The organism is Acinetobacter baretiae (assembly GCF_015627105.1).
GTDB lineage: Bacteria > Pseudomonadota > Gammaproteobacteria > Pseudomonadales > Moraxellaceae > Acinetobacter > Acinetobacter baretiae.
Genome location: NZ_VTDM01000010.1, coordinates 1 through 57671 on the forward strand (window position 1 = coordinate 1; position 57671 = coordinate 57671).

Consider the following 57671-nt stretch of genomic DNA (forward strand, 5'->3'; position numbering starts at 1 on the left):
TCGTATTCGTTTGAAGTATTGATTCTGTTTTAGAAATTTCAAATAAGTGGATTCAAATTTTATAAAAAAATCATCAATGGTACAGAATAAAGCAGTAATATCAGTCATGAGGATTAGAGTGGTAAGTCGTGTCTAGTAACTCAACTTATGGCTCTAATCCTTGGCTTTTTCAAATAAATCCTTAAACAGGATTCGGGTTGTTTAATCATTCATATCTTTTAGCCATAAAAATATTTATATTGCATTGACTTGCTGTTACGAGTACTTATTTTTTAGTGAAATCACTTTGTTTGTAATGCAAGATCGTTAGGAAAAATTGCTCATTTAGATAAGTAGATCTCAAATATAAACCTATTTGTATGTATTGCCTAAGATTCGGGCTATTTGGTATTTTATAGCGCAAAGCAGAGAGTATTCACCAAAAAATCGTGAATAACGTAAAGTAGATGCCCCATAGACATATTTTATATGGCAGAAATAATTGAGGTTAAAATAAAAACTTAAACAAAATCTAGGTTATTTGCAATTTTTACTACGTTTAAGTCGGCATTGGTGGAATTACAGGTTTTTTGACGTGGTGGTTGGGTTTTGTTATCGAATAATTTTGTGATCAAATGCAGTGTAACGGGTATTTTTTTGTTACACTCAAAACACAATGGTTTTTAGCATTTCTTGATGATGAAAAAAGATATATTTTTTAATGGCATGCGCTCTGTTGCTCGTGTAAGTGAAACGGCCATCATCGCAGCACGTGCAGGCGTAAAATATGGTTTAAAAAAGCCGACACCTGCAAAGCTTATGCGAGAAACATTTGAAGACCTTGGTGCAACTTATATTAAGCTTGGTCAGTTTATTGCAAGTACACCATCATTGTTTCCAAGAGAGTTTGTTGAGGAATTTCAAGGATGTTTAGATCAAACTCCTAAGCTTCCATTTAGTTATATTGAAGGTGTGCTCAAGCAAGAGTTTCCTCAGCGTCCTATTGAAGATATTTTTGCTTATATCGAAGAAGTACCATTAGCATCTGCTTCGATTGCACAAGTACATGCCGCACGTTTGGTTACGGGTGAAGATGTTGTTATTAAAGTACAAAAGCCACATGTTGAAAACACACTATATACAGATTTAAGTGTGTTACATTGGTCTGCAAAATTATTAGAAAAATTTGTACCTAAAGTTAAATTTGCCTCGATTGCAGATATTGTCGAAGAAATAAAAACCCGAATGGTCAGGGAGGTCGATTTTATTGAAGAAGCAAATAATCTCAATGATTTTATCCACTATTTACAAGAAAGCCGTATTCAAGATGTTGTTGCACCAAAAGTATATTTACAGCACTCTACACGCCGTGTGTTGACGATGCAGAGATTGTATGGTGTATCACTCACGGACTTTAATTTAGTTAAAAAATATAGTAAAGATCCCTCACAAGTTTTAATTACCACCATGAACACATGGTTTGGAAGTTTAACTGCATGTAAAAGCTTTCATGCAGATTTGCATGCAGGCAATGTGATGTTGTTAGAAGATGGTCGAATAGGTTTTATTGATTTTGGAATTGTAGGACAGCTTGCGCCACAAGTTTGGTCAGCATCTCTTGCATTTATGGATGCGTTGCAACACACCAACTACATTTCTATGGCTGAAAGTATGTTGCATATGGGCATGACCAAACAAAAGGTAGATACCACGTTGCTTGCTCAAGACATTGAGCGATTATTTACAGATGTGATGCTTGCCGATCCACAAGAAATTCTATCGAGTAATCCTGCAGATTTGAACCATATGATTTTAGATATAGTTGCTGTTGGCGAACGTCATGGCATTCGTTTTCCACGAGATTTTGCTTTGCTCTTTAAACAAATTCTTTATTTTGATCGTTTTATGAAAACGCTTGCACCATATACAGACATCTATGCCGATCAGCGACTAAATATGCTACAGCATTCATGAGTTTATCTAAAAACTAGACCTAGAGAACATTTGTGGACACAATTTTAATAGAAGGCTTACATGTTAAAACCGTTGTTGGCTGTTTTGCATGGGAACGAGAGATTGAACAACCATTATTGTTAGACTTGATTGTCAGTTATAACTTATCTGTTGCAAGTCAGTCAGATGATTTAAATGATACGATTAGTTATGCAGAGATTTGTGATCTGAGCCGTGAAGTTATTCAAAAAGCACAACCGAAGCTAATCGAGCATGCTGCTTATTTGGTAATGAAGAGCTTGTTTGCAACGTTTGAAGGCATAACATGTATTCACATTACGATTCGTAAACCTGCAATTATTCCTGAGGCACAAGCTGTGGGAATTTGTTTAGAGCGAAAACGCCATGATTTTTGCCCTCGCACTCGCCAGTAATTTAAATGCAGATCGGCATTTAAATTGGGCTTTACAACAATTAAAACAGCACGGTCAACTCCTTGCGATCTCTTCTGCATATGAAATGCAATGTAGAGATGGTGTTGGAGCAGACTACTTGAATTCGGCCTGCGTATTTGAATCCTGTCATTTAGATCAAAAAACAGTATCAATATTGATCAAAAGCCTTGAAGAAAAAACAGGGAGAGTTCGACCGTCACATCAAATTTCTTTAGATATTGATTTAATTGCGTGGAAAGACACTCATGCACAACCGTGGCAATTTAACCTGCAGAAAATGCCTTTTGCATTAGATGTTAAAGTGCCACTGTCTGAAATTTTACCCATCAAGGAATTTTATGTGAATCATCAGTACGATTATAAAAAACGAAGGTATGAAGAAACTTATGAGTAAAATGATACATCTTTTAAATATAGTAACTGATTTTAGTAACGAGCTTTGAAACCACACTCATACTGACTTGAACAGATTTAGGTAAATCCACACCACCTGCTTCAAGTGCAGTATCGCGATGTTGTAGTTCGTCTTCGTTCATTTGTACTAAAATTTGACGAGAGCGTTGATCATTTTTTGGTAATTGCTCAAGGTGCTCTTCTAAATGTAAGCTCACTTGACGTTCAGTTTCTGCAACAAACCCTAAACTATATTTGTCACCTGCAGCCCCTGCAATCGCACCCATAGCAAAAGACACACCATACCAAAGCGGATTAAGTAAGCTAGGGATACTTTCTAGCTCTTTTAAACGTTCCTCGCACCATGCCAAATGGTCTTGTTCTTCTATCGCTGCATGTTCCATTTCCCGACGTACATTCGGAAGCTTTGCTGTAAGTGCTTGTCCATGATACAGCGCTTGAGCACACACTTCACCACTGTGGTTAACGCGCATTAACCCTGCAACATGACGTGCTTCATGTATCGATAATTTAGACTCAGCATCTTGTGCTGGGTTAGTTCGATGTGCGGTGGTCGCACCGGGAACTAAACTACGTACCGCTTGATCTAGTGATTGAATACAACGGTCAATGGTTGAATAATGACGCATAAATTAATCCTCTACAGTCATAGATTTTTGTATAAGTAAAGGCTGTATTCTACGAATGAGCCAAAAGCAAAAGAATGCACTAAAAATAGCAGTAATACAAAACAAAATCGTCATGTCTATCTTGAGTAGACTTAAAATAATCATTGAAAACAAAGCAGAAGCCACCATAAAAATGGCATTGAAAATGTTATTTGCAGCAACAACACGAGCACGATGCGAGCGAGGAGAGTATGCTTGCATTAGGGCATAGAGTGGAACAATATAAAATCCTCCACTAACTCCTAACAAAATAATGGCAAGCATGACATGGTAGTACATTTGACCTTGCGTAAATATATCTGTGAGCCCTATAACAGTGGCCGATTTTGGCGTGAAATGTAAAGCAATTGATAAATAAAATGCAAATACTGTCAATCCAATTGCACCAATAGGTACCATTTTAAAATTAACTTCAGTGCCTGCAATTTTTTTACACAATAAAGATCCGACACCAATCCCCACTGAAAAGAGGGTTAACAATAAGCTCACTACATTTTCTGAGGCATTTAAATATTGATGCGTTAATTCAGGAATTTGAGTTAAATATGATGCTCCATAAAACCAATACCACGAATTTCCTAATAAAATCAGATAAATAATTGGAATGTTTTTAGCATATTGAATGGTTTGTACACTAGTGCGTAAAAAGTTCCAATCTATTTTAAGCGATGAATCGTTAATGGGTTGAGTCTCAATAAAACGACTAGCTAAATAGCCTAAGCAAGCAATAAGAACAACTTCAATGCATACCCAAACAAGGTTACCACCAGAAAAAGAAATAATTGCTCCACCTAAAATCATACCAAATAAAATAGCCAAAGAGGTTCCTGTTTGAAAAAGAGCATTACCTGACATTAATTCATGTGGTTTTAAAATTTCAGGTAAGATGGCATATTTGATGGGACCAAAAAAAGTAGAATGTACGCCCATAAGAAAAAGCGCAAACAACAATAGACTAATGTGTCCAAACAAGAAACCACAAGAGCCAATAAGCATAATAATAATTTCAAGAATTTTAATTGAGCGAACTAGTTTAGCTCGTTCAAATTTATCAGCCATTTGACCGGCTGTGGCAGAAAAAATGAAATAAGGCAATATGAATAAAAGTGCAGCTAAGTTATTTAAAAAACTAATATTGTTACCACTATGTTGGATCAAACCATAAGTGATGACCAAAAGTAATGACTGTTTATAGACATTATCATTCAATGCACCAAAAAATTGGGTTAAAAACATGGGTAAAAATCGTTTTGATGTAATTAAAGATGATTTTTCTTCCATAATGAGGGGTGCTCAAAAAAGTCACATAATAATTGATAACAGATTATCTCACGAACAAAATCATGTATGATATAAAAAACATTGATCTGTATACAGCTTTGTTGTGCAATCACAAAGACAGATATCATTTTGACAATAAAAACGGGTTGTTGTGCGCTATGCGTTTAAAAACACATTTTAAAAAATTGCGACTTGTTCAGCATGTCCACTCCATATTAAGAATAGATGATAAACCCCATTTAATATGTATTGCTTTGTTGACCAGTTGTACGGTCAGTTCAGCATCTGCCCAAGACACTTCGCCTGCATTAGAACAGTCTAAGTTACAAACACCGATAACGACAGCTCAGCAAAACAATATTGCACCAATGAGTGGCAACACAGACAGTATGCAACTGTTACAACAGCAACAACAAAACCCAACATTGACAGATTTTAAACCTATAAGTTTAAGTGAATTGGATCAATTGCCTGCGGTTACTGTTGACCCCACGATGGCACAGCAGATTTTAAGTGAAGCTGCGCAAGCCAAACAGCAGGCTGAAAACAACAGACAGCAAGGTGTTGCAGTCAATAGCCAAATGTCTTCACAAACCATGCAAACACTTACGGAAACAACGTCACAACCCGTACAAGTTAATCAAATTATTAATAACATTCAAAGTGCGCATGATCAAGATTTAGCACAAGCACGTGCCAATGATGCAGACTCACAAGCAAAAAGAGGGGCTATTTTTAATGACACAACTTTTGAAATTGAGCCACAGCAACCACCCGAAAAAAATGTATTTAAGCGTTGGTTTAATCGTTTAAAACCAGGGCAAAATGATGGATTTGTCATTCCTAAGATTACTGCAGAGGTAGAAGGCGCACCGCCACTTTTAGCAACCAATATTAAAAATAAGCTGTCTACATTTACACAAGAGGCTTTCGAGGACGAAAGTACAGCGCTACCACAGCTTCGAGCACAGGTACAACAAGCCGCTCAAGCAGTTGGTTATTATGATGCTAAATTTAAATTTCAACGAGTGAGCAATAAAGTTGTAAAAGTGATTGTTGAACCGAATCAACCGGTTCTAGTAGACACTCAAAACATTGATTTTTTTGGTGCAGGTAAAAATCTTGCTCAATTTCAAGTAATACGATTATTGCCTGATTTAGAAGTTGGAGATATCCTGAACCAAGGTAAGTACGAGAAAACCAAATTACGTATTACTGATGTGGCATCAGACAATGGTTTTTTTGATGCATACTGGAAATTACATGACCTGAAAATAAAACTCCCCGAAAATAAAGCAGATATTAATTTGCGGTACGATACAGGAGAGCGTTATAAATTAGGCGATGTTGAGTTTCGTATGAGTGACTCAAAAAAATCGATTCCTTTAAGAATGAGTGTATTAAAAAGCATGGTGCCATGGAAAAGTGGAGATGATTATGCATTTTGGCGTGTGAATACCTTAGCCAATAATTTGACCAATAGTCGTTATTTTAATTGGAGTTTGGTTGAAACAGTGAAGCCTGATCCGATTTCTAAACCGCAAGAATTACCACCAGATATACAAGCTTTGGTTGATGAACAGAAAATCACGCAAACGCAAGCTCAAAATAGCTTACAAGATACAACCACAGAAGAAATTGATAATAAAAAAACCAACACAGACGAAGTTGTCAAAAAACAAACTGTTGCAGATGAAAAAGGCTTTGCAGGTGCTCAAGAGCGTTCAGATCAAACGGTTCAAGCAGATACGCAACAACAAGTCGACGATACTAATGAACAAAAAGCACGTGTCAGACAAACCAAAACAGTACCTGTTATTGTCACTATTAATGCCGACAAGCTAAATAGTGCAGAGGTTGGTATAGGGTATGGTACAGATACAGGGGTTCGTTTGCGTACACAATATCGTCGTGCCATTGTGAACAGTTATGGGCATTCTTTTGATGCCAATATGGAAGTGTCACAAATTCGACAAGCCATAGATACTCACTATACGATTCCGTATAAACACCCGATTAATGATTATTTTAATCTCGTTAGTGGTTACGAGCGTGAAGAATTTTCGGGGGTTGGCCCCGGTATGAGTCTTACCACGGAAACTGCGATTGCAGGTGCAGAACGAGTTATACGTAATCCATTTGGTGGATGGCAACACACCTTTGGTTTTCGATATCGTTTAGATAAAATACATCAAATTGGTGATGTGAATGAATTAAATGTGCCGAGTGCATTTTTACGTCCGGGTTCAAGTCCAACTCAACAAGCTTTGCTTTTGGGTTATCAAATTTCACGAACAGATAGCAATGACCCACTTAACCCTGTTAAAGGCTTTAAGCAAAGTTACAAATTACAACTGGGCTCTAAATCGGTGATCTCTGATGCCAATATGGCCATATTAAGCACAGATTGGGCAGGTATTTATTCTTTAGGTGAAAATTACAACCATCAATTTATTGGTAGCGCACATTTAGCTTACATTTTTACCGATGACTTTGACCATGTTCCATATAATCTGAGATTTTTTGCAGGGGGGGATCAAAGTTTAAGAGGTTTCGATTATAAGAGTCTTTCTCCTGAAGTGGGTGGGTACAAAATTGGTGGTCAAGCATTGGCCGTAGGCTCACTAGAATATAATTACCAATTTAAAGAGGGTTGGAGAGCCGCCACATTTACTGATTTTGGTAATGCGTATAATAAAGATTTCAGTAATCCAATTGCTTATAGTGTAGGCGTGGGTATACGTTGGAAATCACCGATTGGTCCAATTCGTTTAGATATCGCATCGGGTATATCTGATCCAGGCCATCCAATTCGACTACATTTCTTTATTGGTTCACAACTTTGATTTTGGGATAACTTGTGCAATGACAATGCCTGAAGATACTAAAAAACAACAACATATTTCACCACAGCGCAGTTGGTTAAAACGCATACTTTGGTCGGTTTTAGGCACATTTATTGTTTTATTTTTTGCCTTGGCTGTCATGTTTTCCACAGATAAAGGAAGTCAGTTTTTACTCGACCGAGTCTTGAAAAATCAAAGTATGATGACCTATGAGTACGATAGCGGTAGTTTTTTATCAGGACTCATTCTTAAAAGTCTTAATATTCATTTGACTGATTTAGATGTCAACATGAAGCATGTTAACGTGGTGATTGGTTGGCGAGCCATTTTAAATAAAGAAGTTCATTTTTATAAAGCCAATATACAACAACTCCAAATTGTTAATCATAAACCGCCAACCAATACACCATTTGATTTTGCTGTGATTAATATGCCAGTCACCTTGCGTTTAGATCATGCCAGTGTTGATCGACTAGAATTAAAAACGACAACATCTAGTACTGAAATCAAAAATATTATTTTAAATAATACGTTATGGCAAAATACACAGCTCAGTTTTAGAAATACATCACTTAGTATTGCTGATCAAGTTTTTGTGAAAAAAGCCAAAGGTCAAATGGATTTTCAGCAAAAATATCCTCTACATGTAACAGCACAAGTTGATTTGCCGTCATTGCATGCGATAAACATCAAAGATATTTTTGTTGATGCCAGAGGCACTTTAGATGCATTGGCTACAGGGTTTGCCGTCAGTACACCTGACTTACTTACAGGTCGGATGTTATTGCATCCTGTACGAGATAATGTGCCTATGCAAGGGCAACTGAATTTCAATCAATACCATTGGCCGATTGCACCTGAACAAAAACTTTTTACGTCATCAGGTATTGCACGTTTACACGGTTCAGCATCAGAAATGAACGTGGATTTGAGCACGGATCTACAGGGTACAGATGTCCCAAAAGGACAATATAGAAGTCAACTCAATGTAGATTATTTACATCAGCTCAATATTAAACAATTTACAGGTCAATTAATGGGTGGCTCACTCGATTTAAATGGTACTTTAAATTGGGATAAAGCCCTTGCATGGAATGTTAAAGGACAAATTAAAGATTTAAAAGCGACTGAAAAATCGATTCCACAGCAGATACAGCCATATCTACCACCTATTATGAATGGCAAACTTGGTGCAACAGGCTCACTAGAACAAGGATTGCATTTAAATGCATTTGTTGATTTAGACAAATATGAAAAGATAAAAGTTCAACTCGATCAGGGGGTATCAAAAGATCCAAAATTATCAGCGCCATTAAATGTGATGCTTCATTGGAACAATATGAATCGCCAATTTCCGTCTATAGGCTGGTTAAATAGTCCGCAAGGTGAAGCCAATGTTCGCCTTTTAAATCAAGATGTTGAACTCTCTGCTTCTGCACAGGTATTGCAACATGCACAGTCTATGTTACCTGAAGGACAATACCAAACCAAAGCAACCTTAAAAAATAACCATGTTGATGTCAGTGAACTCAAATTTGTGACGCCACAAGGTGGGTTAACAGGTCACGCTCAATTAGATGTACCAACAGAAAAACAGCAATTAAAATGGGCTGCACAATTGGTGGCGAAAAACTTTAATCCGCAAACCGTATCTGTCAGTGCGCCTATTGATGTGTTAAATGGTGAAATACATGCAAACGGTTATGCAAAAAATAATGATCAATTTATTCAACTTGACCGTATAGATTTAACAGGAAAACTCGCACAGCAAAAAGAAACCGTACATTTAACGGGGCAAAGTACGACAGCTGTATTAATGCATGATGAAAAACAAGGCGGTGGTTTAAAAGGTTACGGTGTTGTATACGATGGTAAGTTACAATCGAGTCAATACCAAAGTGCAGATGGCTTGTTGAGTTTTAAAATCTCAGGTACACCGAATAGCGTTGAAATTAATCGTTTTCAACATGATGGTGTTGCAGGAAAAATACTTGCAAACGGTAAAGTGAACTTTGCTCAAGGCATTGCTTGGGATATGAATGCGTCTTTAATTCGCTTTAAACCACAATATTTTTCATCGGCTATTCGTGGTGAAGTATCAGGTGTCGTGAATACAACAGGTGTTTGGGTAGATAAAGCACAGCGAATCAGTATTAATGATTTGAATTTAGCAGGCACAATTAATAATCAGGTTTTACGTGGTAAAGGTAAACTCAACCTTGTGATGAACACTAAAGATAAAACATTGATTCCAAAACAATTTGAAGCCAATGATTTATTTTTAGCTTATGCAGGTAACCAAGCACAAGTCACAGGCAATGCGCAAAAATTACAATTAAAACTCAATGCACCCTATTTAAATCGAATTTATACAGGCCTAAGAGGACGTGCTTATGGGGTGGTCGATATGCAAACAGAGCCAACTCTACAAGCAATCGCAAATATAAATATCGATCGTTTTGGTTTTGGTGATCAACTTAATATTGAAAAAATTCGTGTACGTGGTGAATTACCAACGTCTGAAACAACACCAACCAAATTACAAGCAGAAATTGACCAATTAAACTACGGTCAACGCCAAATACAATATGGTGCAGTAACGATTTCAGGTACACCTAAAGCACATGTAGTGAGTGTGCAAGGGTGGAATAAATATTCCAAATTATACGTGCAATTGAATGGTGGGTTTAATCAAAATCATGACTGGCTTGGGCAAATCCAACAAGGTAATTTTGACTCATTAAGAGCATCGCTTAAGCAACAACAAAATGCCAATGTCGTGTATAAATCAGCAAATCAAAGTTTATATGTAAGTGAACACTGTTGGGCAAGTAATCAAAGTCAACTTTGTTTTGATCAGCCTGTGGAAGCAAGCCCTCAAAAAGGGAATATCTCCTTTATTGCAAATCGTCTTAATTTAAGTGATTTTGCTGCGTTTATGCCAGATGGTTTAGCGATGACAGGTGAAGTAAATGGTTATGCCAAAGCCAATTGGGAAAAAGGAAAATCTCCGCATTTAGATGCAAAAATTATGGCACAAAATGGCCGTATTGGTATGACATCAGATGATCCTGATGATGGTGCAACCACGACCAGTTATCAACAAATGAGCTTACTTGCACGAAGTGTTGCAGAAGGGTTGCAGTTAAGATTTGATGTAAAAACACAAAATATTGGTAATGGATATGCAAGTGTAATTATCGATCCATATAAAGACCAGTTGCCTATGCAAGGTGAAGCTGCATTTTCACAGGTTGATCTACAGTTCTTAAAACCATTTATACCTGACGCACGCCGTATAGGTGGTACGTTAGACTTTGCAGCTAAAATTAATGGAACAGTCAGCAAACCTTTAATTACAGGAGATTTACGCTTAAAAGATGGACTGATTAGCATGATCTCTACACCTGTAAATTTAAATAATATCCAAATGTATTCAGCAATACGCCAAGATCAAGCCACAATTATGGGTATCTTTAACAGTGGTCCTGGTCTTGGTAAAATAGATGGGCAAGTCTCATGGCGTGATGAACCTTATGTCAAATTGAAGTTGCAAGGTGAAAACTTGTTGGTTAAACAGGCCCCATTAATCACTGCACTTGTTAATACAGAAATGAACGTTGATTTATATCCAAATCAACGAAGTGTGACGGTTAAAGGTAATATTACTGTGCCACGTGCGATTATTAATATGCCAGAAACTAGCCCAGATGTGATTAATGTGTCAGCAGATGCCCGTGTTGTTCGAGGCGGTGAAGATCTAACAGCAATTTTAAAAGCTGCTAAACCGTGGAATGTTCAAGCAGATATTGATTTCTCTTTGGGTGATCGTGTGATCTTTCAAGGCTTTAATAGCCGTATTCCACTCACTGGCAGACTATACTTATCACAACGTGGCTTGGAAACAGCCATGAGTGCCAATGGTGCGATTGGCATTAGTCAAAAAGTAAAAATTGAATCTTACGGACAAACCCTTGATTTAAATCGTGCGATTGCTCGATTCAATGGTCCGTTAGCCAACCCAACCTTAGATATTGATACAACGAAAAAAATATCTAATACAACACTTGGTGTGCGTATTACAGGTACAGCATCTACGCCAAATATTCAAATATATAACGACGGTGGTTTGTCTGAACAAGAAGCACTTAATGCATTATTAACAGGACGGATTAATCAAGGAAGTAGTAGCTTAAGTCAAACAGAAGGTTTTAAATCAGATGTTAATAATACTCTTGCTGCTGCAGGTCTTAGTTTAGGTCTAGGTGGAACACGCGCATTTACCAATCAATTAGGCCATGCTTTTGGTTTAAGTGGGCTAGCTCTAGATGCACAAGGCACAGGTGATGATACACAAGTGAGTGTTACAGGGTATATTACTCCAGATTTATATTTAAGATATGGTATGGGTGTATTTACAGCAGTAAATAAATTAACCTTAAGATATCAAATGAACAAACGTCTGTACTTAGAGGCGAGTGAATCTGTCGAGCGAGCTGTAGATGTATTTTACAATTGGCGGTTTTAATGAACACCTTACAACAGTAAAGTGTGATCTATTGGAGTGGTGATGAAAAAAGTGTTTTTGTTTGGCTTAGTTGCTTTGAGTCTTGTAGGTTGTGGTCAAAAAAAAGTAATGACCGATAAAGAAGCTTGGGAAGGATTTTGTAAATCTGCAAAAGGTGCAGCATTTAACATTATGACAGATCGCCAGCAAGATATTACCAAAGATGCTGCATTAGAACATGTTAAAAAAGTTGAACAAGTCCATGCACAAAAGTATTTGACGGGATTAATTGAAGAAGCGTATCAAATTCCGATTTATGCGCAAATGCAGCAAAAAGAACAGGCCATGGATGATTTTTCAAAAAATCGTTATGAGCAGTGCTTAACTCAAACCCCATAATCATTCAAAAGGCCATCAATATTGATGGCTTTTTTATAGTTGATCATATGCTTTGTCACAAAAGAGTGACATTTTTATGCACATCATAGCTTGTTTGATGATCAATAAAAAACTATTATTTTAAGCATACTTTAAGTCTATGCAGTTGATTAGCTAACGTATTTAAAAACTAAAAACAGAGTTGTTTTACATTGTCAGGTAGAGTATGAAACCATTAAGTAAATTATTTGTTGCACTAAGTTTATCTATACCACTTTTAAGTGGTACAACATCGTTTGCGGAGAATAACAGTATGGTTCAACAAGGACAAAAATTCTTAGTGGGTACGTGGACTGGACTACCAGAAGGTTCTAAAGTATCAGCACACATCGCTAGTGAAGGGATTTATACAGTACAATTAAATCAAGATGGTAGCTTGCTTCCAATTAGTGAATTACAAGTTGACCATCCATCTTGGATCACATTTTCGAAAAATCATCGTTTTGCTTATGTCACCAATGAAATGGAGAAAGGCCGAGTCACTGCACTTGCAGTTGAGGCAAATGGCAAACTGAAAAAATTAAATGATGTAAGTAGTTTAGGTGACCATCCAACTCACTCTACTTTGTCACCCGATGGTAAGTTTCTTTTAGTGGCTAACTATTCTGTTGCCCCTAAAAACTCAGGTGTTGTTGTGTTAGCTATCCTTGCAAATGGTGAGCTAGGTGAGGCAGTACAAAATATTCCATATCTTGATGGTAGTAATGTGGTTGCTGGGCGTCAAACATCGGGTCATGCGCATTCTGTGACGTTCTCACCTGATGGAAAAACACTGTATGCAGCAGATTTAGGTGCAGATTTGGTGAAAGCATATGACTATCACCCAACTAAAAAATCACCACTACAAGCGAATACCTCTAAAGATTTAACGTTCCCTAAAGGAAGCGGTCCTAGACATCTTGTTTTTTCTGAAAATGGTAAATATGCATATGTAACGACTGAAATGTCTGCAGAAGTGACCGTTTTTGAAGAAAAAAATAATAAGCTCCATGAGGTTCAACGAGTTCAACTGTCTGAAACTGGGCACGAGTCTCATAAAAGTGCATCAGGTCTTGCATTTTCACCAGACCAGCAGTTCTTGTATGTAGGTAACCGCAAAGAGATCAATGAAATTGTGGCTTATAAAGTTGACTTAAATACAGGACGTTTATCATTGGTTGGACGCTATGCAAGTAGTGGCCTAGAGCCTAGAGCATTTTCAATTGATCCATCTGGAAATTATTTAATCGTTTCAAATGTTAACTCTCATACAGTGAGTGAATTCAAACGAAATAAAACCACAGGTGCACTCACACCAACACGTATTGCATTGCAAATTGGACAACCGACTGATATCAAATTTATCCCTTAATGGTCTTAAACGATCGATGAATTCATCGATCATTTAAGGCTGTATTGGAATAAAACATCAGTAAATTCACAGTGAGTGATAAAGGGGCATCTTTATATAGTGTGCCCCTTTATTTATGCATGCTGTGCAATAAAAGTATCAATCTCTGTGCGCCAAGGGATGGACGGTTGTGCACCTTGGCGTGTGACAGAAATTGCTGCAGCTGCATTGGCAAATTGAGCAGCTTGAGCAGGTGTTTTATTTTCTAATAAAGCAGTTACAAATGCACCATTAAAGGTGTCTCCAGCGGCAATTGTGTCAATAGCATTGACATTAAAGCCTTGAATTAATTGGCCTTGATTTTTTTCACTGAGCCATACACCGCGTGATCCCATAGTAATAACCACTGTTTTAATACCTTTATGATGTAAGATATTGGCAGCCTCTGCGGCATCACTTTCATGATCAATAGTTTTACCTGTGAGGCTGAACGCTTCGGTTTCGTTCGGGGTAATAATATCAACCAATTTGAGTAAATCTTCTGGTAGCTCACGTGCAGGTGCAGGATTCAAAACCACGCGAACGCCTGCGTGTTGGGCAATTGTACATGCTTCAATAATACTCTCAATTGGTGTTTCAAGTTGAACCAAAAGTAAATCTGCAGAAGCAATGAGTGATTGTTGTGTTTGTACATACTCTTTAGAAAGTTTTGCATTTGCACCCGAAGCAATACCAATACAATTTTCCGCCAAGGCATTCACAAAAATCAACGCAACACCTGTGGTTTCATTGTCTATACACGCGACAGCTTGAGTATTAATTTGATCTTTATTCAATTGTGCTTTGATAGATCGCCCCATGTCATCGTGTCCTACACAGGCAATAAAATGTGTATTTGCACCACTACGGCTTGCAGCAACCGCTTGATTTGCCCCTTTGCCACCAAATGCAACTTGATATGATTCACCGTGTAAGGTTTGCCCAGGGTGGGGAAAGTGTTCTAATCTAAGAATATGGTCAGCATTAATACTACCAAGCACAACGAGCTTTTTTTTTAAGTGAGTAGTCATACATTGCCTGATTTGAGTTCATTTGTGGTGAATGATACCTTTTTTCAAGGTGTTCTTCACTGTTTGATATTGATCTGTTTTTATTTTTATTTTGGAATGACGTATAAATGAACGACACTATACCATCTGCTTTAAATCCGTGTAAAAGCTGAACGAGTAAAAACAGATTGGATAAAAAGGGTCGATATTTTTTTGATAATTTGATAAATTGTGTTCGCTTAAGAAGCAATTAAAATCAAGTGTTCGTTCAAAACACTTGATTTTAATTGCTTCTTTTTTGTATGTGTTTTGCTAAAGGCTTGGCTTAATTATTGCTTTGATAAAAGTATCTGATGTTCGGTCAAGATAAAATGTTGACATTACATACACATTGTTTAATTTAAATATTGTAGCATAACTGTTGCTTTGGGCTTGAATATGAGCCAATACAGGGGGCTATGTTACGGAGAAAAATATGTCTGAATACCGTGGCTTAATTGGAATATTGGTTTTACTGCTGATTGGTTATATATTTTCAAATAATAAGCGCCTGATTAAATTGCGTACTATTTTACCTGCACTAGGATTACAGTTTGCGTTAGGAATTTTAATTTTATATGTTCCTATGGGAAAATATTTATTTGAAAAATTAGCGGTGGGTTTTAATAAAGTCATCAGTTATGCAGATGCGGGCAGTAGTTTTCTATTTGGTGCATTGGTTGGCCCACAAATGAATACGGTATTTAATGGGGCGGGATTTATTTTTGCATTTAAAGTTCTTCCAACCATTGTATTTGTCACTGCTTTAATTTCGATTTTGTACTACCTCAAAATTATGGGTTTTCTTATTAAATTATTGGGTGGTGCATTTCAAAAAATATTAAGTATTAGTAAAGTTGAATCGTTTGCTGCTGTCACAACAATTTTTATTGGGCAAAATGAATTGCCTGCAGCACTGCGTCCATTTTTATTAAAAATGAATAAAAATGAGCTATTTACAGTCATGTGTAGTGGTATGGCAGCAGTATCTGGGTCTGTGCTTGTAGGCTATGCAGGTATGGGGGTTCCATTAGAGTATTTGCTTGCAGCATCACTGATGGCTATACCTGGCGGTATTTTGTTTGCTCGTTTACTTAGCCCCGCTACAGAAAAAACACAAGTTGAAATCAAAGAATTAACGTTTGGTCACCAAAAACCTGCCAATATTATTGAAGCTGCTGCAAGTGGTTCTATGCTTGGCTTAAAAATAGCAGCTGGCGTAGGAACAGTTGTGATGGTTTTTGTGGGTTTATTGGCTTTACTCAATGGGATTGTTGGTGGGCTAGGTGGACTCGTTGGATTTAATGATTTATCAATTAATTCTATTTTTGGTTATGTTTTATCACCATTGGCTTATTTAATGGGAGTGGATTGGAACGATGCATCACTTGCAGGGTCATTACTTGGTCAAAAATTGGCAATCAATGAGTTTGTTGCTTATCTTGGTTTGGCACCTCATTTAGCAGATCAAACCATTTCACCTCATGCAGCAGCAATTATTTCGTTTGGCTTATGTGGTTTTGCAAACTTTAGTTCGATTGGTATTGTGGTCGGTGCATTTAGTGTAGTTGAACCAAGTTTAAGCCCTGTTTTATCTAAGCTTGCATTTCGTGCACTATTGGCTGCTACGTTATCAAATTTAATGAGTGCTACAATCGCGGGGCTTTGCCTGTCATTTGCACTATAAATAAATATTTTGTTGGGCATGGCAGATACAGTCAAATGACGTTGAATATCTGCCACTTGCAAAAGGAGTGAAAGATGTATATTGCTACTGTTGATTATCAATCAGAAGACGCTGCTCAAAAATTTGCCCAGTCTTTGCGAGAGAGTGGTTTTGCAGTATTGGTGAACCATCCTTTAGATTGGTCACAAATACAGTCAATTTATGATGAATGGCTTGATTTTTTTCGTTCAGAAGATAAAAAAAACTATCTTGTTTCACCGCATAAAAAGGGTGGTTTATTTTCTACGGCGCTGTCTGAAACCGCCAAAGGTGAAACTCAAAAAGACCCTAAAGAATTTTTTCATATTTTTAAAACAGGTATTTACCCTACAGAACTTTCTGATAATGCATTAACATATTATGAACATGCACATGTGTTAGCAAAACAACTGTTGACTTGGATTCAACAAGAATCCCCTGTAGATATTCAAAAGTTTTATAGTGAACCTTTACCACAGATGATTGAAGGTTCAGAAAGTTTATTGCGTATTTTACGTTATACCCCTATTGCTTCAACCCAAGACTATGTAAGAGCCGCTGCACATGAAGATATTAATTTAATCACAATTTTACCTGCTGCAACAGCCAAAGGGTTACAAGTAAAAAATAAAAAAGGGGAGTGGCTAGATATTCCTGTAGAACCAAACTCTTTAATTATTAATATTGGTGATATGTTACAAGAGGCATCACAAAATTATTATCCTTCAACCACACATCGTGTGATTAAACATAAAAACGATGTAGAGCTAGAGCGAATTTCTATGCCTTTCTTTCTACAACCAAGACCTGACGTGGTATTGTCTCATAGATATACTGCTGGTCAGTATCATACAGAGCGCATGCAAGAACTGAAAGTTGTACAAAACGGAAAAGTTTTGGTTTAAACAACTCACGCTATTTAAAGTTTAATAAAGATCAAAGAAAGGTGTTTTAATGTCATTTCAGCCACAAAAAATTATTATTGATACAGATCCAGGTCAAGATGACGGCGTGGCTATTTTATTGGCACTCGCAAGTCCTGAACTTGAAATTTTGGCATTGACAACTGTTGCTGGCAATGTTCCATTAGCATTGACACAGCGCAACGCACGTATGATTTGTGAGCTAGCGAAACGTACAGAGATTAAGGTTTTTTCAGGGAGTGATAAACCCTTAAAAAAACCATTGGTGACTGCTGAAAATGTACATGGAAAAACAGGTTTAGATGGTATCGAGTTACCAGAACCCACCATGCCACTACAAGCGCAACACGCAGTTGATTATTTGATTGAAACATTTCGTTCAGAGCCTGAAAAAAGTATTACATTATGTACGTTAGGGCCGATGACGAATATTGCGCATGCATTAATTAAAGCCCCCGACATTGCATCACGCATTAAAAACATTGTACTGATGGGCGGTGGTTTTTTTGAAGGTGGTAATATCACACCATCTGCTGAATTTAATATGTTTGTTGACCCAGATGCGGCTAAAATTGTATTTGGTGCAGGCATTGATTTGACGGTTATTCCACTTGATGTAACGCACCAAGCCATGACCAATGCCCAGTGGATTAAAGATCTTCGCGGTATGAATACGGCTGTTGGCGAAGCAGTTGCATCTTGGACAGATTTTTTTGAACGTTATGATAAAGAAAAATATGGCTCAGAAGGCGCACCTTTACACGATCCATGTGTTATTGGGTATTTACTCAAACCAAAGTTGTTTTCTGGGCGTAAAATTAATGTTGAAATTGAAGCAGATAGCCCACTTACAGCAGGTGCAACGGTTGCAGATTGGTGGCATGTGACCAATCGAGAGGCAAATGCTTACTTTTTAAATCATATCGATCGTGATGGTTTTTTTGATTTGCTCACTGAACGTTTAGCACGGCATTCATAATCATTGTATTTAATACACACTCAGACAGGCAATATGATTTGATCATGGACGTTGAGAAAACATATTGTCTGATTTATATGATATTCGGCACACTAGGTTCAATGGTTTCAATCGCATCACTTAAACCAATAAATTGTTTTTCAATGGGTGTAAATTGATGTTCGCTTCGGGCAATCAAATACAAACCAATGTTTCGATACTGTGCTGGCGCTTCGCGGTAATATTGAATATTAAACTTGGAAATTAAAGATTGAGCAATCATTGAAATACCCATACCAAGCTGAGTGAACTGTATTAAGGCATCGTGATCGTAAATCTGCGTCATTTCACCTTTTTTAATGCCATAATCTGCGTATATACGCTCTAACGCCGTTGCATAACAACAGGCCTCAGAGGCAAGTAAAATATTTTGCCGATCAAGACAATCTTCTAAACGCTGATGATTCATGAGGTTTTTGCCAATAATAACCAATTGATCTGTCGATTTATGAATGTATTGTAGATTTTTTTGTGAAGGATACCCTAAGACATAAGCAATATCTAAGTGCCCTGCTAAGACTTCATTTTCAATATCATGCGTTGAGCCTGTTTTAATTCTGACAGAAAGATCTGGATATGCCGCATACAGTTGTTGAAAAGGTGAATAAAAACGCATACTGCCCATACTGGTATTGGTGCCGAAACGTAGGCAATGGGCATGTTGGTAAATTTGATTTTCTGTTTCCTCCCAAGTAAACATCATCTTTTTATATTGTTTGTATAAGCTGATTCCTGATTCAGTTAAATCAACTCCTTTTGATTTTCGAATAAAAAGTTGTTTCTTATAGTGGTTTTCAATTTTTTTTATTTTGGCCGTCATATTAGATTGTAAATAATTCAGTTTATGTGCAGCAGCAGTCATACTTTTTAATTCAGCAACCGTAATAAAAGCTTTAATGTCACTGATGTCAATATTCATTATAGGTATGCTCCTGTCTATAGCCATAATATATATTTCATTTTTAAGCAGGCATCAAAGAAAATGATGTATACATTAAAACATAGCATTATTCATGATGTTATTTATTTTTTAAACTGATATAAATTTATAAACACTGAGTGCAGGCAATGAATATACGAGTGATGGGGGCGATTGCGCTTTTATGTATGGTTTGGGGGTCACTTTGGGGGTTGGTGAAACACAGTTTGCATATTTTTCCACCTTTTTTATTTATTTCAATTCGTTTGATTTTAGCAGGACTAACATTAATGGTGGTTCAATGGGTATTGCAAAAACCTATTTTACCTACACGTCATGAATTACCGCGTTTAGTGACTCTCAGCGCTTTAGTTTGTTTTGGTTTTTATGCAACACAAACATTTGCAATGCAATTTGTTGATTCTGGTTTATCTGCAGTGTTGGTATTTACGATGCCGATTTTTATTGCTGTTTTAGCACATTTTATTTTAAATGAGCGTTTAAGTCGTCAAAAAATCTTTGGGTTGATGTTTGGTACGTTGGGGTTAATTGCCATTCTTTGGCCACAACTCCACCATCTTGCATTGAATATGTCATTGATTGGGCAGGTATTGTTAATTATTTCAGGATTATTTTGGGCGATATCAACGGTTTATATTAAAAAGAATTTTTTAACATACGATAAAATTAAACTTACAATTTGGCAGTTTTTGATCGGTGGTACAATCATGTTGGGCTGTGCTTGTGTGTTTGAACCGATTGAGTGGCGAGTTTGGTTGTCTCCTTCACATGATTATGCCTTGTTTTATATTGCTATTGTTGGAACAGGCTTTGCATTTGCTTTATGGAATTGGATTGTGAGTCAAGTCGATACCTTTGTTGCATCTATTTCTATTATGTGTATTCCCATTCTTAGTTTATTTTTTGGCGCTGTAATTTGGCATGAAGCACTCACTAAAAATATTATTTTTGGTGCAATATGTATATTTGTAGGAATTATCATGAGCTCGTTTAAAACAAAGACAAAAAGTCCACGATTAAAACCCATATAATCTTCTAAAAAGATGGATGTGGTGGTATTTTCTGTAGATGTATTTTTTATCAAATGCCGTGTAAAAGGTCTGAATTTGATGAATTAATGATTGTTATCTGATCTGAAGAATTCAGCATTCAAAGTACGATAGATAAGTCTTTTGCATGGTTTAAAAGGCTCTGAAGCGTTGTTGTTGCACCACCACAAACAATCACTAATACATTTGATGATGGCATAAAATGGATTTTCTTTTGATAAAGAACAGACAGCCCTGCGCCACATGCAGGTTCAACCAATGTTCTATGATCATCTAAAAATTCAAAGCATGCCAATAAAGCGTCTGTATCTGAAACAGTGAGTCCTATAATATTTTCTTGTTGTGAAAGATCAAAAGCACGTTTGCACACTTTTTTTGCTGCAAGTGTGGTGGCAATACCTGTAACTTCGTCCAATTGAATATGCTGTTTTTTTTGCATTGCGGTATTTAGTGATGCTGTACCTAGCGTTTCAATGGCATAAATAGGGATGTCAAGATTATTGATTTTTAGCCCTTGAACCATTCCTGACAGTAAACTACCACCACCTACAGATAGAACAACTGCATCTGGTCTAACGCCTTCAGCAATCACTTCAGTCACGATGTCTGAAATACCTTCCCATAAATAGGGGTCATCAAAAGGATGAATATAGACATGCTTTGGGCTGACATAAGATAAAGCCAATGCATTGGCTTCAAGCCATGAGTCACCATGAACAATCACTTCAGCATGGTCTTGTCTCATGATTTCAATGGCAGTTTGAGATGTTGTCTTAGGTACAACAATCATTACTGGAATATTTAATTGCTGACCGATATGTGCAACTGAAATTCCAGCATTACCACCAGATGAACTAATAAATTTTTCTGCGCCTTGTTGTGCGTATTGTTTGCATGCATGACCAATACTTCTTTCTTTAAAAGATCCTGTGGTCTGTGCAGATTCCATTTTAAGCCAAATATGACAATGATTTAATTCGCTGAGTTTTTTTGATCGAATAAGAGGGGTGTTCATATTTTTGGCTCAACGAGGGGATCGTGTTGTAAATAGGCAATTGAGTTTAAAGTCATTCATTTTGTTGTTGCAATAATGATGATATGACGTGTTTTTTATAGATGATACTATATAAGAAAATAACATATTTTGTGTGCTAAATATTGCATTGGCAAAATTTTATTCCTCTTTGTTTGACGTAAAAAGTATGATTTTTTGTATCTAGACTACCGCTTTTTCATTTTTACGTTATAATCAAAACTCAATGTAAATATACGTGCAAGCACATGCACCGATTCAAATGGAGTATTTAACATGCAATGGACTAAACCTGCATACACTGATTTACGTATTGGCTTTGAAGTAACGATGTATTTTGAACACCGTTAATTTTCAACCAAGTATATATAAGCCCTAGATTCTCTGGGGCTTATGTTTTTAAAGCAGTGGTGAATTATGTATATTTATGTTTTAGGCTCAGCCGCAGGTGGTGGTTTTCCACAGTGGAATTGTAACTGTGAAAATTGTGCAGGTGTTCGTCAAGGCACACTCAACGCCAAAGTCAGAACTCAGTCATCGATTGCAGTCTCTGCAAATGGTATTGATTGGGTACTTTTTAATGCGTCACCAGATATTCGTCAACAATTATTTGATTTTAAAGCAGCACAACCTGCTCGTGCATTAAGGGATACCGGCATACATAGTGTTGTGCTTATGGACAGTCAAGTTGACCATACCACAGGATTATTGACACTCAGAGAAGGTTGTCCGATCAATGTGTGGTGTACCAAGATGGTTCATCAAGACCTCAGCACAGGTTTTCCATTGTTTAATATGCTCAAGCATTGGAATGGTGGTTTACAGCATCAAGAGATCGACCCAACACAATCATTCTCTATCCCAGATATTACAGATCTTGAATTTATACCACTGATTATACGCAGTGCAGCACCGCCGTATTCACCGCATCGACATGATCCACATGATGGCGACAACATTGCCATGATCGTCAAAGACCATCGTACACAAAAACAACTGTTTTACGCACCAGGATTAGGAAAAATTGACGATCAGATCATGGATATTATGGCTGAATCTGACTGTGTGATGATTGATGGTACGCTATGGTGTGATGATGAAATGCAACATCGTGGCGTTGGTACAAAAACTGGTCAAGAGATGGGGCATTTATATATACATGGTGAAGGTGGCTCGTTGTCTTATTTAGATCAACTGCAAAAACCACGTAAAGTATATATACATATTAATAATACGAACCCTATTTTGGATGAAGACTCTACAGCGTCTGCAATATTAAAAGCACATCATGTCGAAGTTGCATTTGATGGTATGCATATTGAATTGTAGTCGTCATAAGGATAGATGATGAGCAATACAACACACGCAATGACCCCTGAAGAATTTAAAGCCAAAATTATGGCAAAAGGGCAGTACTATCATATCTATCATCCATTTCATGTGATGATGTATGAGGGCAAAGCAACTCAACAACAATTGCAAGCATGGGTGGCCAATCGTTACTATTATCAAATTAATATTCCACTGAAAGACGCAGCCATTATGGCCAACTGTCCAGACCAACGTGTCCGTCAGTCTTGGATTCAACGCATGATTGATCAAGATGGTGAATACCCAGATGGTGGAGGGCGTGAAGCATGGTTGCGTTTGGCCGAGGCTGTTGGCTTAACACGTGAGCAAGTGATTTCTGAAGAACTCGTATTACCTGCGGTACGCTTTGCAGTTGATGCTTATGTTAATTTTGCACGTAGAACCACATGGAAAGAAGCAGCAAGTAGTTCATTGACTGAATTATTTGCACCACAAATTCATCAATCTCGCTTAGATTCATGGCCAACGCATTATCCTTGGATCAGTGAACAAGGCTATGATTATTTTCGCTCTAGACTCAGTCAAGCTCGCCGTGATGTAGAGCATGGTTTGACCATTACGTTAGATTCATTTACCACGTTAGAGTCGCAACAGCGGATGTTAGAAATTTTACAGTTTAAACTCGACATACTGTGGTCTATACTTGACGCGTTGACACTAGCGTATGTACATCAACAACCTCCATATCACAGCGTGACGGATCAAGCTGTATGGCATAAAGGATTATTTAAATGAAGCAATTTGACACCACGATTGTTCCTGTATGGCAAAGAGGCTATCGTTTTCAGTATGAGCCCTCTCAACAGGCATATATTATTTTATACCCTGAAGGTATGATTAAGCTCAATGAAACAGCCTCTGCGATTGCACAACATATAGATGGACAGCATTCTGTGGCAGAGATTATTACACTGTTAAAACAGCAGTTTGGGGACATTGCAGACATTGATGCAGATGTCGTAGATTATATGTGTGTTGCTCAAAAAGAAAACTGGATTAAACTGTCTCATGGCTGAAGTTGGTTTACCCTTATGGTTGCTTGCCGAGTTAACCTACCGTTGCCCATTACAATGCCCTTATTGCTCTAATCCGTTAGAGTTTGCATCTATGCAAAATGAACTCACCACAGAGCAGTGGTTTGATGTGTTTAAAGATGCCAGGCAGATGGGTGCGGTACAGCTTGGATTTTCAGGGGGCGAACCTTTGGTACGCCAAGATTTACCACAACTGATTCAATATGCCCATGATTTGGGGTTTTATACCAACCTAATTACTTCGGGTTTAGGGCTCAATGAAGAAAAAATAGCACAATTTCAGCATGCAGGCTTAGATCATATTCAAGTGAGTTTTCAAGCGAGCGATCCTGTCATTAATGATATGTTGGCAGGCTCAAAAAAAGCATTTGAGAAGAAAAAAGATATTGCTAAGTTGGTTAAAAAATATGAGTATCCTATGGTACTTAATTTTGTTATTCATCGGCATAATATCGATCAAATTGAAGACATTATTCAACTGTGTATTGAGCTTGAAGCAGACACTGTTGAGCTTGCCATTTGTCAGTTTTATGGTTGGGCTTATTTGAACCGTCAAGGTTTATTACCAACAAAAGCCCAACTTGAGCGAGCAGAGCGTATTACCAATGAATATCGTGCCAAACTTAAAGCAGCAAATAACCCGTGTAAGCTGATTTTTGTGGTGCCCGATTATTACGAAGAACGTCCCAAAGCATGTATGAATGGTTGGGGGAGTATTTTTCTGACCATTACACCTGATGGTACGGCTTTGCCTTGCCATGCAGCACGACAGCTTCCTATGCACTTTCCAAACGTGAAAGACCAGCCTTTGTCTGACATTTGGTATAAATCTACAGGGTTTAATCATTTTAGAGGGTACGATTGGATGCCAGAACCTTGTCGGAGTTGTTCTGAAAAGACAAAAGACTTTGGTGGTTGTCGTTGTCAAGCGTTTATGCTCACAGGGAATGCAGCCAATACAGACCCTGTATGCTCTAAGTCTGAACATCATCATATGATTGTACAGGCCCGTAAAGACAGTGAAACACAATTGGCTTTATCTGAGCTGACCTTTAGAAATAAAAAGAATTCTAAAATGATTTTAGTGTCTAAAGGTTAAATGAGGTAGAGAGAAATGATCTTTGATGGGCACAATGATTTACTCGCTCGTCTGTGGATGTCTAGTCATCGTGACCCTGTAGACCAATTTTTACATCATACGCTTGAAGGCCAAATGGATTTACGCCGTTGTCGGCAAGGGCGTATGTATGGTGGGTTGTTTGCAATTTTTGTTCCTCCACTAAAATATGTCAAAACGCACGCTTCTCATAAATTAACGTCAATGGCCCATAGCCAAGCAGATTTTACCATTGCACAGCGCCATGATATTTGTACGGCGCAAATGGATTACGCACTAGAGATTGAATATCGATCACAAGGTGCAGTCAAAATTTGTCGCGATATGGCAGATATTCATTTATGTATGAAAAACCAATGTTTGGCAATGGTTTTACATTTAGAAGGTGCTGAAGCACTAACGAACGTGTCTCAACTTGATGATTGGTATGCTAAAGGCTTGCGTAGCGTAGGCCTACTTTGGAATGAACCTTCACAGTTTGGACATGGTTTGCAAGGAAAGTTTCCACATTCTCCTGATACAGGCTTGGGATTAACCGACTTAGGTCAACAGTGGGTAGTTGAATGTGAAAAAAGGCGAATGCTTGTTGATGTGTCACATATGAATGAGCAGGCGTTTTGGCATACACAGCAACTTTTAACGCAACCTATCGTTGCAACACACTCCAATATACATAAGCTTTGCCCACAAGCGAGAAACTTATTAGACTCACAACTAAATGCGATTAAAGTCAGCCATGGTGTTGTGGGGCTTAATTTTGATACTGCTTTTTTACGAGCAGATGGTCAGCGTAATATACAAACTCCATATAGTGTCATGTTTGCCCATTTTGATTATTTATTTGAATATTTAGGTGAAACAGGAGTTGCTTTTGGTTCAGATTATGATGGCGGATTTATGTCTAAATACTGGCCTTCTGTCGACTATTTCCCACGTTTGATTGATGCTTTATCCGACTATGGTTATAGCGATACACGAATTGAAAACATCTGTCATAAAAACTGGTATACGGTGCTCCACCGTATTTGGGCATCATTAAACAAATAAAAAGCCCATTATGGGCTTTTTATTTTGAATATTTATTGTTCATCGCTCATGGCTGAATAGAATTTAACACCCAGTTTAATACGTTCACGCCCTTGGCTTTTTCTAAAGCGGTTCGTGTCTCTGAGGGAGTAAACACAGCCACAATACTCTTGTTGGTAAAACTCTTCACGTTTACTAATTTCAATCATACGACTTGAACCACCGCCTTTGCGCCAGTTATAGTCCCAATAGGCCATGTTAGGATAGTGCGATGCTGCACGTTCACCACAGCCATTAATTTGTTTCATGTCTTTCCAACGGGAAATACCCAGTGAGCTTGAAATGACTGAAAAGCCATGTTCATGTGCATATAATGCAGTACGTTCAAAACGCATGTCAAAGCACATGGTACAGCGAATACCACGCTCAGGCTCATCTTCCATGCCTTTCGCCCGTTCAAACCAGTTATCTGTGTCATAGTCACAATCAATAAATGGAATATTATGCTTTTCTGCAAAGCGAATATTTTCTTCTTTACGAATTAAATACTCTTTTACAGGATGAATGTTGGGATTGTAGAAAAAAATGGAAAAATCAATACCAGATGCAATGATGGCTTCCATGACTTCGCCTGAGCAGGGTGCACAGCAAGAATGTAGCAATAATTTATCTGCCTTATTTGGCAATTCTAACTTGGCTCTTTGCATAAAACTAACAAAACAATTGGCTGAAAATAGCCATGTATTATACGAGAAAAAATCAGTTTGTGTGTTTGTTTTTTATACACAAAGGTCATGTTCATGGCTAAGTTGGAGACATGCTTGGGGTGCAAAGGCTTTTTCGCTGTTCAGTTTATGGTGCTATTGCTACAATAGGGAAGTTACTTTAGATTAAATTCAGGTATGACACAGCCATTTGCTAAAAAAAGTTTTGTTGAAATGACGTTAAAACTCATTCACAGCTATATGGGTTTTTTTATTGCACCATTTATTTTTATGGCTGCTTTTACAGGTGTGTTGTATGCATTAACACCGCAGTTTGAACATTATCTGTATCAACGTCATACCCAAGTGTCTTCTATTACAGATTCACCTCATCTTCTAAGTGAGCAAGTCGGAAGAGCACAACAGGCTTTGCCTGTCGGTGCACATATTATGGAAGTTCGGCCAGCAGTCAATGCACAAACCACCACGCGTGTACTGTATATGGAGAATCAACGTCCCAATGATATGACGGCCATTTTTATTAATCCATATACTTTGGCATTACAAGGTAGAACACAAGTATATGGTAAAAGTGGCGTTTTTCCTGTTAGAACATTTCTAGACCATTTGCATCGGGATTTACTTTTGGGGGAGTATGGCCGTATTTACAGTGAACTTGCAGCCAGTTGGCTTGGGTTGTTTGCAATAACAGGTTTTTTGCAGTGGTCTCGGAAAAAATATATATTAAATAAAAAATCACCCACATATAAAAACATTCGTTGGCATGTTTTACTTGGGTTGTGCGTATTACCGATGATGTTATTTTTTTCTATTACAGGATTAACATGGTCAAATTGGGCAGGCAATAATATTGCGAAAATACGCCACATGTTTAATGGTGATACACCTAGTTTAACGCTTGCTTTAAATGGCGCACAGCCAACGGTGTCTCAACAGCATGCAGAGCATCAGCAATCTAGTTCACATCGTATCACTCAGTTTAGCCAAGATGAACTCAAATATTTTGATCAAATTGTAAATGTTGCACGTGCAAATGGCTTAACTGCATCTGCATTAAGAATTATTCCAAGTGATGATGTTCAGGTACGTGCATGGAGTGTACAAGAGCTACAACATTCTTGGCCAACAAAAGTTGATGCATTGGCTGTAGATATGAGATCTGCCCAAGTGATTGATCAAACTCGTTTTGCTGATTATCCGTTGTCTGCCAAACTCACACGTTGGGGTGTTGATTTGCATGTAGGGTTATTGTTTGGCGGATTAAATCAAGTGGCTTTATTGTTGAGTGGTTTACTGATTTTAGTTGTGATTGTATGGGCGTATGTTTCGTGGTTGAACCGACTTGGATTTCAAACCATTTTCATTGGGTTTCATCAGCATTTAATGCATTGGTGGGCATCAGGCACGAGGTTACAGCGAGCTTGTGTGGTTTTGTTGGTTGTGTTGTCTTATTGGTTAATACCCATTTGGACAATCAGTATGGTGGTAATGCATGGTCTAGCACTGATTTTATTTGGTATATTTTGGCTTCTTAATAAGAAGACTAAAGCATAGCTGTTTTAGTCTTTTTATCGGGTTAAACTGTAAAATCATCACCCAAATATACTTCACGTACTGTGCTGTTGGCCAAAACTTCTTCTGCTGTACCTTCTGCGATAACAGCCCCTTCGCTCACAATATACGCTTTTTCGCAAATGGCTAAGGTTTCACGCACGTTATGATCTGTAATTAGTACACCAATACCACGGTTTTTGAGGGTTTGAATAATATCTTTAATATCGCCAACAGAAATCGGATCGACCCCTGCAAAAGGTTCATCGAGTAGCATAAATTTGGGGTCGGCTGCCAATGCACGAGCAATTTCAGCACGTCTGCGTTCACCACCAGACACACTCATACCCAGTGAGTCTTTGATATGAGTGATTTTAAAATCTTCAAGTAATGTTTTTAAGCGTTGTTCACGCTGTGCTTTATTTAATTCTTTTTTGGTTTCCAAAATTGCCATAATATTTTCGCCAATGGTCAGTTTACGAAAAATAGAGGCCTCTTGTGGTAAATAACCTAATCCTTTGCGAGCACGCTCATGCATGGCAAAATGAGATAAATCTTGATCATCTAAGTAAATTTCACCTTTGTCCATGCGAACGAGGCCGACAACCATATAAAAGCTAGTGGTTTTTCCTGCACCGTTTGGCCCAAGTAGGCCAACAATTTGCCCACTTTGCATTTCAAAAGAAACATCTTTGACCACCCAACGTTTACTGTAGTTTTTAGCAAGATGTTTAATCTTTAGGGTTTGAGTGTGTTGATCGTTCATCTATTGACTGCTCCTGGGGTAATATTAGAGCTGTTTGCAGGAATAGTAATTTGTACACGACCCTGATTTTGAGAGGCATTTGTCGTAGTTGCTGAAGTGCCTCCAACACGTTCACCTACGGCTTCAATGTCTCCCTTATTCATACTGTAACGTAAAGTTGCACCACGAATACTGGCACCATTTTGGTCAACAATTGCATTGCCTGTTAAAGTAATAATACCTGTGTCTGCATTGTAAACAATGCGCTGTGCTTGGCCTTTTGCCAAGGTGTTGGCATCAGTTTGTTGTTGGAAGCGAGCGGGTGAACCTGTGGCAGACACTGTACTCATTTGGCGTGCTTTATTAAGCTGCGCTGTCACAGCAGATGCTTGTAATTTCATACTGCCTTGTTCAATAACTACATTGCCTGTGTAGGTGGTTAGCCCCGTTTTTTCGTTATATGTGGCTTTGTCTGCAACCAAAGAAATTGGTTGGTTACGGTCACTTGGTAAGGCAAAAGCGGTGAGTGGTTGCACCAATAATGCACTAAGTAAAGCGATGTTTAACCATGTTTTACGCTGAAGTAACGGTGTATTAAGGTGCATATGTGCCTCGAATATTAAAGAATTCATATTGTCCCGAATTGAGGTCAGCTTTTAACCCTTGGCTAGTAAACTGTCCTTGTGGCGAGTCAACTTGAATATTGCGATCGGTCTGTATGGTTTTCGTTTCCGGATACCCAGTCAGTTCGGTGGTGTGAAAAATCATGTCACCCTGAGGTGTTATCTTTTGAGCAACGACTTGATCTTGCAAGACAATCTTTTCATTGTCATTGTAGCCAGTTGCTTTTGGTGCTGTATAGACAGTATCTTCTTTACCTGCAATATAGGTGGTTGCTTTCAATTGAGAAAGTTCAGTACTACCTGTTTTTGGATTTTGTTGTGCTTGTGCAACAGATGCACGTACAGAAACCATACCTTGGGTATCGCTTTGTGTTAGTTTGACATCGTTGGCAGAAAAGCTCATTTGTGATGTGCCATCGCTGTCTAATTTTTTGCCTTTACCGCTAAAGTAATAGTAGCTACTGCTTGCAACAGCAATCACTAAGGCGATAAGGTATATGTTTCTGGTTTCCATAAGCACTATTTTGGGCAGGTTATTGTATTAATGGGCTTGAGTGAGGTATTTTTCAAGTAGTTCTTGGTAAACGCCTTTTGCATGTAACAGCATATCGCAAACTTCACGTACAGCACCTCGTCCTCCCATTGCTTGTGTGACAAGGTCGGCTCGTTTGCGAACTTCAGTATGCCCGTTAGGAACAGTGACTTTCATTCCTGCAATGGCAAATGCAGATAGGTCGGGCCAATCATCACCCATATATAAGCATTCTTGTGGTGAAAGCTGTAGTGTTTTACAGGCTTCGATTAACGCGGTACCTTTATCTTCACGACCTTGATACACCAAATCTACGCCCAAACTCGACATACGCTGATTCACAATATTGCTTTGTCTGCCCGTAATAATAATAACTTTTAAACCTGCTTGTTGTACAAGTTTCATTCCTAAGCCATCACGAATATCAAATGATTTTAATTCGTCACCCGTGTTGGTGAGTGTCACAAAGCCATCACTGAGTATGCCGTCAACATCAAGGACTAACGCACGTAGATCTCGTGCTTTTTCAAGTAAAATATACGATGCCATGTTACGCAACTCCTGCTTGAATGAGATCGTGCATACTGAGTACACCGATGACTTGATTGTTGGTATTAACAACAACAAATTGATTAATTTTTTTCTCTTTAAGTTGTTCTAAAGCCTCTACAGCACGTAACTCTTGGTTAATCGTGCTTGGATTTTTTGTCATGACTTCGTGAACAAGGCGATTAATATCAAATCCTTGTTGTTTATCAATTAGCCGTCTTAAGTCGCCGTCTGTAAAAACACCCAATAAAGTATTTTGCTCATCGACAACTGTGGTGAGCCCTAAACGTTTATCTGTAATTTCAAACAGTACTTGTCCCATAGGGGTATTTGGATGAACTTTTGGTAATTCATCTTGAGTATGCATCAGGTGTTTTACATGTAGTAGTAACCGTTTGCCAAGAGCACCTGCTGGGTGTGAACGTGCAAAATCATCAGAGGTGAAACCTCGTGCGTCAAGTAAAGCGACGGCTAGCGCATCGCCAAGAGCAAGCGTGGCTGTGGTGCTTGATGTAGGGGCTAAGCCAAGTGGACAGGCTTCTTGTAGCTCTCCGAGTGTTAATGCGACATCTGCATTTTGTGGCATTGGGCCTTGATCTGTTGCACTAATGGTAATGAGGGGAATATCTAAGTGTTTAATGAGTGGCATGAGCATCATAATTTCATCACTTTTTCCAGAGTTGGAAATGGCAATGACAACGTCTCCTTTGACAAGCATGCCTAAATCCCCATGGCTTGCTTCACCTGGATGCATAAAAAATGATGGTGTGCCTGTAGATGCAAATGTGGCCGCCATTTTACGACCAATATGGCCAGATTTCCCCATGCCTGTGACCACTAAACGGCCTTTGCATTGTAAAATAATTTCGCAGGCTTGCACAAAGCGAGCATCTATTTGCGTGGCTAAAATAGCCAAAGCTTGCTGCTCTATATGCAAGGTTTCTAAAGCGACCTTTTTAAAGTCGATGGTGTGAGGTACAAGGGGAGCCGTCAAAACATATTACCTTTCTTTAGTCATCATCTAAATTGCCATGCAAAATATGCAACAAAAACGTCAGCTATATTAGCACAAAACTATTTTATCAATGTTTGAAAATGTATTGTATTTGCTGAACTTTGCTTTTTTTATACAGAAGCCTTTGTGAAAGATTATGGATCAGTTATGATGAACTATCTTTGTGTTGAAGCAATTTAAGATTTATGCAACCATTTGTTTTATATAACTCTGAGCAACGAAAAAAAGTCGAATTTGTGCCACGTCAATCAGGACACATCGATATTTATGTGTGTGGTATGACCGTGTATGACTATTGTCATATTGGCCATGCTCGTACAGTGGTTGCATTTGATTATATTGTACGTTTTTTACGTAGTCAGGGCTGGTCTGTGACATATGTGCGTAATATTACAGATATAGACGATAAAATTATTCAACGTGCTAATGAACGTGGTGAAAGTATTCATACACTAACAGACCGTTTTATTGATGCCATGAATGAAGATTTCACGGCTTTGGGCTGTGTGGCTCCAAATACGTCACCAAGAGCCACAGATTATATTGATGAAATGCAACACATGATTGGTACATTGGTCAATAATGGTACTGCATATGCGGCCAATAATGGTGATGTATATTTTGAAGTTGATAAATTCAAAAAATATGGCCGTTTATCAGGGCGTAAACTTGAAGATATGCAAGCAGGTGCAAGTGATCGAGTCGATGTCGAAGTTGAAAAGAAACATCCATTTGACTTTGTACTTTGGAAAAAAGCCAAGCAAAATGAGCCTTTTTGGCCATCGCCATGGGGAAATGGTCGTCCGGGTTGGCATATTGAATGTTCAGCGATGTCTACATGTTGTTTAGGTAATCATTTTGATATTCACGGTGGTGGTGGAGATCTGCCTTTTCCGCATCATGAAAATGAGATTGCGCAAAGTGAAGCTGCAACGGGTGAACAATATGTCAATTATTGGATGCACGTGGGCTTTGTGAATGTTGATGGTGAAAAAATGTCTAAGTCTTTAGGCAATTTCTTTACCATTAGAGAGGTTTTAGAAAAGTTTCATCCAGAAGTAGTACGTTACTTCATTACGACGTCACATTACCGTAGTCCAATTAACTTTTCTGATACTGCGCTCAAAGAATCTAAAACTGCTTTAAGTCGTTTTTATCATGCATTTAAAGGGTATGAACAAGTCTATGGTGAGCTCAACACAACTCATCAGCCTGATCAGACGTATATTGCCCGTTTTAATGCGGCAATGAGTGATGATTTTAATACACCAGAGGCCTTTGCCATCTTGTTTGAGGTTTTACGTGAGCTGAATCGTGCAGTCAAAGAACAGATTGCTGAAGACGCACATCGTTATTGTGCAACGCTTAGACAGCTTGTAGATGTCTTGTGTTTGGTACAACATCCAATTGATGAGTTTTTACAATCGACTGTAGGACAAGAAATACAGGGATTATCTGAAACAGAGATTGAAGAATTGATTCAAGCGCGTATTGATGCGAAAAAAGCCAAAGACTTTACCAAATCAGATGCAATTCGAGCAGATCTGTTGTCACAAGGTATTATTCTTGAAGATACTCGACAGGGTACAACATGGCGACGTGCTGATTAAAAGACCTTGTACATAAAAAACCACTTCAAAACCGAGGTGGTTTTTTTATAGACTAAATAATGTAAATATCATTGATGTTTTGATGAAAAAAGTCATAGATAATAAAAAATAGTCGTCTAAACTTTGTCAGTGTTTACGTATTGTAAATTAAATCTCTCAACGTCAAGTTGTATGTATGTCATTTGAATGCAAAAACGAGACGTATTTTAATTCAGCTGAACTTAGGCCATAACAATGAAAAGTTTAATGCAATTCATGCATTGGAAAACGTGGGGATATTCATCAGTATTTTTTTTATGCTCAACACTTCCTACGTATGCAGCACAAAATGTACAGCAATTACAAGCCATTGTGGTAAATAGTGAGTCTGTGAGTAATTCGCCTTATGTTGCTGATAGTACACAATTAATGGGGTTTAATGGGCTAAAACCACAACAGTTACCTGCATCTTTGTCGAATATAACATCAGCGATGATTGCCGATCAGCATGCTAAGTTGCTGACGGATGTGGTAAAAAATGATGCTTCTGTGGGGGATGGTTATGCTGCGATTGGGTATTATCCAAATTTTATGGTTCGAGGATTTTCATTAGATACATCATCAAGCTATTTGATCAATAATAATGTCGTACGTGGTGAACAAAACATTGCTTTAGAAAATAAAGAACGTGTTGAAATTTTAAAAGGGATTTCTGCAATACAAAGTGGCATGTCTACTCCAGCAGGTGTGGTAAATTATGTGACTAAACGCCCTCAAGACATTAAAACGCTTACCTTTGATTTAGATCAACATGGTGATCGTACTATTTCTACAGATGTGGGTGGTTTTGTTGGGCAAGATCAACAATTTGGGTATCGTTTTAATTTGGCACAGCAACGCTTACATCCTTATGTAGAGCATAGTCAAGGAGAGCGTTACTTTGGTTCATTGGCTTTAGATTGGAAAATTAATGCACAATCAGCAGTCGCATTTAATTTAGAATCGCAACGTCAACAGCAACGCTCGGTTGCAGGTTATCAGTTATTGGGCGCACAAATTGTTCCACAACATCTAGACTGGTCAAAATTGCTTGGTTACCAAAGTTGGAGCAAACCTGTGACCAATAAAAGTGTGAATACAGATTTAACTTATCGTTATCAATGGTCTAATCAATGGACATCGAAGCTAATGGTATCGCATAGTAAAGTCGTGATTGATGATTATTCTGCTTTTCCATATGGATTTTATGACAACGATGAAGATCATATACAGGGAGATTATGATGTATATGATTATCGTAACCCCAAAGATACTTATGTTACCAATCAGTTTAAAGCACAATTAGAGGGGCAGTTTGTAACAGGGACAGTGAACCATCATACGGTATTTGAAGCCTCTGAATTGGATAAGTCACGTACACGTTATAAAGGAATTAATGAATATGTAGGTACAGCCAATATTTATCAAAATAATGTGGATTTTTCACCTTCGGATAAAACAGATTTAGGCCAACGTTATAAATCGTTACGCAGTAAACAATTCAGCATATTTGCCTCTGATTTAATTGATTTAAATACAAATTGGTCAGTATTGCTCAGTGGTCGTTGGCTTCATTTGGATGAACAAGCCTATAAAGCCAAAGGTTTAGTGCGTTCAACACAACTGAATCAGTTTTTACCGCAAGGCGCGATTATTTATAAACCTACCACGTCTACAACGTTGTATATGAGCTATGCAAAAGGTCTATCAGATGGTGGCACAGCACCATGGTATACCAATAATGATGGTGTTACATTGTCTCCTCGTCATTCACAGCAATATGAACTTGGATTAAAGCAACAATTTGATCGTGCTTTAGTGACACTCTCTCTTTTTGATTTAAAGCAAGATAATCAATACAGTAAAGCCAATATAGATGGAACAACATTCGATTTTGTACAAGAGGGAAAACAGCACAACCGAGGTGTTGAATTATCTGTAGCAGGTCAACTCTTTGACCGTTTAGATCTCACATCGGGTGTGACATATACCAAAGCTCGTTTGCAAGATGTGAATGATGCAAGTTATAAAAATCATCAAATACAAAATGTACCTCAGTGGCGTTTTACAAACTATTTATCGTATAAATTGCCTATGCTAGAAGATCGTTTACGTCTATTGGCAGGCATGCAAAGTAGCACAAGTAAGTATGCCAATAGAGCGGGTACAGTTAAGGTTGCAGGCTATAGTGTATTTAATTTGGGTGCAGTATATACAGCAAAGCCATTTGGATATGATGCAGATGTTCGTTTAAATATGAATAACGTATTTAATAAACAATATTGGCGTGATGTTGGTGGTTTTATGGGAGATGACTATATGTTTTTAAGTAACCCAAGAACAACGCAATTGTCGGTCACTTTACATTTTTAATGAATGCTTTAAATGTTGAAACACCCCATTGATGTGTCATTCAATGGGGTATTTGGTTATACAAACTCAATATGCATGTGTTGTTCAAGTTTAGCGCTATTTAGATGATGTAATTCATCTAAAAAAGCCACGTTAAATTGTCCTATCTGTGAAGATTTTTGTTCTGCCAATTGACCTGCAATGGCAAAATGAACGTGGGCAGCAACCGTAGCGACAGCAATCGGTGCAACAGCACAATAGGCTGCAATTAATGCACCTAATGCACAGCCTGTTGCGGTCACTTTGGGTTGTAAAGCACTTCCACCTGTGACTTTGACAGTATGGGGGAGTTCATGGGATAGAATGAAATCAACTTCGCCTGAAATTGCAATACATGTGCTAAATTTAAGCAAAGAGTTTGCAGCAAGGTAAGTTTGCGTACTGCTTTGAGTGCTATCTACGCCTTTTGAAGATGTTTCATTGCCTGCTAATCCAGCAATTTCAGAAGCATTTCCTCGAATAACAGATGGTGAAAAATTTAATAAGGCCTGCGTCATTTCACTACGCCATTTGAGTATGCTGCTGTAGCCTACAGGGTCAAGTACCCACGGAATATTTTGTTGCTGTGCCGTGGCTGCTGAAATTTTCATGGCTTGCATTTGTTCAGATGTAGGAGTGCCTAAATTAATACTGAGTGCTCCGCTGACCCGTGTGAAACTTTCAGCCTCGTAAGGATTGTCTACCATAGCAGGAGATGCACCACAGGCCAAAAGCACATTTGCTGCATAATTCGTTGCAACGCTATTGGTGATACATTGGACTAAAGGGGCATGTTGTTGTAATTCAAACCAAGCTTGGATGACTTGCGTTTTTAAATCATTAATTGCTGTCATGGGAGTACCTTGCATCATTTATTGGGTAAAATAATGGTCTCTATGTTTACACTGACGACAAATCATAGAAACATAACTTTGTGCATCGTATTCAATATCTAATTCATTGGAGCCACACTGCATACAGCGTTTATCGGAATAAAACCCTAATCGTGGTGATATACTTTGCCATAAAAAGCGTATTGGCTGGCTTAGAATTTTTTGATCATAGTTTAAAAATTTAAAGTAGAGAATTTCCCCCATTTTGTGGAAGGGAAGTTGTTCTGGGCGTGGAAAATTGGGTGTTTCCCAACGTTGTGCAATGGCTCGTTCACGATATTGGATGATTGTTTTTTTGAGCCGATGCGTATTAATAAATCCATCATTACGTGTTTCCAACGCATTTTTTTCGTGTAAATAAGACAGTGCGGTATAGACTAAATGGAAAATTTGTTCCACAGCCAGTTGATCTAAGAGTTGATAACAAAGTTGTTTAAGTGCACTGTGACCTGTAATTTGAATTCCCCAAGGTCTACAGATAAACATACTAAACTGTACAATTTCTTGATAGAGCATTAAATAAAGTACGTCTTTGACTTCATCACTGTGTTCAAAGGGCACACCTTGACTTAAATTTTCATAAAACCATGCTCTGAGTTGGTGAACCACACTAAATAAACTAGGCTCTGTATAGCCATCTAAACGAACATTAATATGGTATGTTGCACAATCTTCGAGTTGTTCTGTAAGACAAAGAATGTCTTCTTTTTCAAGTTGTTTCATTAAGGTATTTTGAAATGAAACATTGGGTGAAATTGGGCTATATTTCAACTGATTCCAATCAATAAACTCGTTGTGTTGAGAGTCTTCTCTGACGTTGTCATCAAGGAGCGCCAATAAAAATAGTTTGTGCAGAAAAGATATTTTATCTAAACGTGGCGTATCTCGATCTTTAAACTTTTTCTTTTTATACTCTTGAAATCGTGTTTCTTTTAGAATGTTTTTTCGTTGCTTTGTACAACGTTCACAGTGGCAGGTAAAGTGATCGGTTTGAAAGATGCGATGTTGGCAGTGACTACACTGATGGAAATTGAATTCTTGTTCTTGCTGTTCTGCATCAACCCAATACATGGCAGCTTGGCACAATGGACATAGTGTACTGCTATCTAAATGTTTTTTGATGACTTGAATAAACACAAAAAACGACTCTGACTTAAATTTGAAATAAATTATACAAGCCACAGTAAAATAAGTCAGTGTAGTTTTGAGAAATTTATGTTGCTGAGTAAGTGTAATAATAAAATGATGCAGAAAACTTACAATCAAAACTGCAAGCCATAATTCATAATTAGCATGATAAATAAACTATGCTAAAAGGTAAAAGTCTTATTTTATTAAATATCAAAAGACCAATAAAATGATCTTTATACATCTTTTGGTATAGGGAGTGACCTTGTTCAACTGATAATATTGGTATTGAATGGAAGTGCAGATGTGTTGAACCCTAAAAAAGAATAAGAAAGAGAAGTGCTTATCATAATAAATAGAAGCTAATGGCTCTAAAATGATGTGTATTGCGGTATGGTCAATGGTCAATGGTCAATGGTCAATGGTCAATGGTCAAATCTGAGTTGTTATAAATATTGAATTAAATTCATTGCCTTATTGGGTTGAGTGCTAAAAAAATCGTTTAAATATAATGTCTAAAGCGATTCATCTACTTTTAAAATGACTAATATAAACATCTTTTTGTTTGAAGTGATTTGTCGATATCTTTTAAGCATTTGCCTTCATTGGATTGCTTTAATTAATCTCGTTATAGGGTATGTAACGATAAACTGCGTGAAGATTATTTATATAAAGTGGTTTTATTGATCATAAAAAGCACCGAATGAGTTATACGGTCAATCACAGCAAACATTTTTTATATGAGATATGTTTTCGGTGCTGTATTTTGCAATGCTGTAACATAGCAATTTATGCTCAATGTAATCAGGTTGTATAGATCGAGGTGAGTTTGTAAATTATATGTATAAATCAAGCTCAATCACAGACGTTAACTATTGATTTATTGGCTCTATTGCCTCATTAATGACAATATACAATGAAAATACCTCACAACACGATGTTAAATTGGTGTAACCCATAGGATCGAATATGAATATAGCTGCAAATCCTGTAGTACAGGCAGATGAAACGGTTTATCTGAAGGATTATCAAAAACCAACATACTTAGTCGATTCAGTGCATCTAGATATACAGATTTTTGAAGATTATACCATTGTCAATACGGTAATGAGTATGCAACGCCAAACGGAAGGCCCATTGGTTTTGCTTGGTCGTGACTTAGAGTTAAAACAGATCAAAATTAATGATCATGTTCTTTCATCAGCTCAATATCAACACAATGAAGAACAACTTGTCATTTTAGATTGCCCTGATCTTTTTACACTTGAAACATCTGTACATATTCATCCAGAAACAAATACGATGCTTGAAGGTCTATACAAGGCTGGCGATTTATTTGTGACCCAAAATGAACCTGAAGGTTTTCGTAAGATTACATTTTACCCAGATCGCCCAGATGTATTGTCTGTATTTACCACACGTGTAGAAGCAGATAAAAAGTATCCTATTCTTTTAGCCAATGGTAATTTACTGGAAAAAGGTGAATTAAATGCCACACGCCATTATGCGATTTGGCAAGATCCTACGAAAAAGCCTGCATATTTATTTGCCTGCGTTGTCGGAGATTTGGCGGTACTTAAAGATCATTATGTGACCTCAGAAGGTCGCCGTGTGGCATTAGAAATTTACGCAATTGAAAAAGATATTCCTAAATGTCATATTGCCATGGAAGCTTTAAAGCATTCTATGCGTTGGGATGAGGAACATTATGGATTACCGTATGATTTAGATAATTATATGATCGTTGCAGTGAGCCAATTTAATATGGGTGCCATGGAAAATAAAGGGCTCAATATTTTTAACACATCATGTGTGTTGGCAGATGAAGAATATACGACAGATGCAGCGATTATGCGTGTGCAATCAGTGATCGCTCATGAATATTTCCATAATTGGACGGGTAATCGTATTACATGCCGAGATTGGTTTCAATTGTGTTTAAAGGAAGGTCTAACGGTTTTCCGTGATCAATCTTTTTCAGAAGATTTACAGTCAGCGGCTGTCCAGCGTATTGATGATGTTTCAGTATTAAAGTCACATCAATTTCCTGAAGATGCAGGCCCATTATCTCATCCACCTCGTCCCGACCATTTTGTAGAAATTAATAACTTTTATACTGCAACAGTCTACGAAAAAGGTGCTGAAATTAATCGGATGATGGCTACTTTATTGGGGAAAACCAAGTATCGTTTAGGCACAGATGAATATTTTCGCCGTCACGATGGTCAAGCAGTGACTGTAGAAGATTGGGTGAATGCGTTATCTGCAGGTTCTGGTGTAGATTTGTCGGCATTTTTACGTTGGTACAATCAACCGGGCACACCTACATTACATGTTACAGAGCATTATGATGCTGCTGAAAAAACCTATCGTTTAACCTTTAAACAAAGTTTGAAAGAGAATGCGAAGTATCCTGATTTAAAGGCTGTACCTATTCCTGTAGCAGTAGCATTATTTGACGCAACTACAGGTGAACAATATACGCTGCATTCAAATGATTTATTTAAAAATCATGTACAAGATGGCATGTATTTGTTCGACCAAGATGAAGCAAGTATTGTATTTTCAGATATAGAGCAAGCTCCCGTTGTTTCGTTGTTACGCAATTTCTCTGCACCTGTTCATTTAATTTTTGATGATTCAGATGAGTCATTGGCTTTTTTAATTCAGCACGAAACCAATGGCTTTAACCAGTGGCAAGCAACACAGACTTTGCTTGAGCGTATTTTGCTGAATAATCACCCTGCACAACATTATATTGATGCCTTAAAGCACACCTTACCCAACCTAGTAAATAAAGACCCATTATTGGCTTCTCGTTTACTTGATGTCCCTTCAGAAAGTTATTTGGCTAGCCGTATTGATCAAGATTATTTGCCAGAAAAAATGAAAGCAGTACGTGACCAATTAATTTATACGATTGCTCATGATATGGGTGCATTTTGGAAAGAAACTTACCAAGCATTAGACCCTGCACAGCAATCTGAGTTTTCACAAGCGATGGGAGAGCGTGCTTTAAAAAATATTATGCTAAGTTACATGGCTGCTCAAAAAGACAAAGATGTTTTTGATTTAGCCTTTGCTCAATTTAGTGATAGTAAAAATATGTCTGAACGTTTAGGTGCATTAAAAATATTGGTTTGGCATGATGCGCCACAAGCAAAAGATGCTTTACATGCATTTTATGTGCGATTTAAAGATGAACCTTTGGCACTTGATCAATGGTTTATGATTCAAGCGGCACACCCGAAATTGAATGAAGCCGAATTGAAAGCATTGATTGCACATCCTGATTATGATTTAGGTACACCTAATCGTATTCGTGCAGTGAGTGGAGGGCTAAACAGCCGTCCTGTGAATGCATGGAGTTTTGGAGTACAGCATTTTATTCATTTGGCTCAGTATTTGGATGAGAAAAATCCAATTATAGGCTCTCGATTGTTACAGGCTTTATCACGTTGGTACACTCTAGCAGAACCAAAGCGATCTGAAGTCTTACAACAGTTAAAAGATGTGCAACCATCTATTCGTTCAAAAAATGTATCAGAAACTCTCAGTAGTATGCTTAAAGCATAGCTGTAAACACATCGTACTATGAGTAGTGCGATGTGTTTTAAAATGACTGATCATGAATTTTTTAGACTTTTGAAATCACCTCTGTGGCCTGTCATTCATGTTCATAACTTTAGTGCAATATGATGTGACGCATCATATTGTTTCTAATTAAGTTGAAAATGCTCTCAAGTGAACTCGACCAAACCATGAAAACCCATTATTTGATTATGAAAAATTTGTATTTATTCATTGATGATTAGGAAAATGGTTTAAATTTAATCATCTTTGAAATTGATTCTCGTGTAGATGTATATCTAAAACGTGTAATAAGAATGAATAATGCATTGTATACATGAGAAAAAATTTGAGCTATTAATTCATGGCAAGTATTTGCCAGACCAAATTTGAGGGCGCTATTATTTTTTTAATGAGCATGGTTATAATCAAAAATATCTTTCTCGATTCAAATACACGTATGAATTTTCACTTAACAGTAAATAGCTAGGTTTAGAGTGCTTTTTAGGCAAAGGTGATGTTGTTTTTATAGTGAAACCACTGAAAAATACATACAAGAAATTATTACAGAATGGGTAGGTTATCTTTTGGTATTGTTGGATGTATGAATAATTAGACAGTTTTATTATAGAATGTTTTAGCATAAAAATTTAGAGAGGGTGTAATGTGACCGAGTGAATAAGAAAAAATATTTACAGGGCTGATTTTGCGCTCATTTGAATGATGAATACCATATTTTAATTAGTGATTGTTTTATATATTTTGATCTAAATAAATGCTTTTTTTTACTCATTTGTAGAACAAAAAAATGTTATTTTTTCTGAAAAAATATATGTGCTGTGGTGAAACCATCTCATGGTTTATACTAAAATATGTTTTCGCAATATACTTTAATTTTAATGTGTTTTTAAAATTTTGATCATATATAATGAAGAGTAAATAATTAATTTTTAAAATTAAAATAAATATACTTGCTTTAAAAGCACTATGAAAACGTCTGATCATTTGACCGTTATTTTCAAAGAAAAGGCTATAGCCATTGAACTACAATTTATGATGCCATAGCAGCGTATAAAAGCATGGGTTTAAGACTATTGTGTAAATCTGAGCGCTTAACTTTTAAGATACAAATTAGTGAGATTTTTAAACAGAATTTAACCATTGTTGAGCAGGGGATTCACGTAGTATAAGCGATATACGAACAGGAGTTTATAAGATGAAAATAAAGAAAAGAACGCTATTTGCAACAGCAGTTTTAGGCATAGGGGTAGTGTTATATCAAAAAAAGAAAACGAAATCAGTGCAAAAAGTACCTCAACCTGTAGACTCAGTTGAGCTTGCAGAATACTTAGGGCAGTGGTATGAAATTGCTCGATTACCTAACTATTTTCAAGATGAAAAAAGTTACAATACCTCTGCACATTATGGACTCAATTCGGATCAAACGATTGCTGTGACCAATCGTTGTATAGATAAAAAAGGTCGTCATAAAACGGCAAGAGGAACAGCATTTGTTCAAAATGAAGCCAATAGTCAACTGAAAGTGAGTTTTTTACCTAAATATTTACAATGGTTCCCTTGTAGTAAAGGTGATTATTGGATTTTACGTATAGATGAAAACTACGAAACAGCTTTAGTGGGTGATGGAAAACATAAGTATTTATGGCTGTTAGCACGTACACCTAGAATAACCGAAGAAAAATGCCAAGCATTTTTAGCAACAGCTAAAGAACAAGGGTATGACACATCATCACTCATTTTTGGCGAACACCGTTAAGCTATAGCATTAACTGTGTTCATTTAATAAAGTATGTAAAATACTCGAAAAATTAATGGCAGGTTGGCAATGATAATCATATTGGTGAGCAAGACCTAAACCAACTTTTGTCGTGTCTGGATGTAATGCTTTATAGCGAATACCCTTGATGTTTACCTGTTGAGTGGTTTCTGGAACCAACGATACCCCTAAATTTGCAGCAACAAGCGACAAAATAGAAACAATTTGTGGTGCGCTTGGGCCAAATATAGGCTCAAAGCCACTTTGTTTACATGCGTTAATGGTTGCGTCATGTAATCCTGCACTCACTTCGTAAGGAGATACAATAAATTTTTGGTCTTTGAGTGAGCTGAGTAAAATATAGGGTTCACCTGTACAAGGGGTATCTTGATGTAATACAGCCACTAAATTTTCATACAGTAGATGTTGAATACAAATATCAGATGGGTAGTTATGTGGTGTACGAATCACTGCAATATCTAATTCATTGTTTGTCACATCGTCAATTAAAAGTAATGAATTTGCTTCTTTTAAAATAAGATTAACATTGGGGTATGTGGCTTGGAATGTTTGAATGGCTAAAGGAATGAGAGGATTAAGAATTGCTGTGCCAGTAAAGCCTAAGCGTAATTCACCCATATCACCATTGGCTACACGTTGTGTTTGTTCTATTGCTAGATGAAGCTGTGCTTCAATATTAGAGACAGACTTTAAAAATACCTCACCTGCTGCAGTGAGTGTGGCACCTTGTGAAGTACGATAAAATAATTCACTGCCAATTTCTTCTTCTAAATGTTTGATTTGAATACTTAAAGGTGGTTGGCTAATTCCCAAAATCTGTGCAGCTTTTGAGAAGTTATGTGTTTTGGCCACAGCCATAAAGTACTTTATATGACGTATTTCCATATTTTAAAAGTATAGTTCTATGATGTCTAATATATTATACATATATATTTCAAATTGTTACCATATTTAGCATCTAAAATACAGTTTATGGTCATTTAAGACATCATGAAAACTCAGTCAGCGACAGATTCTCTGGAGCAAAGTACGTCAACCCCCATTCAAAATGAACGCCCATACGAAGGCATTAGCTGTGGTACAACAGACTATCAAAAGGCGGGAATATCTATATTTCTATTGGGTTTTGCAAGTTTTTCTTTAATTTATTGCGTACAACCGCTCTTACCTGAATTTACCCATGCTTTTGGTGTAACAGCAAGTACGAGCTCGTTAACTTTATCATTAACGACAGGGTTTTTAGCATTCTCCATTGTATTGTCGAGTGCATTTTCGCAGGCTTTAGGCCGTAAAGGTCTGATGTTTTGCTCCATGGGACTTGCTGCATTACTCAATATTTTGTGTGCTATTTCCCCAAGTTGGAACCTCATGTTGGTGGCTAGAGCCGTAGAGGGTTTTATTTTAGGTGGTGTTCCTGCTGTTGCGATGGCTTGGATTGCAGAAGAAATTAACCCAAAACATTTAGCACGTACGATGGGGTTATATATTGCAGGTACAGCTTTTGGTGGAATGATGGGTCGCGTGGGTATGGGGTTAATGACAGAATATTTTTCATGGCGAGTTGCCATGGGTATTTTAGGAGTGATCTGCTTTATTTGCTGTATTGGATTCTTTTTCTTACTGCCAGCCTCTCGTAATTTTGTAGCAAAAAAAGGCATCAATTTTGATTTTCACTATAAAGCATGGACTACACATTTAAAAAATCCTGCTTTAGTTGCCAATTATATGATTGGTTTTTTAGTGATGAGTATCTTTGTGACATTATTTAATTATGTGACTTTTAGACTATCAACTGCACCTTATAATCTGACGCAAACTGAAATTAGTATGATTTTCTTATCATATAGTTTTGGTATTGTCTCTTCTACACTTGCAGGTTACATGGCAGATAAATTGGGTCGTACACCTATTATGTGTTTAGGCTTTTTATCGATGTTGATTGGTGCTTTAATTACACTAAGTGGGCATTTATTTGCAATTATTATAGGTGTTGCTTTTGTAGCGACAGGTTTCTTTATTGCACATGCCATGGCCAGTAGTAATGTAAGTTCAACTGCTAAAACCAATAAAGGTCATGCATCATCTTTATATTTACTATTTTACTATTTAGGTTCTAGCGTTGTAGGTTCATTTGGTGGTGTGTTTTGGCAACACGGTGGTTGGCCTGCTGTCGTCGGATTAAATATTGCATTATCAGTGATTGCATTATTCTTAATTTGGCGAGCAGTCAAAGCTAAAATATATGAATGGTAATTTAAAATCTTTGAGCAAAGGCTACATGTATATGTGGCCTTTTTTAGGGCTAAAATTGTGGTGATCGTGTGTTTTATATATTACTTAGCGCAAGTTTAATGCCAAACCCAATAAATAAAAATCCAACGATTAAAATAGAAATACTGGTTAGACGTAAGTTTTTAGCAAAATAACCAGACAGTTTGATTCCTGAAAAAATTAATAAAGTTAAATAGGTAATACTAATGGCTTCTAAAATGAGAGATAACACTAAAAAACTCAGTAAAGGTGAGTCATTTTTTGGATCGACAAATTGAATAAAAAAAGAAAGAAAAAATAAGATTGCTTTGGGATTAAGTAAACTAATCGTTAATGCTGTTTTATAAGGGGTTTCTTTTTTGTGTGTAACATTAAGTGTAATGGCTTCACGAGCTACAGGTCGATTTCTATTTTTCCAAGTAAAAATAGAATGCTTAATCAGTTTAATACCTAAATAGGATAGATAAATTGCTCCTACACTTTTTAATGCGAGAAATAAAATTGGAAAGCTATGTAATAAAGAAGCAGCGCCAAAAATAGTGGCTAAAATAAGAATAAAGTCCCCAGAAATAACACCCAAAGCCGCTTTATAACCTGCTTTAACCCCGTATTTAGATGCAATAGATAGGGTATAAAATGAGTTTGGTCCTGGCAAAATAATAATCATGACTGTGCCAATAATAAACGTTGATAAATTAATGATTCCTAGCACAATCAATCCTCTTTTTTATTAAAATGAAAAACCGATACTGTAAAAGTATCGGCTTAAAGGTACTTCTATGAAGTCGTTTAGTTTTTGATTTCAGCACTAAATCCCAAAGATTGATGTAGTAATTCGCTGAGTTGTTCTCTAGCTTTAATAAAACCATCAATTCCTGATTGTAGTAGTTGAAATGCCATTAAGTCATGTTCTAATTGATGTTTAAATTCAGTTTCACTGATGGCAACAGTCTCTTGTGGTGTAGAGGCCATAGGTGTATTGAGCTGTTTCTTTACGATAGCTGTTTCTTTTTCAAGATCTGCTAAAATGTTGGGTGAAATTGTCAATAGGTCACAACCTGCAAGGCCTAGTACTTGTGATGTGCTACGGAAGCTTGCACCCATAATTTCAGTAGGAATACCATGTGTTTTATAATAGGTGTAAATTTCTTTTACAGACAACACACCAGGGTCTTTTTCAATTGGGTATGCCGACACATTTTCAGCTTTTTTATACCAGTCTAAAATACGACCGACAAAAGGTGAAATCAATTTCACATGTGCGTCTGCGCAGGCTTTTGCTTGATGCAAACCAAACAATAATGTCAAATTACAATCAATACCTTCGCTTTGTAAAATTTTCGCCGCTTGAATACCTTCCCATGTTGAAGCAATTTTAATTAAGATACGTTCAGATGAAACGCCATAGCTTGCATATAATGCAAGTAGTTCTTTGGCTTTTGCAACGGTCGCTTGGGTATCATAAGATAAGCTTGCATCAACTTCTGTAGATACTCGACCTTTAATCAGCTTTAAAATTTCTACGCCAAGTTTTACAGTCAAAATATCAATAGTACGTTCAATGAGTGCATCAGACGCATAACCTTCATCTTTTGCCTGTGCGTAGGCATCTTCAATGAGTTTAATATTTTGAGGTTGGCTTGCCGCAGCAGTAATTAATGATGGATTTGTGGTTGCATCTAGTGGTCTAAATTGCTCAATAGCAAGTAAGTCACCACTGTCTACAACAACTGTTGTCATTTGATTGAGTTGAGACAAAGCAGATTCAGTCATAGAGTATTTTCATCATAAGATCATATATTGTTGTATTTATATCATATTTGACTAAAATTTTGATAAAAAATCAGTGTGTATTTTTATCGGTTCTTTGTTTCTTGACGTAATTTATTAAAAATTGACTCGCAGTACCGTGAGCATGTTCTTTATGCCAAACAAGATCGACAAAGTAGTTACATTTTTGCGTGAAATTAATGACATTTAAGGTTTGAATTTTAGCTTTTTTTTGGTCAATGTGTTGTAGTGAACGCAATGGAAGAAACCCCCAGCCTAAATTTTCTTGCATCATAGATACCGCTAAATGATGTTGATTGGTACGCCAATAGGTTTTAGAAAATAATAGCTCAGGCTGAATGTCTAGATGCCGACTTGTAACAACAATTTGTCTGTACTGTGCTAAATCGTGTAAATAAACATCTTTGAGTTGCGCAAGTGGGTGACTTTGACTAACTACGGGTAAAATCGTTTCGTGAAATACTTCAATAAAACTTTCTCTGTAGTCTAAAATTTCACGCTCAAATAAAAATGCAAATTGTACTTGGCCTTGTAAGAGCATTTGTATTGCTTCTTCTTGTGGTGCAGTGAAAACATTAATTTCCAAACTTGGAAAAGTATTTTCTAACAGTAAAACGTATTCAATCCATGGTGTGTAGATCAGCTCAGACGCGATCACGACATTAAAAGAGCTTTCTAACCCTTGACTGAGTGCATTTGCATGTTGCTTCCACTGATTCATTTCACTAAGTAAATATAACGTTTTTTGGTATAAACTGTGGGCGGCAGGTGTTGCAATCGGTTCACGCCCTTGTCGTGTAAACAATTGCATATCTAAATCAACCTCTAAGTTTGCAATAGACATACTCACAGCAGATGGAACTTTACCAAGCAACCTTGCTGCTGCAGAAAATGAGCCAGCTTGCATCACTGTTGTAAAAATAAGGAGTTGTTCTTGATTTAAATTCATGTATCAATAATATTGAAAGGTTCTAACTAGATATATCATTATTATAGAAATAAAATAAGACCTATTCGAAATTATAAGGGATTTATTATATGTTTATTTCAAAACGTAGATTAATTCATGCATTTACATATGAAGTTATTTTATTAATTATTATAGCAATTGCACTCAGTGTGTTTTTAAAAATGCCACTTGAAGTCACAGGAATACTCGGTGTGATCATGGCAGTAACATCTGTAATATGGAATATGCTTTTTAATTATTTATTTGAAAAGATTGAAAAAAAATATCAGCTCAAAAGAACGATTTTTGTTCGTATCTTACATGCGATTGGTTTTGAAGGTGGACTTGTTTTAGCAACCACACCCATGATTGCGTATGTGTTAAAGATATCGTTATTTGAAGCATTTGCATTAGATATTGCATTGACGTTATGTATTTTGGTTTATACATTTATTTTTCAGTGGTGTTACGACATTATTGAACACAAAATTATATCAAAGCATCAGTCATAAAAAAGACCGTTCAGTTGAACGGCCTTTTTTATCTATATTTGTGGTTTACACAATTAGATTTTACCTACAAGGTCAATAGATGGAGCAAGTGTTGCATCACCTTCTTTCCATTTTGCAGGGCATACTTCACCTGGGTGAGCATGTACGTATTGAGCAGCTTTTACCTTACGTAGAAGTTCTTGTGCATCACGGCCAATACCGCCAGCGTTTACTTCAACGATTTGGATTTTACCTTCTGGGTCAACAACGAAAGTACCACGGTCTGCAAGGCCTTCACCATCAATCAGTACTTCAAAGTTCTTAGAAAGCGTCCAAGTTGGATCGCCTACAAGAGGATATTGAATTTTTTTGATTTCTTCTGAAGTGTCGTGCCATGCTTTGTGTGTGAAGTGAGTATCTGTTGATACACCATAAATTTCTACACCAAGCTTTTGAAATTCAGCGTAATTATCAGCTAAGTCACCAAGCTCAGTTGGGCATACGAACGTGAAGTCTGCTGGATAGAAGAAAAATACAGACCATTTACCTTTAAGATCTGCTTCAGATACTTCAATGAACTGACCATTTTTGTACGCAGTTGCGTTGAATGGTTTAACTTCAGTGTTAATCAAGCTCATAATATGCTCCGATGGATTATGGTTGCGTTTTAATAATTGCTTAAATGGTAAAAAAAATATCTTATACGAGGAAATGGTATTTTTAAATAATGGCTATCGGAAAAACAAATGGTTTTCATGTGTAAGACCAATACCAATATGATGCCTGAGAGGTAATGACATCTTCATGAATAATAATGGGGCATTTTGTTTCTTTTACAAGGGTGCCTTCAACAAAAACTTTAAATTAAATCTCGCCTCTTTATCTCATCTCTAGAGTGGCGTAAAATGGCACTCTTGTAAAATTCATGTAGGGAATAAGTTCAGTGCAAAACGATTTATTAGATGTAGATCATTTAGTTATGGCACGTGACCGACATCATTTAAATCTGTTGGGTAAGCAAAAAGGCAAACAATCTGAACAATATATTCATGCATTTGAACGTTCAAATCATAAAGTTAAACGCCGTGCAGATACTCGGCCACGTATTCGATTAAATCAAGATTTACCTGTGACTCGTTATGCCGATCAATTGGTTGATGCGATTCAAAAGCATCAAGTGATTATTGTTGCAGGGGAAACAGGTTCTGGAAAAACAACACAGTTGCCACAAATTGCAATGCTTGCGGGGCGTGGTTTAACCGGTATGATTGGCCATACTCAACCAAGACGTTTAGCTGCTCGTAGTGTGTCACAACGTATAGCAGAAGAGGTGGGTGAGAAACTCGGGCAATCTATTGGTTTTAAAGTTCGTTTTAATGAGCAAGGCTCAAATGATGCTTTAGTCAGAGTGATGACCGATGGTATTTTGTTGGCAGAATTAGTAAATGATCGATATTTATTAAAATATGACACGATTATTATTGATGAAGCTCATGAGCGCTCTTTGAATATTGATTTTATTATGGGGTACTTAAAGCAGTTACTGAAAAAACGCCCTGACCTGAAAGTCATCATCACTTCAGCAACTTTAGATGTCAATCGTTTTAGTCAATATTTCAATAGTGCACCTATTTTTGAAGTTGAGGGGCGTAGTTATCCTGTAGAGCTGAGATATCGTCCTATTTCAGACATGAGCATTTTAAGTAGTGATGATGATGAGTTTGATGATTTTGAAGAGCTTTTACCCCGTGCAGTGGTTAATGCGGTTGAGGAGTGTTTTGCTGATGCAGATCACTCAGGGCACCCTGAGCATGCCGATATTTTGATTTTTGCCAGTACTGAGCAAGAAATTAGAGAATTACAAGAAACATTACACAAGCATGGCCCACGTCATACAGAAGTTTTACCTTTATATGCACGCCTTGCACTGTCTGAACAACAAAAAATATTTAACCCAAGTGGGCGTGGTCGCCGTATTATTATTGCCACCAACGTTGCAGAAACTGCGCTTACGGTACCAAATATTCGTTACGTTATAGACAGTGGATTTGCACGTATTTCTCGTTATAGTTATCGCTCTAGGGTACAGCGTCTTCCGATAGAAGCCATTTCTCAAGCAGCAGCAAACCAACGTAAAGGGCGATGTGGTCGTATTGCTCCTGGGGTGTGTATTCGTTTATATAGCGAAGAAGATTTTTTAAGTCGCCCAGCATTTACTGAACCTGAAATTAAAAGAACAAATCTTGCATCTGTCATTTTGCAAATGCAAAGTTTAGGTCTAGGTGAGCTTGAGCAGTTTGATTTTATTGAACCACCAGACCATCGTTTAGTGAATGATGGGCGCAAATTGCTCATAGAATTAGGTGCGTTAAATGATAAAAAAACCACACTAACCAAAGTGGGTCAAATGATGGCAAAAATGCCAATTGACCCAAGACTTGCTCGTATGATTGTAGGTGGAGCACATTTTGGTGTGCTACAAGAAGCATTGATTATTGTGAGTGCGTTGGCGGTACAAGATCCGCGTGAACGGCCTGCAGATAAACAGACTCAGGCCGATCAAAAACATGCTTTATTTAAACAAGCAGATTCTGACTTTTTATTTTATTTAAAACTGTGGGAAGTTCTTGAGTCAAATAAAGCGGATATGAGTGAGAATAAGCGTAGGCAATTTGCACGCCAGCATTTTTTGAGTTGGTTGCGTATACGCGAATGGAAGCAAACATATCTTCAATTGGTTTCACTGGCAGAAAGTTTAAACCTGTCAATGAATGAAAAACCTGCAAGTTATGAAAATTTGCATCGTGCATTGCTTACAGGACTATTGTCATTTATTGCTAATAAAACAGATGAAAAAAACGTTTATATGGCAGTGAGGCAACAAAAAGCACGTATTTTCCCTGCAAGTACGTTGCATAAAGCAGGCGTATCTTGGGTCATGGCGTTTGAAATGGTAGAAACATCGCAGGTCTATTTACGTGGTTTGGCAAAAATTGAACCTGAATGGATATTACTTGCTGCCCGTGACTTACTAAAATATCATTATTTTGAACCACATTGGTCAAAGAAAACGGGGATTGTACACTCGTATGTGCAAATGACTTTGTTTGGTTTAATTATTGAGCCAAGACGACTCACTAATTTTGAAAAAGTAGACCAGCTAGCAGCACATGAAATTTTTCTAAGAGATGCTTTAACCACAGGTCATTTGGGAATTACCCCACCATTTTTAAAACATAATTTACTCAAATTACAAGAAGTAGAGCGAGTAGAAGATAAATTAAGACGCCGTGATTTGGTGGTCGATGAAGAAACGATATTTCAATTTTATGAAAGTAAAGTTCCTACCGATATTGCCAGTCGAAAAAGTTTTGAAGATTGGCGAGCAACCGTTGAAGCACACGATGCACGATATTTATATATTGATGAAGCTGCCTTATGGTTAGATGATCGTCCAACAACACAACAGTTCCCAGACTATTTACACAATGGCAGTTTGCGATTGTCAACCAGTTATCATTTTGATCCAAGTCATGATGAAGACGGAGCAACCGTGAAAATACCATTGCAAGCGTTATCTCAAGTTGATGAAAACATATGGTCATGGGGGATTCCTGGTTGGCGTTTAGAGCTCATAGAAGCATTTTTAAAAAATCTATCTAAAGAAAAACGTCGTCATATTGTTCCGATTCCCGATACTGCACAACGTTTATTTCGTGCAATTGATGCTGTGCATTTACAGCAACATATTTTTAAATACTTGGCATTTGCTCTTCGTGGTGAACAAATCACAGTACAAGATTTTTCATTTGAACGTGTACCCAATTATTTATTACCTTTGATTAAAGTAATTGACGAAAAAGGTCGTAACATCGAAAGTGGGCGTGATTTGGATGAACTCAAAGCACGTTGCCGTATTGAAACACAAAAACCAATTCTACAAACAAATGGCGCTTTTAGTGATTTTCCAAAGCAATTTGTCTTTGAGTCTTCTAAAAAAGTGACGGGTGTTATAGTTAAACAATACTATGCACTTGTACCAGAAAAACCGTTTGCAACTTTGAAATCTAAAGATGATGCAAAAGTGACTGTACATGCATTGCATGATGAATTAGAGGCATGGCGTTTACACAAAGAAGGTGTAATTTGTTTGCTCTATGCTCAACTAGGTGACATGGTCAGACAGCTGAAAAAGCAAATTAGTAAACCATTGGCATTGGCTTATTCGCCTTTAGGAGATAAAACACAGTTAGAAAATATGTTGGTGTATGCAACTTTAGATGACGTTCTGAGTCAAACAGAATTACCTCAAAATATTGATACATTCCAACAGGTACAGCAACAAGTAAAACAGAAATTTTTAAGTAGTGGACAGCTTGTATTACAACATTTTAATCAAATTTATATCGACTGGCAAACAGCGAGAACACAGCTTATGGGGCTAGATGAACATGTTTTTGCCCATCATATTGATGATATTGAAGACCAATTATCATTGATGAAACTCGATCAATTTGCCTATGCACAGCCTGTTTCATTGTGGCAAGAATTCCCACGTTATTTAAAAGCTGTACTTATTCGTTTGGAACGATTACCTCATAATTTGAATAAAGATCGTATTGCGCTCGATGAGATCGATCCATGGATGGATAAATTGTTTGATGAGAAGCAATCGTATGGGTATGAATTTTATAAAATGGTTGAGGAGTTCCGTATCTCTTTGTTTTCACAGCCGATGAAAACAAAAGTTGCTGTTTCCCCAAAACGTTTGCAACAGGCTTGGGATAAGCAATCGTAATTTAAGAATGTATTAAATCCAATTTCTTAGTGATCAAGAGATAAAGACCAAATGTACCACTAACATAAAAGTATATGTGTTTTTGGTCGAGGCAAGATGGGTTTTTGAAAAATGAATACACGGATTTGAATATCATTTTTGTGTTCATTTTTTTCTCTAGCCTGCGTCATTATGATCAAGGTATCCATATCTCTTGTTTAGATAAAGAATACTGAAAACAGTAGATGTAGAATTATCTTTGATTGTATTGATTCAATAGATCTTGAAAACTGAATCAAAACATATTGTTATACTGATCTTAAAAAATCTTCATTCATGATTGAAATATTTTAGCTTGATTGTCTGATGCATGTTTATTGAGAAGTCAATGTAAAAGGGCTGTATTGTTGTCGACCTCTGATGTTGAAATTTAATAATATCAATAAAAAAAACAGGGCGCATGAAGCCCCCTGTTTTTATATTTAAATCAGTGATTAGTCAATTTCTGGGTGTTTATCTGCCAAACCTTGACGTTTTTTCTGTAGGCTTACAATTTGCTGATCAATTTTTTCAATACGTTCTTCTAGTGTTCCATGGAATTCTTCAAGAAGCTCTTGTGCTTCTTCTTTATTGGTTGCCATTGGCGTACCACCAAATAGAGGTTTGTTGGCAGTTTCTTTTAAATGCCATGCGGTAAAAATACCAATTGCACCAAAGATCATTAAGTAATACGCAGGGATCATTAGATTTTGCGTAGATTCTACCAATGCGGCTGAAATTGTTGGTGTTAAACCTGCAACAACAATAGAGATATTGAAAGAAATTGCTAACGCACTATAACGAATTGCAGTTGGGAATAAAGCAGGTAGCGTAGATGCCATGACACCCAGTAGCATGTTTAGGCTCAATGCTAAAATAATTAAGCCCAATAAAATAAGTGGCATGCTTCCTGAATCTAACATTTTAAAGGCAGGGTAAGAAAAGAACAATAATGATAGACTGCCTGCAAAAATAAATGGTCGACGACCCCATTTGTCACTCAACCAACCAATCAGTGGTTGAACAAATAACATACCAATCATGACTGCAATAATTAATGCAGTACCATGTGCTTCATCGTATTTTAAATTGTGTGTGAAGTAGCTTGGTAAATAAGTTAACAGCATGTAGTAAGTGACATTGGTACATAAAACAATACCTACAGATAAAAACATACTGCGTTTGTATTTTGAAAAAACTTCTTTAAATGATAATTTGGTATTTTTTTGTTCAGATTCACTATACTTTTGGAAGGCAGGTGTTTCTTCAAGAGAGTGACGTAAATACAGGCCGACAATACCTAAAGGTAAAGATAAGATAAACGGAATGCGCCAGCCCCACTCTTGGAAGCCTTCTGAGCCGATGACTACAGTAAGTAGAGAAACTAAGCCTGCACCCAACAAAAAGCCTGCGATTGAACCAAAATCGAGCCAACTTTCCATAAATCCACGTTTACGGTCAGGTGAGTATTCTGCAACAAAGACAATCGCTCCGGTGTATTCACCACCTACAGAGATACCTTGTAAAATTTTAATGACAAGTAACAAGATGGGTGCCCAAATTCCAATGGTTGCATAGGAGGGCAGTAGACCGATAGCACACGTGCTTAGGGTCATGAGTATAATGGTGGTGGCAAGGACTTTTTGACGACCATATTTATCGCCCAAATGGCCAAATAAAATACCACCAAGCGGTCTAAATAAAAATGGTACAGAGAAAGTGGCGAGGGCAGCAACGAGTTGTACACTTGGACTAGCTTCTGGGAAAAACACTTTACCAAGTACATAGGCAACGTAGCCATATACACCGAAATCGAACCATTCGATTGCATTACCAAGAGCGGCTGCTCGAATTGCTTGTTTTGATTTATTTTGATCGACAATGCTTACATCTGCGATATCGACAGGCTTGGCTTTCTTTCTAAATCCACGCATGTAATATTCCTAGTCTTATGGAGGGTTGCTTTAAACATTTTTACGATTTAAAGCAATTATTTAAGGGGAAAGTTTTTCGACATGACAAGAGAAAATAGGTGCAAAAATACAAAGTTGAGCATGTATTTTTTCTTGTAACGTTTAAAAATGAAAAAATTCAATGACTTAAATATTATAGAAGATTTATAGAGCAGCATCGTGGTTGCTTTATAGGCTTAATGTTTTATATTTGTTTCTTTATGTATCCTTATTTGTAGTGTAGTGTTATATTTTGTAAGATAATAATTAGCATTAATAATGCTTTAGATTAGATTATCGCTTTATTAGAAAAAAAGCCTCGTTTTTACGAGGCTTTTTGTATATAAAATATTATTATTTTATAACACAGGTTACAGTGGTTGATGCTGTTCTTGTAGCAAAAATTCTATTAATGCCTTTTGCGCATGTAGGCGATTTTCTGCTTCATCCCACACGACAGCACTTTTATGTTCGAGCATGTGTTCGGAAATTTCTTCACCTCTATGTGCTGGTAAGCAATGCATAAAGAGGCAATCTGAATGTGCAAGTTGCATCAATTGTTCATTGACTTGATAATTCGCAAAGGCTTTTTCACGAATCTTTTGCTCTTCTTCTTGTCCCATAGATGCCCAAACATCAGTGACGATTAAATCTGCATTGACCGCAGCATCTTCTGCAGAACTCACTAGCTCAGCACAATGAGCATACTCAGTTAAAAACTTTTCTTGAGGCTCATAGCCTGCTGGAGACGCAATTTTTAACTTGAATCCCCACATGTGTGCTGCTTCAATGTAAGAGTTGCACATATTGTTTCCATCGCCAATCCAAGCCACAGTTTTCCCTTGAATTGAGCCACGATGCTCTACAAACGTTTGTATATCTGCAAGTAGTTGGCACGGGTGATGATCATCTGTGAGTGCATTAATCACAGGAACCTGTGAGTAAGATGCAAAGCGTTCAACAATATCATGTCCGAAAGTACGGATCATGACAATATCTAACATGCTTGAAATGACACGAGCAGAGTCTTCGATGGGTTCTCCACGGCCAAGTTGCGTATCTCTAGAGGATAAAAAAATTGCACTACCACCAAATTGGCTCATACCTGCTTCAAAAGACACACGTGTACGAGTGCTTGATTTCTCAAAAATCATACCGAGTACTTTGCCTACAAATGGCTGGTATGTTTGATTTTGGTGTTGTAGTTTTTTTAACTCTTGCGCACGGTGAATAATGCGTTCTAGTTCTGCAGATGATAAATCACGCAACGTTAAAAAATGACGTAGAGCCATACTTACTCCACGTAATTGCTTGGGCAATTACTTATTGATTGTGAATAAAAAAGAATCCTCGAATATACTACAACCTGTTACAAATTCAAAAAGATTGTTTATATTCGTGCGCTTTTAAAAAATGATCAACGCAATAATTAATATATTCTTGTGTATTGTGAGTAAATGCAATATCAGAAACACCGACAAGCATTTGCCATTCGACATGCCAAACTGTGCCTAAGAGAATTGTGGCGGAGTGTGTTGGGTTTGGACACACAATAATGCCTTGCTCAGTGGCTTTCATGAGATGTTTTTTGATATTGTCGATAAGGTAGTGTAAAACATTTTGATTTAAATGATTGGCTAAGTCTATGTCGTGTGTGGCACGCTCTAAAATCAGGCGTTTGAATTGAATGTTTTTAGCATCTATGATGTAGTCATAAAAGTTTTTGAGCACAGTTAAGAAGAAACTACGTAAGTCAGATTCGTAGTGTTCTGTATTTAAATAAAGCTCTTGCAAACACATGTCACGCCGATAGTCGCAAATTGCTTTAAATAGTCCTTCTTTATTACCAAAAAATTTATAAATAGACGCTTTTGACCCACCTGTACATTGAATAATGTCGTTCAAAGAGACCGCATCGTAGCCTTTTTTTAAAAAAAGGTCAGTTGCTATATCTAAAAAAGCAATACATCTTTCCATACCGCGTTTGGTATGTGGAAGCTCATGAATATATTTATCTTTTGAATCTGACATAAATGATAGATCACAAGTGAAAATGACGAATATTGCTAATTATAGCA

46 protein-coding genes and 1 pseudogene are annotated in these 57671 nt (G+C 37.2%); 25 read left to right on the forward strand and 22 right to left on the reverse strand.

Features of this window, described 5'->3' with window-relative positions; translation table 11 throughout:
* Positions 1–108, reverse strand: a pseudogene (locus I2F17_RS05050) (IS982 family transposase); the annotation flags it as partial.
* A 570-nt stretch (positions 109–678) separates the two neighbouring features.
* Here I2F17_RS05050 and I2F17_RS05055 point away from each other — a divergent pair.
* From I2F17_RS05055 to I2F17_RS05065, 3 genes are read left to right on the forward strand one after another with little or no spacing between them, the layout of a single operon-like run.
* Positions 679–1953, forward strand: coding sequence for an ABC1 kinase family protein (locus tag I2F17_RS05055; protein WP_211139244.1), 1275 nt, complete (start codon positions 679–681; stop codon positions 1951–1953).
* 32 nt (positions 1954–1985) lie between these two features.
* Entirely contained in the window at positions 1986–2366 is a 381-nt protein-coding gene (gene folB, locus I2F17_RS05060; RefSeq protein ID WP_211139245.1) for a dihydroneopterin aldolase, read from the forward strand.
* Positions 2338–2781: a 2-amino-4-hydroxy-6-hydroxymethyldihydropteridine diphosphokinase gene (locus tag I2F17_RS05065; protein WP_211139246.1), complete on the forward strand. Its 444-nt coding sequence runs from the start codon at positions 2338–2340 to the stop codon at positions 2779–2781. Before folB ends, I2F17_RS05065 begins: the two co-directional genes overlap by 29 nt.
* 13 nt (positions 2782–2794) lie before the next feature.
* Here I2F17_RS05065 and coq7 read toward each other — a convergent pair whose 3' ends face one another.
* Positions 2795–3430 carry a 2-polyprenyl-3-methyl-6-methoxy-1,4-benzoquinone monooxygenase gene (coq7, locus tag I2F17_RS05070; RefSeq protein ID WP_196422475.1) on the reverse strand — a complete coding sequence of 212 codons (636 nt, stop codon included), beginning with the start codon at positions 3428–3430 and terminating at the stop codon, positions 2795–2797.
* A gap of 3 nt (positions 3431–3433) precedes the next feature.
* Positions 3434–4753, reverse strand: a complete 1320-nt coding sequence (locus I2F17_RS05075; protein ID WP_328705919.1) for an MFS transporter — start codon at positions 4751–4753, stop codon at positions 3434–3436.
* Between the two features lie 155 nt (positions 4754–4908).
* Here I2F17_RS05075 and I2F17_RS05080 point away from each other — a divergent pair, with 155 nt between their 5' ends.
* The 4 genes from I2F17_RS05080 to I2F17_RS05095 all read left to right on the forward strand — a co-directional run bounded on the left by I2F17_RS05080 (position 4909) and on the right by I2F17_RS05095 (position 13892).
* Positions 4909–7596, forward strand: a complete 2688-nt coding sequence (locus I2F17_RS05080; protein WP_211139248.1) for an autotransporter assembly complex protein TamA — start codon at positions 4909–4911, stop codon at positions 7594–7596.
* Positions 7597–7615: 19 nt separating this feature from the next.
* The gene (locus I2F17_RS05085; protein WP_211139249.1) at positions 7616–12124 is read left to right on the forward strand and encodes a translocation/assembly module TamB domain-containing protein; all 4509 of its coding nucleotides are present in this window, start codon (positions 7616–7618) and stop codon (positions 12122–12124) included.
* A gap of 42 nt (positions 12125–12166) precedes the next feature.
* Positions 12167–12502, forward strand: coding sequence for a hypothetical protein (locus I2F17_RS05090; RefSeq protein ID WP_196422471.1), 336 nt, complete (start codon positions 12167–12169; stop codon positions 12500–12502).
* A gap of 205 nt (positions 12503–12707) precedes the next feature.
* Positions 12708–13892: a lactonase family protein gene (locus tag I2F17_RS05095; protein WP_211139250.1), complete on the forward strand. Its 1185-nt coding sequence runs from the start codon at positions 12708–12710 to the stop codon at positions 13890–13892.
* A gap of 113 nt (positions 13893–14005) precedes the next feature.
* On the opposite strand, the gene rbsK is transcribed toward I2F17_RS05095, so the two are convergent.
* Positions 14006–14941: a ribokinase gene (rbsK, locus tag I2F17_RS05100; protein WP_211139251.1), complete on the reverse strand. Its 936-nt coding sequence runs from the start codon at positions 14939–14941 to the stop codon at positions 14006–14008.
* 454 nt (positions 14942–15395) lie between these two features.
* Between rbsK and I2F17_RS05105 the strand changes: the two genes are divergently transcribed.
* The 3 genes from I2F17_RS05105 (at position 15396) to I2F17_RS05115 (ending at position 18566) form a co-directional block, all read left to right on the forward strand.
* The gene (locus I2F17_RS05105) at positions 15396–16646 is read left to right on the forward strand and encodes a NupC/NupG family nucleoside CNT transporter (RefSeq protein ID WP_196422468.1); all 1251 of its coding nucleotides are present in this window, start codon (positions 15396–15398) and stop codon (positions 16644–16646) included.
* A gap of 74 nt (positions 16647–16720) precedes the next feature.
* Positions 16721–17569, forward strand: coding sequence for a 2OG-Fe(II) oxygenase family protein (locus tag I2F17_RS05110; protein ID WP_211139252.1), 849 nt, complete (start codon positions 16721–16723; stop codon positions 17567–17569).
* A 49-nt stretch (positions 17570–17618) separates the two neighbouring features.
* A complete protein-coding gene (locus I2F17_RS05115; RefSeq protein ID WP_196422466.1) occupies positions 17619–18566 on the forward strand; it encodes a nucleoside hydrolase in 948 nt (315 codons plus the stop codon).
* Positions 18567–18639: 73 nt separating this feature from the next.
* On the opposite strand, the gene I2F17_RS05120 is transcribed toward I2F17_RS05115, so the two are convergent.
* Complete coding sequence (locus tag I2F17_RS05120; RefSeq protein ID WP_211139253.1) at positions 18640–19524, reverse strand: LysR family transcriptional regulator; 885 nt, start codon at positions 19522–19524, stop codon at positions 18640–18642.
* 149 nt (positions 19525–19673) lie between these two features.
* On the opposite strand from I2F17_RS05120, the gene I2F17_RS05125 reads away from it, so the two are divergent.
* Positions 19674–20576: a DMT family transporter gene (locus I2F17_RS05125; protein ID WP_211139254.1), complete on the forward strand. Its 903-nt coding sequence runs from the start codon at positions 19674–19676 to the stop codon at positions 20574–20576.
* Positions 20577–20694: 118 nt separating this feature from the next.
* Here the strand turns inward: I2F17_RS05125 and I2F17_RS05130 are convergent, their stop codons facing one another.
* Complete coding sequence (locus I2F17_RS05130) at positions 20695–21609, reverse strand: pyridoxal-phosphate dependent enzyme (RefSeq protein ID WP_211139255.1); 915 nt, start codon at positions 21607–21609, stop codon at positions 20695–20697.
* 294 nt (positions 21610–21903) lie between these two features.
* Here I2F17_RS05130 and pqqA point away from each other — a divergent pair, with 294 nt between their 5' ends.
* The 6 genes from pqqA to I2F17_RS05160 all read left to right on the forward strand — a co-directional run bounded on the left by pqqA (position 21904) and on the right by I2F17_RS05160 (position 26196).
* On the forward strand, positions 21904–21978 hold the full coding sequence (pqqA, locus tag I2F17_RS05135; RefSeq protein WP_081401732.1) for a pyrroloquinoline quinone precursor peptide PqqA: 75 nt from the start codon (positions 21904–21906) through the stop codon (positions 21976–21978).
* A gap of 66 nt (positions 21979–22044) precedes the next feature.
* Positions 22045–22956: a pyrroloquinoline quinone biosynthesis protein PqqB gene (gene pqqB, locus I2F17_RS05140; RefSeq protein ID WP_211139256.1), complete on the forward strand. Its 912-nt coding sequence runs from the start codon at positions 22045–22047 to the stop codon at positions 22954–22956.
* Between the two features lie 18 nt (positions 22957–22974).
* Entirely contained in the window at positions 22975–23733 is a 759-nt protein-coding gene (gene pqqC / locus I2F17_RS05145) for a pyrroloquinoline-quinone synthase PqqC (protein ID WP_196422461.1), read from the forward strand.
* Entirely contained in the window at positions 23730–24014 is a 285-nt protein-coding gene (pqqD, locus tag I2F17_RS05150) for a pyrroloquinoline quinone biosynthesis peptide chaperone PqqD (RefSeq protein WP_196422460.1), read from the forward strand. Before pqqC ends, pqqD begins: the two co-directional genes overlap by 4 nt.
* Positions 24007–25131: a pyrroloquinoline quinone biosynthesis protein PqqE gene (pqqE, locus tag I2F17_RS05155; protein ID WP_196422459.1), complete on the forward strand. Its 1125-nt coding sequence runs from the start codon at positions 24007–24009 to the stop codon at positions 25129–25131. Before pqqD ends, pqqE begins: the two co-directional genes overlap by 8 nt.
* Positions 25132–25146: 15 nt before the next feature.
* Positions 25147–26196, forward strand: coding sequence for a dipeptidase (locus I2F17_RS05160; RefSeq protein ID WP_211139257.1), 1050 nt, complete (start codon positions 25147–25149; stop codon positions 26194–26196).
* A gap of 32 nt (positions 26197–26228) precedes the next feature.
* On the opposite strand, the gene I2F17_RS05165 is transcribed toward I2F17_RS05160, so the two are convergent.
* Positions 26229–26882 carry an epoxyqueuosine reductase QueH gene (locus I2F17_RS05165; protein ID WP_196422458.1) on the reverse strand — a complete coding sequence of 218 codons (654 nt, stop codon included), beginning with the start codon at positions 26880–26882 and terminating at the stop codon, positions 26229–26231.
* 195 nt (positions 26883–27077) lie between these two features.
* Here I2F17_RS05165 and I2F17_RS05170 point away from each other — a divergent pair, with 195 nt between their 5' ends.
* Complete coding sequence (locus tag I2F17_RS05170; protein ID WP_235985920.1) at positions 27078–28454, forward strand: PepSY-associated TM helix domain-containing protein; 1377 nt, start codon at positions 27078–27080, stop codon at positions 28452–28454.
* Between the two features lie 22 nt (positions 28455–28476).
* Here the strand turns inward: I2F17_RS05170 and lptB are convergent, their stop codons facing one another.
* The 5 genes from lptB to I2F17_RS05195 are packed head-to-tail and all read right to left on the reverse strand — an operon-like array spanning position 28477 to position 31867.
* Positions 28477–29217, reverse strand: a complete 741-nt coding sequence (gene lptB / locus I2F17_RS05175) for an LPS export ABC transporter ATP-binding protein (RefSeq protein ID WP_196422457.1) — start codon at positions 29215–29217, stop codon at positions 28477–28479.
* Entirely contained in the window at positions 29214–29801 is a 588-nt protein-coding gene (gene lptA / locus I2F17_RS05180; protein WP_407926549.1) for a lipopolysaccharide transport periplasmic protein LptA, read from the reverse strand. The genes lptB and lptA overlap by 4 nt, the downstream gene beginning before the upstream one ends.
* Complete coding sequence (gene lptC, locus I2F17_RS05185; RefSeq protein WP_196422455.1) at positions 29791–30333, reverse strand: LPS export ABC transporter periplasmic protein LptC; 543 nt, start codon at positions 30331–30333, stop codon at positions 29791–29793. The genes lptA and lptC overlap by 11 nt, the downstream gene beginning before the upstream one ends.
* 27 nt (positions 30334–30360) lie before the next feature.
* A complete protein-coding gene (locus I2F17_RS05190; RefSeq protein ID WP_196422454.1) occupies positions 30361–30900 on the reverse strand; it encodes a KdsC family phosphatase in 540 nt (179 codons plus the stop codon).
* A gap of 1 nt (position 30901) precedes the next feature.
* On the reverse strand, positions 30902–31867 hold the full coding sequence (locus I2F17_RS05195; protein ID WP_407926550.1) for a KpsF/GutQ family sugar-phosphate isomerase: 966 nt from the start codon (positions 31865–31867) through the stop codon (positions 30902–30904).
* Positions 31868–32100: 233 nt separating this feature from the next.
* Between I2F17_RS05195 and cysS the strand changes: the two genes are divergently transcribed.
* Together cysS and I2F17_RS05205 are read left to right on the forward strand one after the other, a co-directional pair.
* On the forward strand, positions 32101–33525 hold the full coding sequence (gene cysS, locus I2F17_RS05200; RefSeq protein ID WP_196422452.1) for a cysteine--tRNA ligase: 1425 nt from the start codon (positions 32101–32103) through the stop codon (positions 33523–33525).
* Between the two features lie 234 nt (positions 33526–33759).
* Positions 33760–35916 carry a TonB-dependent siderophore receptor gene (locus I2F17_RS05205; protein WP_211139259.1) on the forward strand — a complete coding sequence of 719 codons (2157 nt, stop codon included), beginning with the start codon at positions 33760–33762 and terminating at the stop codon, positions 35914–35916.
* Between the two features lie 56 nt (positions 35917–35972).
* Here I2F17_RS05205 and thiM read toward each other — a convergent pair whose 3' ends face one another.
* Both thiM and I2F17_RS05215 read right to left on the reverse strand, forming a co-directional pair.
* The gene (gene thiM, locus I2F17_RS05210; RefSeq protein WP_196422450.1) at positions 35973–36788 is read right to left on the reverse strand and encodes a hydroxyethylthiazole kinase; all 816 of its coding nucleotides are present in this window, start codon (positions 36786–36788) and stop codon (positions 35973–35975) included.
* A gap of 18 nt (positions 36789–36806) precedes the next feature.
* A complete protein-coding gene (locus I2F17_RS05215) occupies positions 36807–37964 on the reverse strand; it encodes a hypothetical protein (RefSeq protein WP_196422449.1) in 1158 nt (385 codons plus the stop codon).
* A gap of 960 nt (positions 37965–38924) precedes the next feature.
* Here I2F17_RS05215 and pepN point away from each other — a divergent pair.
* Both pepN and I2F17_RS05225 read left to right on the forward strand, forming a co-directional pair.
* Positions 38925–41531, forward strand: a complete 2607-nt coding sequence (gene pepN / locus I2F17_RS05220) for an aminopeptidase N (protein WP_196422448.1) — start codon at positions 38925–38927, stop codon at positions 41529–41531.
* A 1210-nt stretch (positions 41532–42741) separates the two neighbouring features.
* Positions 42742–43302 (forward strand): lipocalin family protein, encoded by a 561-nt coding sequence (locus I2F17_RS05225; RefSeq protein WP_196422447.1) that lies wholly within the window; start codon positions 42742–42744, stop codon positions 43300–43302.
* A 9-nt stretch (positions 43303–43311) separates the two neighbouring features.
* On the opposite strand, the gene I2F17_RS05230 is transcribed toward I2F17_RS05225, so the two are convergent.
* On the reverse strand, positions 43312–44208 hold the full coding sequence (locus tag I2F17_RS05230; RefSeq protein ID WP_196422446.1) for a LysR family transcriptional regulator: 897 nt from the start codon (positions 44206–44208) through the stop codon (positions 43312–43314).
* 105 nt (positions 44209–44313) lie between these two features.
* Here I2F17_RS05230 and I2F17_RS05235 point away from each other — a divergent pair, with 105 nt between their 5' ends.
* Positions 44314–45576 (forward strand): MFS transporter, encoded by a 1263-nt coding sequence (locus I2F17_RS05235; protein ID WP_211139260.1) that lies wholly within the window; start codon positions 44314–44316, stop codon positions 45574–45576.
* Positions 45577–45649: 73 nt separating this feature from the next.
* Here I2F17_RS05235 and leuE read toward each other — a convergent pair whose 3' ends face one another.
* From leuE to aceR, 3 genes are all read right to left on the reverse strand, one after another.
* On the reverse strand, positions 45650–46306 hold the full coding sequence (gene leuE / locus I2F17_RS05240) for a leucine efflux protein LeuE (RefSeq protein ID WP_211139261.1): 657 nt from the start codon (positions 46304–46306) through the stop codon (positions 45650–45652).
* 77 nt (positions 46307–46383) lie between these two features.
* Positions 46384–47367: a transaldolase gene (gene tal / locus I2F17_RS05245; RefSeq protein WP_211139262.1), complete on the reverse strand. Its 984-nt coding sequence runs from the start codon at positions 47365–47367 to the stop codon at positions 46384–46386.
* Positions 47368–47437: 70 nt separating this feature from the next.
* Entirely contained in the window at positions 47438–48334 is an 897-nt protein-coding gene (aceR, locus tag I2F17_RS05250) for an HTH-type transcriptional regulator AceR (protein ID WP_211139263.1), read from the reverse strand.
* An 89-nt stretch (positions 48335–48423) separates the two neighbouring features.
* Between aceR and aceI the strand changes: the two genes are divergently transcribed.
* On the forward strand, positions 48424–48846 hold the full coding sequence (gene aceI / locus I2F17_RS05255; protein WP_196422441.1) for a chlorhexidine efflux PACE transporter AceI: 423 nt from the start codon (positions 48424–48426) through the stop codon (positions 48844–48846).
* Positions 48847–48899: 53 nt separating this feature from the next.
* Here the strand turns inward: aceI and ahpC are convergent, their stop codons facing one another.
* Positions 48900–49463, reverse strand: a complete 564-nt coding sequence (gene ahpC / locus I2F17_RS05260; RefSeq protein ID WP_196422440.1) for an alkyl hydroperoxide reductase subunit C — start codon at positions 49461–49463, stop codon at positions 48900–48902.
* Positions 49464–49768: 305 nt separating this feature from the next.
* Between ahpC and hrpA the strand changes: the two genes are divergently transcribed.
* Positions 49769–53623: an ATP-dependent RNA helicase HrpA gene (hrpA, locus tag I2F17_RS05265; protein ID WP_211139264.1), complete on the forward strand. Its 3855-nt coding sequence runs from the start codon at positions 49769–49771 to the stop codon at positions 53621–53623.
* Positions 53624–54096: 473 nt separating this feature from the next.
* Here the strand turns inward: hrpA and proP are convergent, their stop codons facing one another.
* The 3 genes from proP to I2F17_RS05280 all read right to left on the reverse strand — a co-directional run bounded on the left by proP (position 54097) and on the right by I2F17_RS05280 (position 57624).
* Positions 54097–55575, reverse strand: coding sequence for a glycine betaine/L-proline transporter ProP (proP, locus tag I2F17_RS05270; protein WP_196422438.1), 1479 nt, complete (start codon positions 55573–55575; stop codon positions 54097–54099).
* Between the two features lie 389 nt (positions 55576–55964).
* Positions 55965–56885 carry an ornithine carbamoyltransferase gene (gene argF / locus I2F17_RS05275; protein WP_211139265.1) on the reverse strand — a complete coding sequence of 307 codons (921 nt, stop codon included), beginning with the start codon at positions 56883–56885 and terminating at the stop codon, positions 55965–55967.
* A gap of 85 nt (positions 56886–56970) precedes the next feature.
* Positions 56971–57624, reverse strand: a complete 654-nt coding sequence (locus I2F17_RS05280; protein ID WP_196422436.1) for a TetR/AcrR family transcriptional regulator — start codon at positions 57622–57624, stop codon at positions 56971–56973.
* Between the last annotated feature and the right edge of the window lie 47 nt (positions 57625–57671).

Bases quoted from the DNA above. Each gene is read 5' to 3' on its own strand.
- I2F17_RS05055 (WP_211139244.1), top strand. From the start codon at position 679: ATGAAAAAAGATATATTTTTTAATGGCATGCGCTCTGTTGCTCGTGTA.
- I2F17_RS05065 (WP_211139246.1), top strand. From the start codon at position 2,338: ATGATTTTTGCCCTCGCACTCGCCAGTAATTTAAATGCAGATCGGCAT.
- coq7 (WP_196422475.1), bottom strand. From the start codon at position 3,430: ATGCGTCATTATTCAACCATTGACCGTTGTATTCAATCACTAGATCAA.
- I2F17_RS05080 (WP_211139248.1), top strand. From the start codon at position 4,909: ATGCGTTTAAAAACACATTTTAAAAAATTGCGACTTGTTCAGCATGTC.
- I2F17_RS05085 (WP_211139249.1), top strand. From the start codon at position 7,616: ATGACAATGCCTGAAGATACTAAAAAACAACAACATATTTCACCACAG.
- I2F17_RS05090 (WP_196422471.1), top strand. From the start codon at position 12,167: ATGAAAAAAGTGTTTTTGTTTGGCTTAGTTGCTTTGAGTCTTGTAGGT.
- I2F17_RS05095 (WP_211139250.1), top strand. From the start codon at position 12,708: ATGAAACCATTAAGTAAATTATTTGTTGCACTAAGTTTATCTATACCA.
- rbsK (WP_211139251.1), bottom strand. From the start codon at position 14,941: ATGACTACTCACTTAAAAAAAAAGCTCGTTGTGCTTGGTAGTATTAAT.
- I2F17_RS05105 (WP_196422468.1), top strand. From the start codon at position 15,396: ATGTCTGAATACCGTGGCTTAATTGGAATATTGGTTTTACTGCTGATT.
- I2F17_RS05110 (WP_211139252.1), top strand. From the start codon at position 16,721: ATGTATATTGCTACTGTTGATTATCAATCAGAAGACGCTGCTCAAAAA.
- I2F17_RS05115 (WP_196422466.1), top strand. From the start codon at position 17,619: ATGTCATTTCAGCCACAAAAAATTATTATTGATACAGATCCAGGTCAA.
- I2F17_RS05120 (WP_211139253.1), bottom strand. From the start codon at position 19,524: ATGAATATTGACATCAGTGACATTAAAGCTTTTATTACGGTTGCTGAA.
- I2F17_RS05125 (WP_211139254.1), top strand. From the start codon at position 19,674: ATGAATATACGAGTGATGGGGGCGATTGCGCTTTTATGTATGGTTTGG.
- I2F17_RS05130 (WP_211139255.1), bottom strand. From the start codon at position 21,609: ATGAACACCCCTCTTATTCGATCAAAAAAACTCAGCGAATTAAATCAT.
- pqqB (WP_211139256.1), top strand. From the start codon at position 22,045: ATGTATATTTATGTTTTAGGCTCAGCCGCAGGTGGTGGTTTTCCACAG.
- pqqC (WP_196422461.1), top strand. From the start codon at position 22,975: ATGAGCAATACAACACACGCAATGACCCCTGAAGAATTTAAAGCCAAA.
- pqqD (WP_196422460.1), top strand. From the start codon at position 23,730: ATGAAGCAATTTGACACCACGATTGTTCCTGTATGGCAAAGAGGCTAT.
- pqqE (WP_196422459.1), top strand. From the start codon at position 24,007: ATGGCTGAAGTTGGTTTACCCTTATGGTTGCTTGCCGAGTTAACCTAC.
- I2F17_RS05160 (WP_211139257.1), top strand. From the start codon at position 25,147: ATGATCTTTGATGGGCACAATGATTTACTCGCTCGTCTGTGGATGTCT.
- I2F17_RS05165 (WP_196422458.1), bottom strand. From the start codon at position 26,882: ATGCAAAGAGCCAAGTTAGAATTGCCAAATAAGGCAGATAAATTATTG.
- I2F17_RS05170 (WP_235985920.1), top strand. From the start codon at position 27,078: ATGACACAGCCATTTGCTAAAAAAAGTTTTGTTGAAATGACGTTAAAA.
- lptB (WP_196422457.1), bottom strand. From the start codon at position 29,217: ATGAACGATCAACACACTCAAACCCTAAAGATTAAACATCTTGCTAAA.
- lptA (WP_407926549.1), bottom strand. From the start codon at position 29,801: ATGCACCTTAATACACCGTTACTTCAGCGTAAAACATGGTTAAACATC.
- lptC (WP_196422455.1), bottom strand. From the start codon at position 30,333: ATGGAAACCAGAAACATATACCTTATCGCCTTAGTGATTGCTGTTGCA.
- I2F17_RS05190 (WP_196422454.1), bottom strand. From the start codon at position 30,900: ATGGCATCGTATATTTTACTTGAAAAAGCACGAGATCTACGTGCGTTA.
- cysS (WP_196422452.1), top strand. From the start codon at position 32,101: ATGCAACCATTTGTTTTATATAACTCTGAGCAACGAAAAAAAGTCGAA.
- I2F17_RS05205 (WP_211139259.1), top strand. From the start codon at position 33,760: ATGAAAAGTTTAATGCAATTCATGCATTGGAAAACGTGGGGATATTCA.
- thiM (WP_196422450.1), bottom strand. From the start codon at position 36,788: ATGACAGCAATTAATGATTTAAAAACGCAAGTCATCCAAGCTTGGTTT.
- pepN (WP_196422448.1), top strand. From the start codon at position 38,925: ATGAATATAGCTGCAAATCCTGTAGTACAGGCAGATGAAACGGTTTAT.
- I2F17_RS05225 (WP_196422447.1), top strand. From the start codon at position 42,742: ATGAAAATAAAGAAAAGAACGCTATTTGCAACAGCAGTTTTAGGCATA.
- I2F17_RS05230 (WP_196422446.1), bottom strand. From the start codon at position 44,208: ATGGAAATACGTCATATAAAGTACTTTATGGCTGTGGCCAAAACACAT.
- I2F17_RS05235 (WP_211139260.1), top strand. From the start codon at position 44,314: ATGAAAACTCAGTCAGCGACAGATTCTCTGGAGCAAAGTACGTCAACC.
- tal (WP_211139262.1), bottom strand. From the start codon at position 47,367: ATGACTGAATCTGCTTTGTCTCAACTCAATCAAATGACAACAGTTGTT.
- aceR (WP_211139263.1), bottom strand. From the start codon at position 48,334: ATGAATTTAAATCAAGAACAACTCCTTATTTTTACAACAGTGATGCAA.
- aceI (WP_196422441.1), top strand. From the start codon at position 48,424: ATGTTTATTTCAAAACGTAGATTAATTCATGCATTTACATATGAAGTT.
- ahpC (WP_196422440.1), bottom strand. From the start codon at position 49,463: ATGAGCTTGATTAACACTGAAGTTAAACCATTCAACGCAACTGCGTAC.
- proP (WP_196422438.1), bottom strand. From the start codon at position 55,575: ATGCGTGGATTTAGAAAGAAAGCCAAGCCTGTCGATATCGCAGATGTA.
- argF (WP_211139265.1), bottom strand. From the start codon at position 56,885: ATGGCTCTACGTCATTTTTTAACGTTGCGTGATTTATCATCTGCAGAA.
- I2F17_RS05280 (WP_196422436.1), bottom strand. From the start codon at position 57,624: ATGTCAGATTCAAAAGATAAATATATTCATGAGCTTCCACATACCAAA.